The organism is Maribacter algarum (ex Zhang et al. 2020) (genome assembly GCF_005885635.1).
Classification (GTDB): domain Bacteria; phylum Bacteroidota; class Bacteroidia; order Flavobacteriales; family Flavobacteriaceae; genus Maribacter_C; species Maribacter_C algarum.
On record NZ_VATY01000002.1, the window covers coordinates 288,358 to 346,028 of the forward strand.

Sequence of the window (57,671 nt, forward strand, 5' to 3'; positions counted from 1 at the left end):
TCTACAATTTTAAAGGAAACCTTTTGTTTGGTGTTTCGGTCTGCCTAATTGTTGGATTACTTCAAGGTTGTATAGAAGTTCTTTGGTTAAGAAAACGATTTATACACCAACCTTTATGGGTAAAAGTGGTTTTGAAAACGATATTCTACCTTCTTTTTATTTCCTTTTTTCTGATATTGTTTTCTACCTTGAATAGTCTTATAAACTTTACAGAGGGCGATATAAATTTCGCTTTTGAAGAGCTAGAAAAGTTTGCGGGCAGCTTTGCTTTTTGGAGTATTGTGATTTACATAAGTGTAGCCATTGGAATGGCAATATTATTTTCAGAAATGAGTCAACATCTAGGCGATGGGGTATTGTACAATTTCTTATTTGGAAAATACCATCGCCCGATTCATGAGACCCGAATTTTCATGTTTTTGGATATGAAGGGCTCAACTTCCATAGCTGAAAATATAGGACATAAAAGATATTTTAACCTTTTAAAGGAATATTATGCAGATATGACCAATGCGATTTTAGAAACCTCAGGAGATATATACCAGTACGTAGGAGATGAAATCGTCGTCTCATGGACTAAAAGAGATGGACTCTACAAAAATAATTGTATTCGTTGTTTTGAAAAAATACATTATGCTATCCAACAAAAAAAAGAAATATACGGCAATCATTTTGGGACGGTGCCAGAATTCAAAGCGGGCTATCATATTGGAGAAGTAACCACAGGAGAAATCGGAATTATTAAGAAAGATATTATTTATACAGGAGATATTCTGAATACCGCAGCTCGTATTCAATCACAATGCAATAGCTATAATGCACAAGCTCTTATATCTGAGAATCTACTTGATGAATTGCAGAAAAAGGAACCCATAGATTGCAAGCAAATAGGCTCACTTACACTTCGTGGTAAAAAAGAATCCATTCAATTGTTTAGCGTAGTTTTCAAAAATTGATACTTACATAAGGTTTTTCCAAACCCGTTCTATTAGGTTTTTAGTGGCTTTAATACCTTGTGGTTCGCTCATGTTTTCTCCTTCAAATTCAATACCGATATGACCATCAAATTTAGATTCTTTAACTAATTTAAGGAGTTTTGGATATTCGATAACGGTTTCATTTCCGTTGGAATCGAACGCATATGATTTCGCGCTAACTCCCTTTGCGTAAGGTAAAAACTCCCTAAGACCCACATCTGACGGATAAATATTGGTGCAATTTTTTGCCGTTTCTGTACTTCCCCATTCCGCATTTAGACACCAGTTGCCAAAGTCTGGTAAAGTCCCTAAATAAGAATTGTCCACTGCTTTAATTATGCCTGTCATAAAGCTGGCATTTGAGGTATGTAGCCCATGATTTTCTATAATGACATTTATTTCTTCTTTTGCGGCATATTCTGTGAGCCTCCCTAATCCGTCTATCAATGAGGCTTCCAATTCATCAGGACTTCCCTCGCCAAATGCATTAACGCGAACAGAATGACATCCTAATATTTTGGCCGCATTCACCCATTTATAATGGTCTTCAACCGCTTTTTTTCGTTTGCCAGTATTTAAATCACCCAGTTTTTCTTCTTCATCAACCATCATGATTAAGCTTTGAACTCCGGCATCTGTGGCCCTTGTTGTCATTTCATTCCAAAATTTTTCATTTGTCGCATTATCAGCATAAAATTGATTTACGTATTCAACTGCCGATATGCCATAGTCGTTTTTGGCAAGATTAGCGAACTGTACAGGGTTTAGTTCTTTTGAGAAAAATGAACGATTTAAAGACCATTGGGCCAAAGATATTTTAGGCATGTTATATTCTGATTTAATTCCGCAGGCATACAAAGAGGGCATTGAAATAGCCGTAGCTGCAAGGGTGGTTTTCTTGATAAATGTTCGTCTACTTTTCATAAGAATAACGTTTAAAGTTTATCATTTGAACTTTTTCCAAACCACTTTGCTAGGATATTTTCCGCAGGCTTAAAACGTGGTGAGAAGTCAAGATCTGTTTGGGCACTTTCTTCCATAGTTCTGTTGTCCCACTGCCAAATGTAGACTCCTGCAAACCAGGGTTGATGCCAGGTTTTATTGAACAATGCTTCATAAGCCAATTGTTGTGTTTGGTCAGATTTCTTTTTTGTTATTTCACCAAAAAATTGATTCCATTCCCAAGGCTTGATCGTCGCATCTGCATCACTGCGATAACCTACCTCCGTAAACAGAATGGGTTTGTCATATTTTTTATGAAAGGATTCTAGAACGGTCAAATGTTTTTCCCAACCTTTTTCAATCGTTTTCAAATCAGGATTTTTCACTTTTGTAAGTGGAAAATACGCTTGTATTCCAATATAATCAAGATCCTTCCAAAATGAAATATGTTCATACTCATCATACCAATTGGCAGCATAGGTAAGTTCTCCAGAATATATTTGCCTGATTTCACCAATTAAGTTTTCCCATTTTTGAGGTTGCTTTTTAATGGATGTTTTTAATTCAGTACCTACACAAAATAACTCCGTATCTGTTACTTCCGCAATTCTCGCATAGCGCAATATATTGGTGCGATATGATTCGAACCAGGCTTCCCATTCCACTTCATTATCTAGTGTGATATTTGAACGCCAGCCATCGTTCATCCATAAATGTGGCTTTAATTGTACTCGAATTCCTTTTTTATGTAAATCTTGAATTGCCCGGATATGACTCGAATCTCTTCTGGTATATACTTCTGGATTCTCGGGAATATCGACTAATTTGGTTTTTTCATCCTTTTGATATAAAAATGGGATGACCGCAACCCATTCTACATTGGCATGAACAAGATTATCTATGGCTTCCTGATTATCTTCTGACCAGCCAAAAACACTCATGCCACGGTGTTTCTTATCTACGTCATATAGATTTTTGACATGACCGTTTTCATTCATAACGGTCGCATCCCAATCGAAGGTGTACCAATCATTGGTGTTGCTATATGCTAAGGTTTTGTATCCGGTAAAAACCAATAGGATCGGGAGAATAAATCGAAATGAAAGTTGCTTTAGGAATATTGTTTTTCCTTTGGTTAGGAATACTTTTCTGAAATATCGTGCACTTAAGAAAAGTGAATAACAAAGAAGAAAAACAATATGAAAAGCAATTAGAAACCTACGGCTAGAAGCAATTTCAAAAAAGAAAGCGCTACTATCTAAAAAACTCCGTTCCCCGCGGCTCAATAAAAAACTAATTACAACAAATGCTATTAGCCATAGAATGACATAGACCATTAAGAAATGTTTGATTCCGGACTTCATTTTAATCGGGCTTCTTTAGATTTTTCATTTCTCTGGCTATGGCATGTGATGCGACATCCCGTTCTTCAAGTTCACTAATAATTTTTAGATGGTCATGCTCTCGTCCTTGAGAGAGCTTATAGGTAGCCTGAATATTTTCTATTTTAATTTCAAAGCCTACGACCCCTTTAATTTGGCGCATGGTCTTTGGTGACATGTCTCTGGACGAAACAGGCTCCTTGGAGTCAGCTTCATATTTATCAACCAATTTATGCAACGAAGCCAGTAATGCTTCTTCATTTTGAAAATTTAAAGTGCCATAAACATGAACGGCAATATAGTTCCAAGTGGGCACTTCCTCTTCCTTGTACCATGAAGAAGAGACATAGCTATGTGGTCCATTGAAGATACATAAAACTTGAGTTTCTGGTTGAAAATACTTCCATTGTGGATTGGCTTTCGCAATGTGACCGACTAGAATATCCTTTCCATCTGAATCGAGATCTAGCTCTAGAGGAATATGGGTTGCCCAAGGTTTTCCATCGACCTGACTCACTAGAATACCGAAGCTGTTATTGATAATGAAATCTTTGATTTCTTCGAGGTCCTTGTTTTTGTATTGAGTTGGGGTGTACATGACTTATTTTTTAGATAAAGAAACCAAAACTGGTAAATGGTCGGATATATGTTTTCCACTAGCAAGCCGCTTATCGATATGAATATAACTATTGACCTTTAGGTTTTTTGTAAAGATATAGTCAATACGTCTTTCCATGGGATTGTTGATATCGAAATTATTGAAAGTACCTTTAGGGCTCTTATGAGTAGTCTTCGAAATATGCTGTGCATCATCCATTTTCTTTTGAAACAAACGAATTGGTTTCTCCTCAGGCATAAGATTGAAATCACCCATTAAAATTAACGGGAGTTTTTCAATATTGAGCTGTTTTATTTCTTTCAAAATAAGTTTTGCAGAATTCTTCCGGGCTTTTACTCCAATATGGTCAAAATGGGTATTAAAGACCCATACTTTTGCCTTTGATACTCTGTTCTCGAAAAGTCCGTAGGTACAAATACGCTCCATGGATGCATCCCAGCCAACCGATATTTTATTAGGGGTTTTTGAGAGCCAAAAAGTGTTTGAGTCCAACAGTCGAAACTTCTTTTCATCAAATAGAATAGGGGAGAACTCTCCTTTTTGTTTCCCATCGTCCCTGCCAACGCCTATATACCTGTGATTGATTAGGGAATTATCCAAGTACTCAAGTTGCCGGAACAGTACTTCCTGAAGCCCCAAGAATTCTGGATTATACCCTTTAATAAGATCGACCATTGCCGCCTTTCTATCGTTCCAGTTGTTGACCGTATCATTTACATTATCGTATTTGATGTTGTAGGTCATTGCCTTAAAATCTTGTGAAATACAGAGCAAGGGAACAATAAGAGCAGCTAAAAAAAGTATTTTCTTTATGTTCATTCTGAATAAGTCGATTTTTCAACGGAGGCCATATGGTCTTTAATTACAAACCATTTTCCTGTTGTTTTTTTAAGGACATAGCTAACGTGCATTCTATTAAAATATGGTTTTCCATCACGTTCAGGTTCTTTATATATTGATTCAACTACAACCGAAGCCATGATTTCACCCACATCAGAATTCAATATTTCCGATTTCAATGTCCAATTATTTGATTTGAACCACTCTCTATGATAATCCATGAAACCGCTTGTTTTTTCAATGATTTCTGTTCCCGGCAAGATGAGTTGCATATTTCCTTCAGGGGAAAGCGTGCTTTCCAGCGTTTCTAAATCACGTTTAGAAATCGCTTCCAAATGTTTTTGCATGACCTCCAAGACCAATTCTCTGTTTAGCGATTGGTTTTGAACTAGTGCAATAGGTTTTTTAGTTTCACTGTTGCAGGAGCTGAAGAGAACGGTAAATACGAAGAGGCTGGCCAAGAAAAGATGTGCTTTCATTCTTATCAAAATTAATTCAAGAACAAGTTAATTAGAATACTTTAAATTTAGGCATGGAAACAAAAGGATATCTGCACCAAATACACCCAGTATTGCCAGTAAAAGATGTGTTGGAAGCTTTGGATTTTTATGTCAACCGCTTAGGGTTTAAAATTGGTTTCGCCGATGATTCCAAAAAACCTACCTATGCCGGCGTTTTACGTGATGGAATTGAAATACATTTGCAATGGCATGATGCGGTGGAATGGGAGGTGGAAATAGATAGACCAATGCTTAGAATTGTGACTCAGAATATACAGGAGTTGTATGACGAATACGCCGAAAAGGATGTTTTTCATGCACATACCCTTTTGCGTGAAACAGCTTGGGGTACTAAAGAATTCGCTTTTTACGATCCTTTTAAGAACGGATTGACCTTCTATAGAGATCTGTGATTGTTGTTTCTAATAAAACTTCGCCAAAGTAATCACCAGAATACATAGAAAAAAGAAAGGGAAATAAGAAGCCTTGAAAATTTGATTTTCATTAAAATCAAAAATTGGGGCCTTGCTTTTGGCGTAGGTGATAAGATTCCATGTCGATAGAATAATCATGAGATAAGTCACAAAATAGAAGTATTCCATATAAATCAAATCCGCCGTGATGATTTCTTTTCTCAAATCGATATGCGAGAAAATTAAAACGAAGAAAAAGGCTGCCATTCCTTCAATTATTCCTTGCCTTTCTTCTGTTTTAGAACACGCGACTAATAGAATATACATCATTATCAATACTACAAAAATTGGAATTAAATAGGTCACGAATGTATTTAGGAGAATACGCCTGAGATCAATGTTGTAATGCAACACGGGCACTTCTTCAAAAAGGGTCTTCGAACCAAATCCAAAATCAGTATCGTATGATTCAACAGAGTAGTTAAAATAACTCTTCATAATATTATTGCCCGAAACCTTTACGTTTTGATTCAAACCTGGTTTCTTAGTGGGATTTGTGAATTCATAGCTTGCTAAATCAGGAGTAAAAATGAGATGATCTTCATTGCTGATAGGAACAATGTCCATACTGATATGCCGCTTGTCAAAAGGGAAATTTTCGTAATTCAGGTATTGTTGCAAGGTCACCCTAAAATCCCAACCAATCAGGAGGTAATCAGGACTGCCGGCAATGCCTTTTACTTTTTTACGGTAGATTTCTTCTACGAACGAAGCTTCTGCAAAAGGAGAGGTTTGAGGAAATAAGAATCCTTCTTCAACTTTTTCAATAAGGTCTATGGGGTATTTTTGCCAAACCGTTCCGCCAATATTCAAGTTGTAACTATTTTCAAAAGCCATACGCTGCACAAAAATCCCCGTTGGAATGGCTGTGCTTTTTGGAAGCTTTAATTCCTCTCTCCGCGTTTCTTGTTGATTTATAAAACTTCCCAAGCTTGATACATCAGCAATTGGAGGACTTTCTTCCGCATTTATTCTGCGGCTACCTGTATGCTCCAGATATCCTACCAAAAGAATATTAAAAATCAAAAGAAAGGTAGCTAAAGCACTCAATTGCCATATTTCTTGTCGGTCTAAATGGTCTTTATTGAAATGTATAAGTATAATCATTAAAAGAAAAGCCGAAAGCAACAAGGTCAACTTGATATACCGGTGATTCAGGGCCGCTTTACTGCCTAAGAGCTCGTTTTTAGAGAATGCCAATCCGATACCCCATCCGTTAGAAGGAATCTTATCATAAAAGAACAGTTCGGTATCATTACTGTCATCAGCAGTAAAAGCCACATTACCTGCTTCTCCCTTTAACAATCCTTCATAGGCTGATTTTAGAATGGTATTCTCTTCCGCATCACTTATGGTTTTGAGATTGGTAGTTCCGATATAGTCATTTACGGGATGCGATAAATACGTGCCCTCTTTGGAAGTAATAAGACCGTACCCCGTTTTTCCCAAACTCAATGAAAGAATCAGGCTCTTGAATCCACTTGTTACGAAACTCATGGTAATCGTTCCACGCACTTGTCCTTTTTTTGGTCCAGAAGTATAGTGGAAAGGAATGCCATAATCGATATACCAATCTTTCGCACCTTTGGCATAATAGGGTTCTACCCATTTTGCACCATTGTCACGTACACCAGTATACCAAGCGGTTCCATCAGCCTTTGCATCCGTATAGTCATAACTTTCGCCAACAAATAGGTAATCGCTGGTTCCTTTATTGTAATATGGACAATAGAGTCTGCGTTCTTCGGAAAATGCAAAAGGCTCATAACAAGCGGTAATGCCTTGTAAGGCAGGAATCTTTAAAGAAGACTCTTTAATTATGCGTTCTATTTCTTCTTGGGAATATTCATTTGCACCGAACTCATCCGCTAACCTTTCACCCTCGTTCACAATGCTTGAAAGAATAGCATCCACCTGCTCCTTCAGATTGTTCATTGTGGTCAAGCCTTTTTCCTGAACAATTCGATTTCGCTCTTGCGTAAAGGAATAGAGTTCGTAAGCATGATAGACCAAGGCCACGAATAGAATAACTGCAATCGCATATAGAATTTTCTTTACCATTTTAAAAGTACAAACCGAAATTAACATTCAATCGATGATGCCACTCACCAGTACCATCTCCCGTAGTTAAAGCATCCGTTGAATTTGGGGTCAACCAGGGTTGGTTTCTCCCGCTGGCATAATCCACATAAATATACAGTGGTTTTATGGATATTAAGGCACCTAGTATATTCATTTGAGTGTCTTCCCAGGTGGCAATTGATTTATCCATATAGGTGTAATCGTTGTATAATTGTATGGATTGAAATCTACCTCTGTTAACCGGAATAGTATAGGCCAAGCCTATAGAATACATACTTGCTTTTGCAGCGGTGTTATATGGGAAATTATAGGCAGCTTGTTCCAGGAATTCCCGACTTTCTCCCTCTGCATTTTTTGGTTTGTTATTGTATGTGATGAACTGGGTTTGCAGATTCCATCGTTTATAATCCAATTGATAATGGAGTCCTAATGCCGAATGATTTCCGACATCTTGGGTATCTATATTCCAAATACCGCCATATTGTAAGGAAGTGCCGAGTAGGTGTTTTGCCTTCTCACCCAATTTATAATTAAAACGGATGTTAAACTGGTTCACTTCTTTATTTCTTCCGGAGAAATCATAGGAATACCGATTTGGAGAAACGGGATTATTATCGCTTAAGGTTAGCGCCTCGGCATTTTTGTAAAAACCAATATCTAATTTGATTCTATCATCTTCATAGTCATAGCTGATACCCATATCATGGTCATCTTCAAAACCCAAATAAAAGGGAAGTTGAAAAAACCAACTGTGTGAATTGAATTGTTGCGGACCAAAATAGCCGGGAATCAGACCTAATTTTAAATGACTTTTTTTGTTGAGATTGTATTGTACCCAACCATATTTGAGGAAAGCTCCTCCAAAAGCCCCGGAGTAAAAACGTTGGTCGATGTGGATCTCCATAGGCCCATAAGCAGCATCAACATTAATGCGGAAAACTTCAAACCCGAAATCACCACCTCTTTTTTGTTGATTGGGTTTCCATGTAGAATTGTTATAGTTGTAGCGCAGGGCACCACCTAAGTCCACTTTTAATTTTGGTTTTGTGATGCTGTCATTTTGAGAATATGATAGAATTGAAAACCCAAAAACAAAAAAAAGTAGCAACACCCTTTTAAGAGAGATGCGTTCGCTATTTTTTCCGAAAAGGGAATAGTTCAATGAAAAACTGCATCGGTGGTAAGTCTTTTTCAAGAGGTAAATAGCACTAAAGGGTTGGTTTTCTATTTGTGAAGATACCAAAAATCTAAAATTGATAGTGTCATCCTCCTAAAATGGCCTTTTCCTTACTGTTAATCTGTTTGATTAGATCTGCTGCTAATATCACCGCTACCGCTGCCACTATTGCGGTTCCGATTTCGATTGCGATTGCGATTCCTATTTCGGTTCTTACTATGGTTAGAATCGCGGCTGTTTTTTCGGTTTCTAGATTGATTGTTGCGAGATTTTTGAGATGGTTTTCTGACTACAGTTTCTTGCTCTGAAGCATCATCCATATACGGATGTTCTCCTAAACGCGGGACTTGCTGCTTGATGAGTTTTTCAATGTCCTTTAGGTAGGGGCGCTCTTCTGCCATACAGAATGACATTGCGATTCCGCTAGCATTCGCCCTACCTGTTCTACCGATGCGGTGGACATAAGTTTCTGAAACATTGGGTAAGTCGTAATTGATAACTAAAGCCAAATCATCTACGTCAATTCCTCTTGCAGCAATATCTGTGGCTACTAATACTTTGAGTTTTCCTTCTTTGAATGCTCCAAGAGCCTTCTGACGTGCCGTTTGTGATTTATTACCATGAATTGCCGCAGACTTAATATCCGCTTGCCCCAGTTTTTTTACAATCTTGTTTGCTCCATGCTTAGTGCGTGAAAAGACCAATACAGAGTCATCAGGTCTTTGCTGAAGTAGATGTACCAATAGTTTTGGTTTGTTCGCTTTACTAACGAAATAGACCCCTTGTTCAACGCGTTCGGCAGTAGCCTGCTCGGGTTTTATGGTCACGCGTTCAAAATCCCCAAGCATTTTACGAGATAATTCCACAATGGTTTTCGGCATGGTCGCAGAGAAGAAAAGGGATTGTCTTTTTGGCGGGAGTTTCGCAATGATTTTTTTAATATCATGAATGAAACCCATATCCAACATCTGGTCGGCTTCATCAAGTACTACGAAGTCTAGGTCTCTGAACGATATAAAACCCTGGTTCATTAAATCAAGTAATCTTCCAGGAGTGGCAATTAAAATATCTACACCAGCTCTCAATGAATTTACTTGTTTCCCTTGTTTTACACCCCCAAAAATCACTGTATTTCGCAACCCTGTATGTTTTCCGTAGGCTGTGAAACTTTCTCCAATTTGAATAGCGAGTTCACGAGTTGGTGTAACTACAAGGGCTTTTACTTTTCTTTTATTGTCACGAAGACTGATTCCTTCATACAAATGATGTAAAATGGGAATACCGAAGGCAGCAGTTTTTCCTGTTCCTGTTTGGGCAACACCTAAAAGGTCTTTTCTTTTGAGAAGAATCGGAATTGCCTGTTCTTGTATGGGAGTTGGGTTGGTATAGCCTTCTTCTCGAAGCGCCTTGAGAATAGGCTCTGCAAGCCCGAGTTCTTTGAATGTCATATAAAATTATAAGTCGCGAAGTTACGTTTTAACGACGGATAAAATTCCGAACTGCGATTTTTTTGATTTTATAGCATTTTTGAAAAGTATTCTGCCACAGAATTTGGGCGTTTGATATCGTTTCTAAATAGATACACAACATATAAATGTACCAGAAGTCTTTAAAGCATAAATTGCTGTTATATCTTAATCAAATAAAGGTTTCCCGTTCCTAAAAACCCATGCGGAATTCACAAATACTAATTTGTACGATTTTGTTTTTCTTCCTCCATGCATTACATGGACAGGATACCTTTGCCGATGATTTTGATGTTCGGAGTTATGCTAACAACGATGGAACAAATCTTTTTTTAGGTAACTGGGTAGAAACTAATGAAACGACAAATCCTACTACTGGAAACATAGAAATTACATCAGGTGGGGATCTTGAGTTTGTAAACTTAGATAATAGATACATCACAAGGAATCTAGATTTATCTGCCTATGAAAATGTAACATTGACCTTAGATCATGACAGGACGAATGGTAATGAAACGATATCGGTTCAACTTTACGACGGAACTACTTTTAATTCTATCGCTACGTTAAATGGAGATGGAAGTTTAACCTACGAATTGGCAACGAATGAGATTAGCTCGGGTTCAGCTATCCGATTTATCACTGGCAGTGGCGATTGGGATGATTCCGAACGTGTTTTAATCGATAATTTATTGTTCACCGCAGAGGAACCTGACTTACCACCAATCGTTATTGGCTCTGGAGATGATCTTTATTGCCCTGGTGGTTCTATCCCGATTGCGGAAAGCATCACAATTACGGACCCAGATGATGTAGGAACTACCGCTGTTTTCATTCAGATTTCCGGTGGTTATGTCAATGGCGAAGATTTACTGACTTTGACCGGAAGCCATCCTAGCATTAGCACTTCTTGGGATCCTATTCAAGGAGAACTTACTTTACAAGGGCCAGCGACTTACACTGAGTTTGAAGCTGCCGTGTTAGCCACAGAGTTTTCTTCAAGCTCAGGAAACCCATCTGGTATAAGGCAATTTTCGATAACGGTTGGTGAAGCGAATTTCTTACCATCAACTAGTCATTACTATGAGTTCATTTCTGCTCCGGGTATAAATTGGACCGATGCAGAGATTGCGGCGGGCAATCGTACTTATTTCGGATTACAAGGCTATCTAGCTACGCTTACCTCACAAGCCGAGGCGGATTTTTCAGGTCAGCAGGCAAGCGGATTTGGATGGATAGGCGCAAATGATGTGAACGTTGAAGGAGAATGGCGCTGGGTTACTGGCCCCGAAGCAGGTACTCAATTCTGGAGTGGAGATGAATCTGGAACTGAGCTAACCTTTGCAAATTGGAATGGGGGAGAGCCTAACGACCATCCTAATGACAATGTACCGGCTCAAGAAAATTATGCCCATATTGCCGATGCCTCTGTGATAAGGGGAGGAGCACCCGTTGGAGCATGGAACGATTTACCAAATACAACGGGAACTGGCGGTCCATATGCTGCCCAAGGTTATGTAGTTGAGTATGGCGGTACGACAGGTGACCCTGTACTTAATATAACTGCAACTACGGCATTGAATATTAGCGATTGTCGTGTGATTACAAATCGCAGAATTACTTATCGAACGAATAAAAATTAGGGAAAGATTTTCATATTCCTTCAGTTGCCGCTTCTGCACAACGTTCCCCATCCATGGCAGCTGAAACGATACCACCGGCATAACCTCCACCTTCTCCACAAGGGAACAAACCTTTGATTTCAGGGTGTTCCAGTTGCTCATTTCTTGGGATGTTAACTGGGGATGAGGTTCGAGACTCGACACCAACTATATTTGCCTGCGAAGTATAATAACCCTTCATTTTCTTCCCAAATTCCGAAAACCCCGTACGTAGACGACTTCCGATTAATTTGGGAAGCAACGAATGTAGCGGTGCCGAATTCAATCCGGGTTGGTAGGAGGTAGGGTTGAGGTCTTTGGATAGTTTTCCTTCTACAAAATCTGTCAGGCGTTGTGCTGGTGCAGTTTGTGTTCTTCCTCCGGATGTAAAAGCCAAGCGCTCTAGGTTTTTTTGGTATTCCAATCCTCGCAGTTCCCCGAACTTTTCATATTTGTATAAATCTTCATCTACATTGATTTCGACTACTATTCCCGAATTGGCGTATAGATTATTTCTTTTGGAGGGAGACATACCATTGACCACAACCTCTCCCGGGGAGGTAGCCGCGGGAACGATAAATCCGCCGGGACACATACAAAAAGAGTAGACACCTCTACCTTTAGATTGATGCACCAAACTATAAGCTGCGGCAGGAAGTAATTCGTTTCGTTCTCCTTTGCAATGATATTGAATGGAATCGATAATTTGCTGCGGATGTTCTACCCGAACACCCATTGCAAATGACTTCGCTTTGAGTGCAATTTTCTTTTTATGTAAGAGATAAAAGATATCACGAGCGGAATGTCCTGTAGCGAGAATCACGCGTTTCACTTCTACTTTTTTTGAATCATTTAAAACAATGGATTTCAATTGATTAGAATCAATTATAAAATCTGTTACTTTAGTGTTGAAATGCACTACTCCGCCGAATTTTACAATCGTTTCGCGAATATTCTGTACGATTTTTGGCAGCTTGTTCGTGCCGATATGCGGATGTGCATCTACTAAGATTTCTTCGGTTGCACCATGATGCACTAAGCTCTCAAATACACGACGTACATCACCACGTTTTAAACTTCTAGTATAGAGTTTTCCATCGGAATAGGTGCCAGCTCCACCTTCACCAAAGCAGTAATTGGAGTCCTCATTTACGGTATGGTCTTGATTGATGGCCTTTAAATCACGCCGTCTTTCCTGGACGTTTTTTCCTCTTTCGAGAACGATGGGTTTGTAGCCCAATTCTAAACAGCGTAGTGCGGCCCACATTCCCGCAGGGCCAAAACCAATAATATGAATGGGTTTTGCCTTGGAAACATCATTATAGTCAAAGTTATAATCCTTCGTGGAAGCCATGGGTTCGTTGATGTAGACTTCCAATTTGTAGTTGAAGTAGATTCTAGGTTTACGAGCGTCAATGGACTTGCGTTGTATTTTAATTTCAATCTCTTCTTCTGAAACACCTAAATATGTAGCAGTTTTTGCTTTCAACCCTAATTGCCCCTCCTCCTTTATACTTAGTCGTAGTTGTATGTTTCGAACCATAAAACAAAACTAGGTGAAATTCTCCAATAGGATAAAATAGAATAAATACATAAATATTTCAGGGCATTTAATTCTAAATAAGGGATTACTTATTACACTTAATAATTTTAGTTATTTCGAAAAAAATATACGAATAAGCATTAAATTACCGTTGTATATTCTTACAATTTAATTCAACCACAATGGCTATTAACATTCACAGACTTCAAAATCATTTTCATCCTGACCCGAAAAGAGTTATTGTTCGCTTTTTTATGCCCGGTGGTGAGTCAAGAGCAAAAAAAATAATAAATAGGGTAATTGCAATGTCAGATGGGGATACCGCACAAGTCTTAAATCAGACCTTACGTGATTTTAGCAATCGTCATAGGAACATAACACGAATATTCTACCAACATTATGAAAGGGTTAATTTCTTATTCGATGAACTAGGTCATAATCCACTTCATATATCAGATGAGAGAAAGTTGTTAATAGGCGCATATTTTACGCATGAATATTCCATAGAATCTGCCGCCTTTTTCAATCCTTCTATTGTTGAGGATCCTGATCAATCGCATCTAAAACCAGGTCAAAAAAGAGTCATTGTAAGTTTTAGAGCAACGGGTGAAGGTCATGTATCTTCCATAGGTTTTAGAGGAGCCATTTTAGATGAAAACAACCATTTGGAATTTAATCCTGTCAGTAAATTGGTAGATGTGGCTGAAACCATACAGCTTCATGAGTATAAAAAAGAAGACTTCCTACATAAATTAAAGGATATGAAGTTTAAAGAAATAGCTGCCATGGAGGAAATTTTTGGCAGACTCAATGATACATTTCTTTTTAGGGAATTGCTACAAAGTATTAATCAATTCGAAAATGAAACCGCAATCACAATAGAAAATAATAAGGTTTTACACGCGATAAAGTTTATTGCTAATGCCCAATACGAAATTAAATTTTCTTTGGATACCGCTATTAGTGAACGTGTTATATTTCCGGTTACCGATGCCGAAAGTAATGGTATTGAAGACGCAAGGTTTGTGAAGTTTACTGAAGAAAATGGCGATGTAAAGTTCTACGCTACTTATACGGCTTATAACGGTTTTGTAATTATGCCCCAACTTATTGAAACTAATGATTTTTATTCATTTAAAGTTATGCCCATTTATGGTCAAAATGCTCAAAATAAAGGGATGGCGCTTTTTCCAAGAAAGGTTAATGGAAAATACGCCATGCTTTCGCGTCATGATGGCGAGAACAATTATATCATGTTTAGTGATCAAATAAATAATTGGGATGGCGAGGCAACCTTAATTCAAGAACCCGAATACCCATGGGAATTCGTTCAGTTAGGTAATTCGGGTTCACCAATCGAAACCAAAGGAGGTTGGTTGGTCATTACGCATGGAGTAGGTGCGGTTAGACGATATGTTTTAGGCGCCATTTTATTGGATTTAAATGACCCAACCAAAGTCTTGGCCACCTTAAAAAATCCATTGCTGGAAGCAAATGAAATGGAACGTGAAGGTTATGTACCTAATGTTGTTTATTCGTGTGGGTCAATTTTGCATAATGATAATATTATTATTCCATATGCCATGAGCGATACCAGTAGCGGTTTTGCCTATGTCTCGGTGCAAGAGGTACTGGGTAATTTAACATTCAAGGAAGGCCAGAAGGGGGCGTCCAGTATAAAAAGTAATAAAAAAATACTTATAGTAGAAGATGATGAAGTGAGCGCATCAATTTTAAACAAGATATTACTCGAAGAGGGGTATGATATATTACATGTAAAAGATGGTTTAAAGGCAATTCATGAGCTAAATAAGAATGAATACGATTTGATTTTATCCGATATTCGGATGCCGAATTTAGATGGATATCAATTATTAGAATTTATCAAAGAACAGTCTATAGAAATTCCGGTGGTCTTTATTAGCACGTTTAACAGTGTGGAAGATGAAATCAAAGGCCTCGAATTGGGCGCTGTAGAGTATATTCGTAAACCTGCAAAAAATGATGTTGTAAAACTTAGAATTAAAAATATCTTGCAACAAGCGAGTAAAGTTTAATGAGGATGCTTCAAAAATCCTAGTCTTTTTTTAATATAAAAAAGCCTAGCATTGCTAGGCTTTTTCAATTTTAGATTTCCGGCTTATTATATCGCTTTTAAGATACGTGTTTTGGTTGCCATGACTTTATTTGAATCAAAGAACCGATCAACAGAAGCCGATTCGATTTCAGTTTGCCAAACCGTTAGGTAAGAGAGTAAATATGAAATAGTACTTTCAGCCCCTTGATTGCGATTTACACTCGTCAGTTCAAGGCCATCACAGCAACCGTTGGATTCATCGTCGTACAGCGGTAGTAATAAATCATTGTTTCCTAAGAACCAGCTAAATGCAATATGCATTTTTGTATAATAGGTATTGTCTTTTAATATTTCATATGCTTTGCTATAGAGCATTACCATTGCCATAGTATCAATAGGTTGTTGTCCACCTTTTATTTGTTGAGGCTGATCTTTATAGTCCCACGAATTTCCTATTAAAGATAATTTATTGTTTATACAAGTTTTTTTATCCAGAAAGGTAGTACTGTCTATAGCAACTTGATAGAATTCTTTATCCTTTGTTAGTTCGTATGCATGCCAAATCGCAAGAGGCAACATAGCATTATCATAGCTTAATACTGGTTCAAACCATTTCCAATGCTCACTACTTTCATCATTATATTGCTTGATTAATTTAGAAGTGAGAGAGCGCATAGTATGTATCACACCCTCATTATCAGGATATCGTTTTAGAAAATGATAAAGGCCTATAATTGTGCTCGCAATTGCCCTAATTGATTTAATTTCTTCAAAGTTATGATAGGAGGTAAAAAAGACATCTTTTGCAAATTGAAAATGACTATCATTTGGCGCAAGTCTAATGAGATAACCCATCGCCCAAATAGTTCGACCAAAGGAATCTTCTGAACCGGTTTCATCTAAGAAGGTCTTACTGAAGGACATGTCATTGTGAAAATATCCATCTTCTTTTTGCATTAATTTGATATACCTAAGGTAGGTGTCCACCAGCCGATTCGCATTCGAATCAACCTCTAATTTGTTTGCTTGTAGTACAAGAATTAACGCGCGTACATTGTCATCAAGACAATACCCTTCTTTGTAATCAGGAATAGAGTAATTGGCGTGTTCTAAAATTCCAAAATCATCCGTTAGACGTTGAATATGGTTCATGCTAAATACTGGTAGAGCATTGATATTAGGTTGCTGCGGAGAAGACACCGATTCATGATTTTGAACTACGATTTTTAATGTATCGTTGTACAATGCTCCAATACTATTCCAATACAAGCCTTTTCCATAATTGAAGGCATTCGATTTAATCGTAGCAATTTCTGAAGGATTTTCTAATAGCTCACATAAAGTTTTTGCCAAAATCGGACTATCACCAAATGGAAAAGTTTTTCCCCTTCCGTTTGCAAGAAGTTCTTTGGCATGCCAAAAAGGTGTCGAAACAATACACGCTCCTGCACCTATGGCGTATGAAATTGTTCCACTTGTAATCTGAGCCTCGTTTAAATATGGGGTTATATAAAGGTCTAACTTGTTAAGAAAAATTTTGAGGTCTTCTTCCGTAAAAAAGCCATCCTCGAAAAGTAGGTTCTTAGCGACGCCATTGTTTTCGGCCAGTTTCTTAAGGTAGTCACGATATTCTTCTCCCGAGTCTTTTTTTACATTCGGATGTGTTTGCCCCATTACTACGTATATTACTTCTGGATGTTCTTTAACTACTTCTGGTAAGGCATTTATAACGGTCTCTATTCCTTTTGAGCGACCTAAGAAGCCAAAAGTGCCCAGTATCTTGTTGCTAGGGTAGTTAAATTTTTGATTGTCAGATTCTAGACTAGAGAAATCAGGAACACCATGTTCAATTACTTTAATTTTTTGTTTAGGAACCTGATAAATTGTTTGCAGAAAGTCAACAGCCATTTTGCTCATGACGATCATTTTTTGGGAAAGAAGCCCCATTTTCTTAATAATGTGACGTTCATGATAACTTGGAGTTTTTAGTACCGTATGTACTGTTGTTATGATAGGTATTTTGACCTGCTCCATGAAACTGAGAATGAACACACCACTCTCCCCTCCAAAAATTCCGAATTCATGCTGAATAATGCAAACATCGGCTTTACTGTCATTTATTGTCTTAGCTGCAGCAATATATTCTGACTGAACTTGTTGACTGATTGTTTGTTTAACTATTTCTGGATATTTATGCTTTTTAAACCCATTTTCCATGGCGATGACAAAGACATCTGTATCTTTTTTGTTAGAAGCAATAATTGATTCTGCTAGGTTAGAGGTAAATGTGGCAATGCCACAGCGTCGAGGTAGAAAGTTACCCAGGATAGCTATTTTCATTCTGTTGGTTAATTTTATATAGTAAGATAAAGCTTACTTATTATTTAGTATAATTCAACAACGATATTAGTTTTTATTTATTGTCATCGCAAAATAATGTAACTGATTAATCAACTTAGACCGTTCTATTTTATGTGAAAAATACATTGATGATAAAATTGAATATTGGAAATAAAATTTTAAATAGTTGCCTTATTTTCTTTTTTTAGCGGAAATTGATTTTGTTATAGTTCAAAGCCCAAACCTTGAAGAATACGTTCTTTCCAGAATACATTATTACTACTGAGTTGTGAACTATTAATCTGAAGGTCAATCTTATTACCAATAACCAAAAGAATAATTTCGCCACGGGTATTATATTTAAAGTATTCGCTTTAATTCCTAGTGATTCTTCCACCTTTATACAAACTTGCCAAATGGATGTTTTTGACGATGGACATGAAATTATGGCAATTTTGTTTATGTATACGAACCAACAAGTTTCTCCAATACCTATTTTGAGATTACTTTAACTTTTCTAACGAAATGATTTCGAATCGGCCTCGACTACTCTGTCATACCAATTAAATAGACAATAATGGAAAGCACTAAAGATATTATCATTTTTGACGGCGAATGTAACCTCTGCAATGGCGTAGTGGGGTGGTTGCTCAAGTTCGCTCCAGAAGAACTATTTAGTTTTGTTCCTTTTCAATCCCCTATCGGGCAAAAACTTCTTGAGAAAAATGGTTTTGATACCCATCAATTGGATACGGTGATACTCATTGATGCAGAAGGCGTGCATACACATTCCGATGGTTTTTTAAGAGTTGTCTCCAAAGTTCCAAAATGGAAAAGAGTAGCGGCTTTATTGGCTTTTATACCTAGATTAATTCGCGATTTTGTTTATAAAACGGCTTCTAAACATCGGGTGAAATGGTTTGGGACTTCAAGTAGTTGTGCAATTTCGTTGAAGTAGGGGTAGTGCTATTGAACACTAACTGAATTTATTTTTAGAGATTAGTTTTGTACCGATTTTTCAGAAGAACTTAATTATTGTTTGGTTCTAAGTCTTGTTTTATTAAATCTAAAATTTCAATTATTCGCTGACGCAAACTCACAGCTTGACTATTTGTGAGTTTTGCATAAGTAGCGCATTGTGCGATAGAACTCTCGAATAGAGGATCATCTAAAATAGCTGAGATAACATTTTCCTTTTTAGAATTTCCTAAATCAATTTCTGTTTTAGTGCCAACATCTAAATGAAAAGCTGAAAGAACATTATCTTTCCAATAGCGATTTAAAACATTTCTCATAAAGCCTTTTTGCGATAGCATCGGAAGATATTCATTCCCTCTAATGAATACCCAGGCTTGCTCTTCTTCGGTTACTTGAATAACTTCACTTGTCCATCTAGCCAATCGTTCTTTTAGATCTACGTTTTGTAATAGTTGTATTCTTCCAGAGCTATTAATATCGTTAATGATGGGGTCAAAAGTTGGATTTACAGCGGTAAGCCCTATGTTTTTTGTAATAGAGTCTGCATTTCGCGTTTCCGGATGGTCAATATTGTGAAGCAACTTTAATGCTGCAAAAGTCATCTGATTTCGCATATCAGTTTTTTGGTCAAGTTGCTCTAGATTACTTCGAAATTCTGACTGTAATTGTAGAAGCAATTCTTGTTCTTGTCCTCTTTCTTTTCGGTTTTCATTCCAATTGTTAATTGAAAGTGCGATGAGAATTCCAATGACCACAAGGATGATTTCGCCAATAGCATATTTGAAGTATTTGCCCATTTTGTTTTCTTGGATTAGTGAACGACGAATATGTCTGAAGAATTTAATCATAGTTTTGTGTTTTCCCTTCATGGGAGGGGCTAGGGGTGGGTTTTAACTACTTTACTTTTGCGCGCCAAACCTTTTGATAAGATGGTAACTAAACAATACGATTTCGGTATAATTGTCTTTGCTTATTTTTTCGTCAATACCGTGAAAACGTGTCATGCTTTCTGGGCCTAATCGTATAGGGTAGAATCGATATACATCATCAGAAACCTCATAAAAATACCGCGCATCCGTACCGCCACCAACTAGTCCAGGAATTACAACACTTGACGGAAATACATCACGAATGGTTTGTTGTAAAGTTTGGTAGCCTTCTGAATCTATACTCGAAACGGGTGAGGGGTTGGTCAAAAAGCCAACACGCTCAACTTTAATTTTATCTGAAATAGTATTTTTAATATGTTCTTCAACAATGTCAATGGTTTCACCGGGGAGTATTCTGAAATTTATGGTGGCTTCTGCTACCGTTGGTATGACATTGTTTTTAATGCCACCTCCAATAATGGTTGGCGCGGTCGTAGTATGCGCATTCAATTTTTCTAGAATAGGCTTTTTGAACAACCAAGGATTTGAGAGTGCCATTTTTTGCACAAAAGGTAATTCCGGAGCCATATATTCCAATTGATAGTCTATAGGATTCACCATTTTATAAGGTCTTTGGTTATTTTCGAGGTCCACAATGGCTTGCGCGAGCATTCCAATGGTATTTTCTTTTGGTGGAGCCGAACTATGCCCACCATTTGTTTCTACGATGAGTTTGAACGAGGCAAAACCTTTTTCGGCAAGGTTCACTACCGCTACATCATCTTCAACTCCCGGAACAAGACCGCTTGCTAAAAAGCCACCTTCGTCAAGGGTCATCAAAGCCTGTACGCCTTGTGCTTTTAAATGTTCGGCTATTTTTGCAGCACCATTTGCGCCCCCTATTTCCTCATCATGACCAAAAGCCAGATAAATGGTGCGCTCTGGTTGAAAAGATTCTTCAAGCAATTGTTCAACAGCTTCCAATAAACCTATCAGCGTGCCTTTATCGTCAAGGGTGCCGCGACCTACTATTTCTTTATCAGTTATTTTACCTTCAAAAGGTGCGGCTTCCCAATCGCCTAAGGTGGGTTCATCTACAGGAACAACATCCATATGAGACATTAAAATGATGGGTTTTTTTGAAGCATTTGTCCCTTTCCATGTATATAGTAAACTATAGGTGCTAATTTTTTCTAGGGCGAGATTTTCATGTGCCAAGGGGAAGGTCTCCTTTAGAAATCGATGAAACCCAAAAAATGCAGTCGAATCAGGAATGGCCTCTTCACTAAAAGAAATCGTTTTATGTTGAAGTCCTTTTGAAAGATTTTGGTAAATGTCACTTGCCAAAGTTACCTTTTCTGTAGGTTTTGAAGCTACTTGTTTAGAGTTAGTTCTTAAGGTATTAAAGAGTAATACCGCAATTAAAAATAAAATGAGAATACCGATTAGTTTGAGTATTTTTTTCATTGGTTTTGGTTGTTGGTTGTTGGTTGGTGAAAATTTAAAGGGAACACTATTGTATGTGCCAATAGTTAGTTTTTTTCATTTTGTAAAAGGAAGATAAGTTAATCATCATTAACGCGTTTCAAATTCAAATCTTGAAAATCAAAACTAAAATCGATGGCCGGCGATATTCCCTTCATTTTGATGGCTTGTCCTTTTCCTTCCTCATCTAAACCAAACATTGCGAAAGCATCAGCATCAACAAGGCCAGAATCAGGCCATTTGACGACAAAGGTATTCGCTTTGTAGAAGTGCATCGGACCTTTCAATTTGGGCGAGCGATGCGATTTGAACCATAGTTGATTCCCTTCCAAATATATTTCAACTTTACCAAACCAAACATCTTCATAGATGCCTATATAGTTCTTTAAATCAAGATTCTCTGAATTTGCAGATTCTACCGTCTCCCATACCTTTTTTACTACTTCTTCAGCTTCACCGCCCTTTTGTTGCATGCGTTCCGAATAAAACCTTACCCAATCAAAATCATCCAATTCCAAATAACGGTCTACTATGGTCTGGGATACCGCCGAGAAGACTCCTGCGCCATCCATCCAGGTATTGGTCAAAACGATAATTCCTAAATCTAAATCAGGAATCATTGTAGTTTTGGATAACATTCCGATTAAACCACCTGTATGAGAGACCGACATGTTTCCCTTAATATCAGTAAGTCTCCAACCTAAACCGTAACCGGCAAAATGAGAATTGTAACGAGGATTTCTATTCGGATTGAGCACGGTATGTATTTTCCACATCTCCTGTTGACTTTCTTCAGTAAAGAGTTGATGTTCAAGGTTTTTTCCATATTTCCCTCTATTTAGATGTACGAGCATCCAATTGGCGATATCGTTTACATTGGAGTATATACTGCCAGCAGCTCCATTTATTTTTTTTGGGTCCCATTGCTCAGGGTCTGTCAATGAAAGTTCTTTTCCTTCACTAATGTGTGGAGAGGCCACATTACTTTTATCATTAATATAAGTCAGTGAAGCATAGGAGTTGTCCATCCCTAGCGGTTTAAAAATGCGTTCTTTTATGAATTGCTCCCAAGGCATGCCGCTAACCCTTGCTATAACTTCCCCCGCAACTAAATAAAGCAGATTGTCGTAATCAAACTTTGTTCGAAACGCAGATTCAGGTTGAAAATGTTGAAAACTAGCGATGATATCATCAATGGTAAAATCAGCTCCATCAGGGAAAAACATCAAATCTCCGATGCCTAAACCAAGACCACTTCGATGTGTAAGTAGGTCTTGGATATTGAAATTCTGCTGCACATAATCATTGTACATGGTGAATTCAGGAATATGTTCTACAACTTTATCCTTCCAAGAAAGCTTTCCTTCTTCCACCAGTATGGCCAACGCCGTGGTGGTGAATGCTTTGGAGTTTGAAGCAATACCAAAATTGGTATGTTCGTTGACCTTTCCATTACTGTCCACTGATTTTAGACCATAGCCTTTTTGATGGATTATTTTTCCATCTTTAACTACAGCAACAGCTACTCCTGCAACTGTAAAATCTTCCATAGCCTTTTTTACAATTGCGTCTATTTGTTTTGAGCTTACTTGAGCATGGATTTTTGGGCTAGCGAAAAGGGTTATACAGGCGAAAAGGATAATAACAAATCTCTTCATGGTCTAATTTTTATGGACAGATTATAGGGGGAATAAAGTCTATTTATTTCGTATGATGAAAAGTACTGATAATTATTTTATTTCCTTCTTGAATGCATAGGAAAGAAGCGCTTGGATTTAATTCGCTAATTATTTTACAGTCCATCGCCAAAATTCTACAGTTCAGTCTTTCTTTTTTCATTTCAGGTGAAAATCTAATCAAATTTGCTACTTAATAAACCTGCCCGAATCCGGTTAGGGTTAAAAAAGAAAAATCATGATTCACTTAGTTCGTATTCTATTGCTTTTGTTGGCCACAACAGTTGTTCACGCCCAAGAAGAAACAACCACAATTGAAGTGGAAATTACACACATAGACAATGATGAAGGTCAAATGCTCATCGGATTATATGATTCAGAGAGCAATTGGCTTAAAAAATTATATAAAGGAACCTTTGGTGTTATTGAGTACGGTAGTAGTTCAGCGATTTTTAAGGATGTTCCAAGTGGCACATATGCTATATCTGTTTTTCATGATGAAAATAACGACGGAAAACTAGATACCAATTTTTTCGGAATTCCCTCTGAAGATACTGGGAGTTCAAATGATGCTCCGGCCATGTTTGGTCCTCCAAAATGGGAAGATGCAAAATTTGAGGTAAAGGGAAGAACAGTAAAACAAGTCATTCAATTATAAATTAACAGATTCCTGCCTTTACTGAAATGAATTCAGCACGGGCACCGGAATGAAAATAAAAAACCATTCGTCATGAAAAAAGTATTTACAACCGTATTGTTATTTGTAACAACAATCACTTTCGCCCAAGACCAATATACCAAAGGAATGCAAAAAGCATTTCAATTATGGGGTGAGGGAAAAGCAAGTGAAGCCTCGAATATGTTCGAGCGAATTTCGAATGCTGAAATGGACAATTGGCTGCCGTATTATTATGTCGCTCAGATAAACACCATTGCCTCTTTTGGAGAAAAAGACAAAGAAAAATTAACCCAGCAGTTGGAAAAAGCACAAGAGTTTATTGATTTGGCAAAAGCTATTTCTCCTGATAATCCAGAGATATTGGTTCAGCAAGCAATGACGCATACGGCATGGATTGCCTTTGATGGTGCTACATACGGCATGACCCTTTCTGGAAAAGTAGTAGCCTTATATGCCAAAGCAGAAACCTTAGCGCCAGATAACCCTAGAGTTGTATTTTCTCAAGCCGAATGGAATATGGGTTCGGCAAAATACTTCGGACAAGACACCGCACCTTATTGCAAAGATGTTGAGCGTTCACTCGAACTTTTTGCTAACTTTAAACCGGAGTCCGATTTTCACCCGAATTGGGGAAAAGACAGGGCAGAAATGGTAGCTGAAAACTGTAACAAATAATGACCACAAACTATTTTTTAAAAGAGCTGATTAGAGCGTTCCTCATAGGAACGCTAATCTTCTTGAGCTTTTTGTCGTATTACTACTTTGCCGATTATGTGAGATTTGAGAATATGTATGATGATTTCTGGAAAGAGTATTTCTCTAATCTAGTATTCTCGACGATACTATACATGGTCAATATGATTTGGTTTCGTTTTATTCTAAAAAAATGGGATGGATTTCTATACACTTTCCAGCGTATGTCGATTGCGCTTATTGGAAACGTAGTGATAACCTGTATCGGTATTTTTGTGGCTACATTTATTATTTTGATAGCTTTTCATGAGTATTCTTTTCAGCGAGCAATAGCATATCAATCACTAGAAAATTATCTTCAATCGGTAATCATCGCTATGGTTGTTGCTTGCATTTTCTACATTGTTTGGTATTATAAATACCGTCAAGAAAACAAGGTTAAAGAACAAAAAATAATTGCAGGTACGGCATCGGCGAAATTTGATGCGTTAAAGAATCAATTAGATCCTCATTTTCTTTTCAATAGTTTGAATGTATTGACAAGTTTGATTGAAGAAGACCCTTATCAGGCGCAAAAGTTCACTACTTCATTATCAAAGGTGTATCGTTATGTGCTTGAGCAAAAGAATAAAGATTTGATTTCAGTGGATGAGGAATTGAAATTTGCCAAAACTTATGTAAGGCTTTTGAAAATGCGATTTGAAGATAGCATTGTATTTGAGATTCCCGAGCAAAGTTCTAGTCCCGAAGCTAAGATTATTCCTTTGTCTCTTCAATTACTCCTTGAAAATGCTGTCAAGCATAATGTTGTTACTTCGGAGAAACCTCTACATATAAAAGTTTTAGAAAGGGACGGAATGTTAGAAGTTTCCAATAATCTACAGGAAAAACAGGTGGTGAAAAAGAGTAGCGGAGTAGGCCTAACCAATATTCAGCAACGTTATGCGATACTGACCGATAGAAGAGTACGCATTGAAAAAACAGCTTCAGATTTTAGTGTGCAACTACCCATGTTGACTAAGCAAGTTTCAAAAGTAGAAACCCAAGAAATCTATATAGAGGATAAAAGGTATGAGAAGGCCAAAGAGCAAGTAGAAAAAATAAAAGGGTTTTATGGCAATCTTACCTCTTATTTGATAGTTATTCCCATTTTAATTTTTATTAATTTTAGAACAACGAGCTTTCCTTGGGCGATATTTCCCGCCTTAGGGTGGGGCTTTGGCCTAACAGCTCATGGCCTGGAAGCTTTTGGGTATAACCCGCTGTATGGGAAAAAATGGGAGGAACGAAAGATGCGAGAGTTCATGGAGGATGAAAACTTCTGACCTTAGCTACGCTTAGTCGTTAACAAAGCAAAATTGTAAGCAAAAGGTAGCCGAAACTTCAATTCATCCCAAAGAAATTACAGTTCGGAAATTACTTATTTTAAAACCCCTAATTGTTTCTGAAATTTGATTCGAATTAATCCTGAAACCAGTTCGGGATAGAAAAACGAAAATCATGAACTATTTAGAAAACAATGAAATTAGGTACAGAAGAGCAAAAGAACGCATAGAAGCCATCAAGGGCTTTTATATGAATCTATTTGCGTATTGCATAGTAATACCCTTCCTCGCTTTTTTAAATTATAATACAACAACTTTTCCTTGGGTACTTTTTCCAATGTTAGGTTGGGGTATGGGACTTTTAGGGCAAGGATTATCGGCCTTTGGTTTTAATCCTTTATGGAATAAAAACTGGGAGGAACGAAAAATTCAAGAGCTGATGAATGACAACAATTTCTAATCACAATTCATCAGTAAAAAACAACAATTCAGAAAGTAACATTTAGTAAAACGAGTCTATTTATAGAAATTTGATACGAGCAATCATGACAAACCTTAAAAAGAAAGATCAGATGGAATATTTAGAGATAAAAGAATCAAGAAACATCAACGACGCAAAGTATCTAAGAGCTAAAGAGCGTATTGCAGAGATGAAGAAATTTTATAGCAGTCTACTGTCATATGCAGTACTTATAGCATTCCTAGCTGCTTTAAACTATTATACCAACGGATGGAATTACATGTGGTTCTTGTGGGTTGCATTTGGTTGGGGAATCGGATTGGCTTTTAAAGCTGTGAAAGTTTTTGGAATGAACCCCTTTTTCGGAAGAGGTTGGGAAGAGCGTAAGATTAAAGAATTTATGGAGGAAGATGAACAACAAAACAGATGGAACTAATGGACTATAACAATTTTGAAAAGAAGGAACGTGCTAAAAAGCGAGTGGAAGAATTGAAAGGCTTTTATATACACTTTATGGTATATGTTCTGGTAAACATAATGATTAGCACGGTTATCATCGTAAGTCATATGCACAATGGAGATAGCTTTCTAGAATCCATTTGGGATTTTGGAACCATATCAACCTGGATTTTCTGGGGAATAGGGATATTTTTTCATGGGATGAAAGTGTTTTCGTTTAATCCCTTTTTAGGAAGAGACTGGGAAGAACGACAGCTTAAGAAATATATGGAGGAAGATAAAAAGCAAGCAGAAAAGTATAAATAATCAATGCAAAACCATCATCATGGAATCAAAAAACACACCTCATGTATCATCATATGAGAGAGCTCAAAAGAAGGTTAAAGATATCAAAGGGTTTTACGGTCACCTCGCAGTATATGTTATCGTAATTCTGGTGGTACTATCAACAAGAGGTAGATTTATGTCGATACATAATACGATATTTCAAGATTCTGAGTATTTAAATTGGATTGATTGGAATGTTTTCGGAACTCCCATCATTTGGGGAATATTCCTCATCATGCACGGCATTCGAGTATTTGGAAAGAACCCTTTTCTGGGAAGAAAATGGGAAGACCGTCAGATTCAAAAATACATGGAGAAAAAAACTTGAGAATCAGAAAAATAGTAGTACTAAAATACCATCATCATGCCATCAAAAAACAAAAAACCATCAACATCATATGAAAGAGCTCGTAAAAGAGTAGATGACATCAAAGGCTTTTACGGGCACCTAACAGCGTATATCATTGTAAATGCGGTATTGTTATTAGCCCGTGGAAAATTTCACTTTATGCTTTTAAGTGAGGGAGCTTTAGGAGATCCCGAATTTCTAAATTGGATTGATTGGAATGTCTTTGGGACACCGATTGTATGGGGCATTGGCCTCGGTATTCACGCATTAAGTGTATTTGTTAGAAATCCGTTTTTAGGAAGGTCTTGGGAGGAGCGTCAGATAGAAAAGTATATGAAGAAAGGTGAAAAATAGGTCTAGAAGTACACAAAGCATAAATTATTGGTCATGGATACAAGAAAAATTGACAAAAGCGCTAAAGCCAAAAAGAAAGTTGAAGCCCTAAAGGGTTTCTACATACATCTTACGCTGTATTTCTTGATAAATACGATGCTCTTGGTGGTCAAAATAATTGGCACCCCTTATTATGGTGAAAATTTTATGGGACCAATATGGCACTTTAGTACCTTCGCTACATGGCTTATCTGGGGCTTAGGTTTGGCATTTCACGCCAGTAAAGTGTTTGGTTGGAATCCTTTTTTCAATAAAGAATGGGAGAAGCGTCAAATAAATAAGTACATGGAAAAAAACAAAAAAGAATCGGAAAAATACAAGTAAATAGAAAATATAGGGCATAAGGAACTGAAAAGGGTAAAGCAAAGAGTTGAACGCATCTCTATAATCATGTAGTTATATTTGTTCTTATCAGTGTCGCTTTATTGCTTTTGAAAGACGAAATAACAATCGCTATTTTTGGAGAAGAAAGATTAGCAATTCCTAAATTCACAAGTACCTGGAACACGACAAATCTGAAACCTATAATTAATAGTATCACCAAAAGAACCTATGAACGTAATTATAATAGAAGACGAAAAACCTGCAGCCAGAAGACTTTCAAGGCTTTTGGAAGAATTGGAAGTAAAAGTATCGGTAATGCTACATTCCGTTGAGGAAGCTATCAACTGGTTTCAAAATAATGAGCATCCTGATTTGATTTTCTTGGACATTCAGCTTTCCGACGGACTCTCATTCGAGATTTTTGAAACGATAGAAGTCCGAAGTGCGATTATATTTACGACAGCTTTCGATGAGTATGCATTACAAGCTTTTAAACTGAATAGTATCGATTATTTATTAAAACCGATTGACGATGAGGATCTAGAGGTGGCGGTAAAAAAATATAAGTCACTGAAACCTGAACCTCAAAAACTGGCATTGGATTTTGAGGATATAAAAAAGTTATTGGTGAATCCACTAGAGCGCGAATACAAAAAACGATTTACAGTCAAAGTAGGGCAACACCTAAAAATTATAAATGCGGATGAGGTAGAATGTTTTTACAGTGAAAATAAAGGAACCTATGCCGCAACTTCCGATGGGAGAAATTATTTATTAGATACCACTTTAGAAAATTTGGAAGGTGAGTTGGAGCCTAAAATTTTCTTTAGAGTCAGTCGTAAATTTTACGTTAACATCAATCATATAAAAGACATCATTTCGTATACGAATTCACGTCTTCAAATCAAAGTAAATCACTTTTCTGAGCAAGAAATCATAGTGAGTAGGGAAAGAGTACGAGATTTCAAGTTATGGTTAGAATAGATGAACTTAAATTTCTGATTGATAATATTTTAAGTTCAACTATAGATTTTTCTTATAATGGCTTTTAAGTAAGAAAATGTTGTGTTTTTTGGGGAATTGCACCTTAGTTATGAAGTTATTAAAAAGAATTTGGAATAGAAGTTTAAAGGGCTGTTATTTGAAATGATTTTAAGCTATTAATCTACCCTATTATCATCAAAAGAAGAAGGTAGTAATTTCGGAATTAGCTTGATGAAAATAGGTAGCAAAACTGCTCCACCTGGAAGCATAAAAATTGCCAATGAAGGAATGGTCTTAAAAATATCAATCAATTGATTCTGTACTTTCTTTTTCTCCTCAGTATTCAAATCTTGTAGGGTAGCTTTAGAGATAAGAGTTACCAATTCTTTACTTTCTAAAAGTTCTTTTTGTAAACGTTTGCTATTTCTGAGAATAAGTTTGTTTACGATTTTAGACATGCTGTCATAGAATTGTACGGCAAGGTTTTGATTCTTTAGAAATGGAACAATCTCTCCATTACGATCAAAAAAAGCGGTAATCTCTTCTAAAGCACGATTGATTTGCTTCTGTTCAAAGCCGAGGTCTTTGCCAATTCCGAAGATGAATTCCGATTCCTTGTATTCCAAGGATTTATCTTCCCAAACCGATAAACAGGCCATATCTAAGAAATACTGATTTTCCCAATGAGAAAAGCTGTCCAGTAGTTTTTCTCTATATGAACCATCGAAGCGCTCTTTTTCAGGGTCTATATAGGTCAGTGAAGCTTCAAATAGCTGTGCCAATCGTTTATCATTCTCGTTCTTCTCTTTTGAACTTAAAGCATGATAGGTTACGTTAATGGCTATATACTCTATGTTCTGAGCGTGCTTTTGAATACCCTCAGATTGTTGCAAATACCTTTTAAAGGTCAATACATCAATAAATAGTAACGAATTCGTTATAATGCTATTAAAGGTTTTGCTTATCAGATTATCCGCTAAATATACCCTTGAATCAATAAGCTTTTCAAGCTGAGCCGATGTTTTGCTACCTGTCAGAATTTTATTGAAAAAAGAAATCTCATCGAGTTCCAAATCTTTATAGAACTGAAAGATTTTATCTAAGAATGTTTTAAAACTTCCTTTCTTGTTATGTAGGGAGTAGGTTTTGTATAAAGCAGCAAGTAAATTGATTTTTGCTTTTTCGTCCTCCGAAAGCATATGTTCGGGGGATATGTATCTTGGAATTTTAATATTTACTCCATAGACGAAACCTATTTTTTTTAATTCCCCATAGATATCTTGAAAGCTTTCGTAGGTAGTGGTGTCACCACTTACTATCTCTCCAAATTTGTTAATCCAGCCTGATGCCGATGGGTTCATAGGTTAGTTCTTAAGAACCTCAAAAATAGCGTAAAATGCCTTGTTGAGACCTATATTCTTCAATTTTTGTAAGATAGTTTTTGTTGTGAAAATCCTGCAAAACAGGTAAAAACCTTTATTTTTTTGAGGTTGATATAGGCCTAAGGATGTAGTTCATCGGATATTTGCTGAGGTTTCCTATAAAAAAGCAATATATCCCATTTTTCTGTAGGAAATTCATAGTATGTTATGTATGTTTATAAGCTATTTTTAACATTCTGCAATGCCCCAAGTGTTACAGAGTACATATTTAGTTTAACCAAAATTGTCCCTAAAACCCCCGCGATTATGGAGTATTTTTTATTCTTCCTATGGATTTCAGTTATGCTATTTTTTTTCCTGAGAATTTTTATAGCAAAGAAAGAATTGCAAAGAAGTTTGAAATCTAAAAAATAGGATTTTAATTATTTGAGTTGGCTATTTAATTCGGAAACTGCCTTAAAGTAGTTTCCGAATTAATACCGGCAACAATAATAGGTCAAGAACTAAGGCCGCTAACAACGTAACACTTACCAATAGGCCGATAGTCATGCTTGGTGCATGAATAGAGAAGAGGAGCACCATAAAACCAAAAAACAAAGACAGAGTTGTAATCACTAGAGCTCTTCCGGTTTCTGAAAATGTTATTTCTAATGCTTTTTCCTGGTCGTGACCGTTGTCACGACTTACTTTATACCTTCCTAGGAAATGAATTGTGTCATCCACAGCAATTCCGAAGACTATAGCAAATACCACCGAAATGGTCGCTTCTAAAGGAATACCCAAGAAACCTAAAAGTCCGGCAGCAAAAAGTAGTGGTAATATGTTCGGCAAAAGGGAAATCAGTAAAAGCTTTAAATTTCGAAAAAGCAAAGCCATAATTAGTGCAACTAGTAAAGCACCCATTAATAAACCGTTTATCAAGCTTTCTCGCACATAAAACGAATTTTTATCTAATAGAATTCCTGTACCTGTTAATTTGAACCTTACTTTAGTGGAATCTGTTCGAGTGGTAAAAAAGCCGTTTAAATCAGTATATACCCTTGTGATACTGTCCAGGCCAACATCAAGTACTTTTGATGTAATACGTGATTTTGTCTCTTTAGCATTTACAAATTTTCCGAATTGTCTTCTGGCCAATTTCTTTACCTCTTTATTATATTTTTGAAATTCAGCTTCTGTTTCTGGAAGGACAAAATAAGCAGACTGGTTTAAATTATTGGCTTTGTGAAATCCTTTGTAAAAGGTATTGACAGACTGTACATTCCGTATTTCTGGAAATGACTTCATTTTTTGTACTACCTTTTCTATTTCTTGCGCAACATGAAAATCCGTTATTCTATGGGTGCCTTCAGTGATGACGGCAACTTCTAAAGGTCTGAAACCAGCATAATTCTGTTGGAAAAATTCAAAGTCATTGGCAATAGTACTATTGACGGGAAAGCTATTTTTAATCTGGTAATTCGTGTTTATTTTGTTCATTCCCAAAACGCAGAAAACCCCAAAAATCAAACTTCCAAGTAGAATTGGTCTGGGGAACTTTTTGGTAAACGAATTGATAGAAAGCAGTCTGCTAGTCCAACGGTTTGAATTCCTCTTTTTGGGAAGTAGGTACTTTTTATCAATTATCATAAGCAAAGCGCACGTAAAGAAAACTACGGTCACAAAAGCGGTCAGTACCCCTATTGCAGAATTTAGACCGAATCCGCTTACACTGGTCGACTTCGAAGTTAATAGCGAGGCGAAGCCAATGGCAGTGGTTACCGAAGTCAATAATGTAGATATTCCCACATGTTTCAAAGTCAGCTGCATGGCCTTTTCTTTTTCAATACCGTTTCCAATTTTCCCTAAGTAGTCATCCATAATGTGGATTACATCCGAGGTGCCCACAATAAGCAACAAAATAGGGTAGAAGGCGGCTAATACTGTAAGTTCAATTCCCAGTAGGGATAGAATACCCATGAAAATCAATAAGGCAAGAAAGATAGAGGCTAGCGATAATGCAATGATGACTATTCGGCGATACACCAAAAACAAAATGAGAAAAATCAGCAAAGACGAGGCAATGGTGGTAACGATAAGCTCGCGCTTTTGCATGTCTATTAATGCTTCGTAGAAGAATGCGCGACCAAGAAGGTGATACTTTTTGAATCCTGCCCTTTCTAGACGATTTCTAACAGCTGATAATAGTTCGGTGCTCTGTTTGTAATCGATACTATCTTCGGTCTGGAGTGCAAGGACTAATGAGGTCGCATTTTCATCAATAAGGGAGTTTATAAATAAATCATCTTCTTGTATTTTCTTCCAGTTCTTAGCAAATTTGGTGCTGTCTTTTCTATTAATAATAGGAATTCTTGTATAGCCAACTGCGGACTTTAATGGATAAAAAAGCGTGGTTATCGATTGATTTTCAGTCACATAAGGAAAGTCTTTAGAATCAATGGTGATTTGATGAAATTCGTTCAGAAAGTCTGTTTTAAAGACCGAACCCTCACGTTCAACGGCAACCAAAAGGAAGTTGTCATCAGTGCCAAAGTCCTTGATGAAGTCCTGATAAAATTCTAAATCTTCATCTCCCTCCGGAAAAAACTGGCTAAAGTCAAAAGAGAATTTTAGGTTGAATAAAAGAAAACCTGAAGCAATACCCAAAATGATAAAGAAACCGATTATGGTTTTCTTAAGGGCAAAGAGTTTTAGCATTTGATGGTGTTGGTGAGTGTATTGGTGTACAAATTTACCAATTGGGTCTGAGTTACGAATGGCTTAGGCCTTAAAACTTAAATTTCCACAATTCCATTTGGGCACTTAATCACGGCCTTAATCGCAATCTTTTTGGATGGCTTTATGTCAAATGTGAATCCTAGTGATTTAAAAACAGATATGAAAGTGTCGGGTTTTGGATGTGTGGCATATAGTTCTAACAACTCGCAATCCATATTTGGCATCAGTTCCGAAGGATGTTTTTCGGTTTTGCTCCAGTCTAACAAAAAAGGAACGACTTCCACTTCGGGTGACTTTAGGGGCATGCTTAATTCCCATTGCAACAAAGAGCCATCCGCGGAATTTCTTGAGCCATTTCTGATTTCCCCCATTTCTGGATTATACTTTTTTAAACTGGCGGCATCCGTTTCAAGAGAATCTGATTTGAGTGCCCAGCGAGTGATTTGGTTTTTAGTTAGGAAGTCGACTCCCATCCATCTAGGTGCTGTGATTTCCGGATTTGAATCATCAGTTGCTAATAATTCTAGATATATGTTATCGTTTAAATTGATGAGTGCGTTCTTTGTTCCGAATGTTTGGTGGTAACCGCCGAATATGGGTCGCACTCCGAATTTTTGTTCAAATTCGTTGATGGCTTGATTTAAGTCAGAAACGACATATACAATATGATCTATTTTCTTGTTAATAACTCTATTTTTTAGATTTATAAAGATATGGAATTCACTTTCTTTAGTAAATTTTACCAACATTCAGTACCTTGCCGACCGGATTTTAACTAAAAAGATGGCCCCAACCGTTTGGATAATAGACGACGACTTAGTGTCGCAATTTGCCACCGAATACTGTATTCGACAAGCAAATAGTTCGGCTATTGTCAAGAGTTTCGACAAAGCTCCGGAGAGCCTTCAAACTTTCCAGGAATGCATAAAACAAGGCAAAGGAATGCCACAGGTAATCTTGTTGGATTTGGTAATGCCCGAAATGGATGGCTGGGAATTTTTAGCTGAAATTGAAAAACTTGTAGGTTGGGAAGACAAAGTCAGCGTTTATATTATTTCAGCCTTTGCAAAAAGCAAAGACCGAGACCTTGCTAAAACGCATCCCCTTGTTCGCGGATATTTTGACAAACCCCTTTCTAAAGTCAGTGCAGATAAAATTTTCAGTTCTGTAAAGGTTTAAAGAGATTCGCTTTTTACTTCAGAGGAATACTTTTTGAGGTTATGTAATCCCCAAATCAAGAATAGGCCTTCCAGAAGCATACCGATTGTATATTGGAATGAAACACCGTCAATTATAGTACTCACAAGTCTTCCGAAAGCCAAACCTCCCATAAATAGAATGTTGGATATGGTAGCGCCTCGCCAATATTTACGATTTCGTATGGCGATAATCCAATATATTCCGAAGGCAATATAAAGGCCCATTATAGCTCGGAAGATGTTTTTTTAATTCTAAGGCTTCAACTTCAAACCCAAAGATGTATGGAAGGAATTTACTGGGGTTTCCCCCGTATACAAAACTTGCAATCAGAACTACTACAGCGGATATGCCGAGTTGAAGGTTTTTTAAAAGGTGGGTGTTTTTCATGTTCCACTAAAATACCTTTTTTACTAATAGTGGGCCATAGTACACTGAAATGCCTTTCCGAAAACTACCATTCATTTTCTATTTATGACTACAATAAGATGGATGCCTAGAAATACTTTTGTATTTCATATTAAAAAAATAGAATTATGAGTAAAAGAGCATTGATAATAGGTGGAAGCAGTGGTATAGGAAAGGCAACGGCAGAGAATCTATTGAACCAAGGAGTAGAGGTGCACGTTGTAGGTACTAACGATGCAAAACTTGTTGCATTTAAAAATTCAACCCCTGTAAACCTAAGTACACATAAGGTTGATATTACCAATAGCGATGAAATTCAGGCACTGAACAATATTATTAACGACTGGGATAATTTAGACTATTTGGTAAATGCATCTGGTATTTTTGGGCCGAAACCCTTTTTGGACCATAGTGTAGCAGATTATGATTCATATATGAACTTGAACAGAGGTTTCTTTTTTATTACACAAACTGCTGCAAAGAAAATGGCTTCTACGAAAGGTGGAGCGATTGTAAATGTGGGTTCAATGTGGGCAAAACAAGCAGTAAAAGCTACACCGTCATCAGCATATTCCATGCAGAAAGCAGGTTTGCATTCACTGACCCAACACCTCGCTATGGAATTAGCTGACTACAAAATTCGGGTAAATGCGGTTTCGCCTGCTGTAGTTGAAACTCCGGTTTATGATAGTGTTTTTGGTGGGAAAGAAGAAGCAAATAAAGCTTTGCAAGGTTTTCACGGATTTCATCCTATTGGTAGATATGGCAAACCTGAGGACGTTGCTAATACTATCGCCTTTCTACTTTCCGATGAGGCCTCATGGGTTACAGGAGCGATTTGGGATACCGATGGTGGTGTCATGGCGGGTAGAAACTAATTCCGAGTTAGAATCGGTATTTTTACAGCTGTGTAGATTATATGAGTGAAATTTCTTCAAAATATATCATCGTTGGAGCGGGTTTATCAGGACTCACAACAGCCTATCAATTGGAAAAGACAGGTGAGACTGATTTCATAATTCTTGAATCTCGAAATCGAATAGGGGGTAGAATACATACTTGTGATGGTATAGATTTGGGCGCTACTTGGTTTCAGCCACATCATCAAAATGTTTCGAATTTATTGGATGAATTAGAGCTGTCTAGATTTCATCAGTTCAGCAAGGGTAGGAGTGTCTTGGTGTACAGTACTATGGCTCCTGAACACTATTTTGAGAGTGATTCAAATACACCATCCGCTTTCCGTATAGCTGGAAGTTCTTCGAAGTTGATTCAGAAGTTGGCCGCCCCCTTTAGTAATAGGATTTATTTGGAAACGGCCGTTTCTGAGATTTCAGAAAGAGGAGATGCCTTATCATTACAAACAAACAAAGGAATCTTTATCGCTGAAAAAGTCATAGTGACGGTCCCACCTAAAATTGCAACGCGAATAACATTTACTCCGGAATTGTCTGAGGTCGTAATGCGAGCCATGGACGGCACTCATACTTGGATGAGCAATGCTATGAAAGTGGGCATGACTTTTAAACGCCCTTTTTGGCGTAATAAAAACCTATCAGGAACTGTAATTGGTCAAGTTGGAGCGGTTACCGAACTTTACGACCATAGTAATTTCGAAGACAATACCTTTGCTCTTATGGGCTTTGTAAATGAAGGACTCCGAGACTATTCTTCGGAAGAAAGAAAGGAACGTATTTTAGATTACTTGACAAAATATCTTGGTAAAGAAATCGGAGACTATTTAAGCTATGAAGAAAAAGACTGGTCACAAGATTGGAATACCTCTTGTGAAACCATAAAATCGGTATATATGAGTCCCGCATATGGGAACCCTATTTTTACAAAGGCTTACATGAAAGGTAGATTGTTGTTTTCAGGGGCGGAGACTTCCCCGTTGTATGGTGGTTATATGGATGGAGCAATTTATAGTGGAATTTTGGCAGCTCAGAAAGTTTGTGAGTAAGTCAAATAATTGCGACTAATCTTCCAGAATTTGTTATGAGACATTCGAAGGAAAACATGGAGCAATATCATTTACATAAAGCAAACCCTGAGAAGTTGCAGTTCGAGGTTTATGACTTGAATACCTATCGAAAAAGCAGTGGCGACAAAGCTTCTGTACCACACTCGCACAGCTACTATCAAATTATTTGGTTTTTTGAAGGAGCTGGTACTCATACGGTTGATTTTGAGCAATTCGAAATCAAAGAAAGAACGGTGTTATTTATCAATAAGGACCAAGTACATGCATTCGATGAAAATCTCGAAATCAACGGATTGCTAATACACTTTAACGAAGGTTTTTTCATGCATTCCGATATTGATATATTCTTGAAGTATAACTTATTTAATTCGTATAAAAGCCCTTGTTATTTTATAGATAAGAACATTTCAATACTAGGTTTTTCTTATGTAGATTTAATTCGGACCGAATTAGTAAAACGAGATCAATTTGGTACGGAGGATGTTATTCGATATTTGCTAAAGTCTTTCTTGATTAACCTAGAGCGTGTCAATAGAAAGGATACAGAAAAGAATATAGAATTTACGAGTCAATATGAGTTTCAATTCTACAAGTTCAAAGATTTATTGGAGGAAAATTATAGGAGAAATATATCCGTAAAAGGATTTGCAGACGCCTTAAATATATCTTCTAAAACTCTCTCAACTATTACAAAGAGATTTGTAAATAAATCACCGAAACAGCTAATTACGGAACGGATTGTTTTGGAAGCAAAACGGTTAATACGATATTCGAGCTTACAAATTAGTGAAATCGCTTTTCAATTAGGATTTGATGACGCTTCTTATTTTGTAAAATATTTCAGACGACAAGTAGGTATTTCTCCAACTGAGTACCGCGAAAAAGTCAAAATAAAAAAAGCCACTCATTGAGCGGCTTTTATTAATCAAAAATAATTTTCTTATTACTGAATAATCCCGGTACAACTAACTCGAGCGCCAGCGGCACCACTGGGTTGAGATGTGAAATCATCTACACCCTGATGAACAATAACTCCTTTGCCAAGAATATTTTTTGTTTCATCATCGCATCCGATGCACCATTCTTCGGTCGAGAATTCAACAGTAGCCAAGCCAGCTTCGTCTGCAGTAAAATTTCCAATGTCTCCTTTGTGATATCCTTCGGCAGCACCCCATTTTCCATGTGGAGTATTTGTTGGATTCCAGTGGCCTCCAGTGGACTTGCCGTCTGCAGAAGAACAATCTGCCTTATCATGAATGTGAATGGCATGCTCTCCAGCAGAAAGACCTGATAACATTGCTATCATGCTAACTTTTCCGTCTGCTTCAGTAAATGTTACCGTACCCTTTACATTGCTATCACTTTTAGGTTCCATCATAAACTTAACCGTGTTCACTTCTTCGGTAACCTCTTTAGCTGCTTCTTTCATTTCATCAGCTGCTTCCTCCATAGTGTCTGCGGCTTTGTCAGCTTCCTTTTTGACATCCTTACAGTTAAATGAAGTTATCATTAAAAACCCCATTACTGCTATTTTTATTTTTTTCATCTTTAATTTAAATTGGTTTCTTGCTAATTTACTGAATATATAATCTAGTGTCAAGATTTTATGTAAGTGTTGCTATTTTGTCTCTGGCATTAAAATACCTAAGAAATAGTTTTCATCTAAGTACTTTTTCGCGACCTCTTGAAGGTCATTCGAGTTTAAGGAATTCACTTTGTCTTCAAAGGACAGAATACTATTCGAGTCTCTTTCTTCTTGGTGATTTGCTAATAAATTACTAATCCAAAATTCATTGGTTTTCAGGTCTTCCTTTCGTTTTACGAGATAGGTTTCCTTAACCTTAGCTAAGTCTTCAGGTGTTACTCCCTCACTCTTAATCTTATTCACCTCTGCAAGCGCTGCATCGACTAATTTGTCCACATTTTCCGGACCACACGGGAAAGAGATGCTAAAAGTGATATTAGAAAAAGACATCTTACTTAAGCTGCCGCGAGCACCCACACCATAAACCCCACCTTCTTGTTCACGTAGACGTTCGACTAGTTTAATGGTCAAAACTTCGCCTAAGGCGGCAATATTCAGGGCAATTTTACTGTCGTAAGGAATTTCTTCTTCCCAAGTTATGGAAACATTACTTTTGGGGTCTGTACCCCTGTTCACAATATGTTTCTGGAATTTGTCTTTTCTCCTAAATTTTGTTGGAACATATTTTTCGTTGCTGTTTTTACCAGGAAGCGAAGCCAAATAGGTTTTTGCCAACTCCCCAATTTTTTCTTCATCAATATTACCAACTAAAAAATAATGGAAGTCACCAGCATCGGCAAAACGCTCTTGATATTTTTGATAAGCCAAATTATAGTCTGAAGCGTCTAACTTTTCAGTTGTTGGAAAGCCCGTATATCTTGGATTTCCTTCATTTTTGATTTTCCCAATTTGGTCTTGAAAGTAGAATTGCGGATTCGCCATCAGATTGCCCAAGAAGCTTTTTTGCTTTGTAATAAAGGAGCTGTAAGCTTCATCATCTTTATTTAAAGAAGTAAAATATAGATGTACCATTTGAAAAAGGGTTTCCAAATCCTTTGGAGCCGCGGAACCTCTAAAATTTTCACTGAACCCTCTTATTGACGGAGAAACATTCGCGATTTTGCCGCTCATGAATTTGTTTAAGTCCGTAAGTGATAAGCCTCCAATTCCGGCTTCCGTCAAACCTTGGTTTGCAAATGTAGTAGCAAGATAATCAGCATCTGAGTATAAACTAGTTCCCCCATGGCTATAAGCTCTAAACAAGACTTCATCATTTTTAAAATCTGTTTTCTTATAGGTGAGTGTGGCACCATTACCAAGAGTTAAGGTCGTAGTACCCAATTTTGAGTTTGAACTTGTATTGCTTATTTCTCCAGCAACCGGCATTGTTTCAATTAGATTGCTACGCACCGCTTCATCTTCATATGCTTTGAGGTCTGCTGTTTGTACTTCTTTCAACAATGCCTTGACTTCATCTTCAGTTGCTTGTGTCAACCCCTCTTTTTCGGGGCCAGTGAACACGATTACACGATTGTCATCGTGCAGGAAGTTCTTAATCAAAGCGCCAATTTCCTCCAATTTGACGGTTGGCAGGAATTTCTTGGTCATATCAAAGCTCCATTCTATACTCGGAATAGGACTATCTTCTAAATAATTTTGAATATATGCGTCAACGATTTGACCACTTTCCCGTTTATCACGATCGTTATATCTTTTTTCAAGTCCTGCCATGATGCTCTTCTTGGCACGATCAAACTCAGCCTCCTTAAAACCAAAACGTTTTACACGTTCATTTTCTTCAAGGATTGCTTTGAGTCCCGCAAGTTGCCCCTCAGGACTAGTTACAGCAAAGGATTGGTAAGCATTTTTGGTGCGTGCATAAGTTCCCCCATAGTACGAAAACCCATACACGAATGGTGGTTCCGCACTATTTCTTAATTCATCTAGCCTATTGTTTATCAAGGTAGAAAATAAGTTTCTGACTATTGATTCGCGAAAATCAGCAACGGTTTTAACCTTCGGAGCAAGGTGGCTATCCTTATACATCACCTGCACCTGGGTAAATGCAGCTTCTTTATCTGAAGCTATGGCAACAAGAGTTTCCTCATGGTTGGGTAGCTCATAGGCTTCTCTACCTGAAGGTTCTTTTGGTTTTTCTATACCTGAAAAGTGACTTTTTATTTTTTCCTCCATGACAGCAACATCCAAGTCCCCAACTGCAATAACGGCCATCAAATCAGGACGATACCATTTTTTATAATAGTCTCGAACATCATCATACGTAAAGTTTTCAAGATTTTCTTTGGTTCCAATAGGTAAACGCTCGGCGTATTTTGAGCCGTACATTATTTTCGGAAGCGTTACGCGCTGCATACGTTCATTAGCTCCTAAACGCAAGCGTAGCTCTTCTAAAACGACCCCTCTTTCATCATCAATGGCCTGTTCAGATAGTGTTGTGTTATGGGCCCAATCTTCTATAATCTGAAAACCTTTTTCTAATTTTTCTGGGTCATCACTTGGGATAGGAAGAATATATACGGTTTCATCAAAACTAGTGTAGGCATTTAAATCAGCACCAAATTTCACACCAATACTTTGGAGATAATCTACAAGGTCATTTTTTTCAAAATTCTTAGTGCCATTGAAATTCATATGCTCCATAAAATGGGCTAATCCCAATTGGCGATCCGTCTCCATTATAGAACCTGCATTTACGGCTAATCGCAATTCCACCTTATCCTCAGGTTTTCCGTTATTTCGAATGTAGTAGGTCAACCCGTTTTCAAGTTTGCCAATCTTCACATTAGGGTCAACGGGGATATCACCTTCTGGAATGGTAATCGAATTGGACATATCGGAGTCTGTTTGCGCTGCGGTACTTGAGATAATCAGCAATCCGATAGCGAAAGCTACAATTCTTTTTTTCATGTTTTAGTGTTTTGGTTTAATTCCTAAATATAGCGTAAAGTTTGCTATACCTAAGGGTTGGAATATTTGAGTTCAGATTTTTTTAAGCAAGTCTGGACTATGACGAACGCCCCTTTTCAAATTTTCACACATCAAAATGGACTTGTCAATGCGTGTTTGAGAGTTTTTGTAGCGAGAGATCATATAAATGATACCACGTTTTTTTCCCGCAGTAAAGGATTCAAAAATTTGAAATGCTTCATAGTCACTTAGTAAAACAGCATCAAGCTCTTCGGGCATTTCAACGCCATATTTGGAATCGTCCTCAAAGAATTGAAGTTGAAAATAATCGTTGGGAAAAACACCCAATTCCCTTTGATACCGCTTGCCAAACATCATATAATGAAGTCCTTTTCTCTTTTGAATAGCTCCGTGAAAGTCCAACGTTTTTCCGTCGAAACTTGCTTTTACTTTTACGCGTTTCAATTTTTTTTCCAGAAAAGGTTGAATAATATCTTCAGGAAGTAATAGAGAATAAAAACTCCCGGTAACTGAAATTTCAAAAGGTTTGCTTTTTAGTTTTGGCAATGGTTTTAGTATTTAATTTCCGTCTTCCGTCTTCAATCAATCAACTCCGTAATCACCTGCGTCTCGCTGTGCAAGGTTTTATGAACCGGACATTTATCCGCAATCTGTAAAATACGAGCGATTTGTTTTTCTTCCAAATTTCCAGTTAGTTTAATCTCTCGATGAAAAGTGTCAATTTTGGCTGTATCGTCCTCACAATTTTCACAATCCACAGCATGTGATTTTCCATAGGAGGTATGTACTTCAATATTTTCTAAAGGCCATCCTTTCCTACGTACATACATTTGAACCGTCATCGCCGTACAAGCGGATAAACCCGCGGAAACAAATTCATAGGGTGATGGACCAAAATCATTACCGCCAAAAGAAATAGGTTCATCGGCATTCATGTAATGATTACCTACTTTCATAGCGGTAGTAAATCCGTCTTCGGCATCAAGACTGGCAACTACCTGATGTTTTGTTTTTAAATTGGACTCATCAGGAATCTCAACATAGCGTTGCGCCCAACCGGCAATAACCTCTCCGGCATATATCGAATCTTTTTTATTCATTAGCAGATGGTCTGCTCCATCCAAGGATACAAAACTTTTTGGATGCCGCGCAGCAATATAGATTTCCTCAGCATTTTTGATACCAACGGTACTGTCTTGAGGCGAATGCATTACCAATAAAGCTTTTCTAAGATTTTGTGCAGTTTCCGGAAGTGATTTAGATTCCAAATCATCTAAAAACTGTTTCTTGATGGTAAAATCGCGTCCACTTAAATTCACAACTGCTTTTCCGGATGTCTTGATTTCTTCTATTCCACTTTTTAACAAATGTTGCACATGGCTTGGGTTTGATGGTGCCCCAATTGTTGCAACTGCTTTTACTGATTCAATTTCAGAGGCCGCAAAAATTACTGCTGCACCTCCTAAAGAATGACCAACTAAGAGGGTAGGGGCTTGGTAATCTTTTTTGAGATATTCGGCTGCGGCAACTAGATCTTCTACATTTCCTGAAAAGTTAGTGTCTTCAAAGTCGCCTTCGCTTTCTCCAAGTCCTGTAAAATCAAAGCGTAGGACTCCAAAACCCTTTGAAGTCAAAGCTTTTCCAATATTTTTTACAGCAGATAAATTCTTATTGCAGGTAAAGCAATGCGCGAAAATTGCATAGTTATGAGGATGTTGATTTACTGGAAGCTCCAATCTTCCTACTAAATTTTGCCCTTCTTTATTCTGGAATGTTACTTTTTGCAAGTTCATATTGTGTTGTATTTTTTGTAGAAACTTCTATTGGCACCACGGCAAACTGCAACTGCCTTCTGAATTACTCCTTAACCTTTTTTCGTAAGTCGGGATTATAGAAGACTCCTATCTGCAATCGGTCAAAATTTGCGCTGGGGAAGTGATTCTTCAAATACCCAATTTGAACACTTGTATTCTTAAAAACATTCGCGCCTATTGCTCCATACAATCGATTTTGACCATAAACAGCATCCTGTAAATTCAAAAAAATTTCGTCATAGAAATTCAAAAAGAATACTTTACTTAAAGGATAAGTTACTTGAAGACGATAACGTGCGCGATGCTGGGTATCTTTTCCACTGAAATCTTTATCATTTATGAAACGTTGTTCTAAACGATAACGATGTTCAAATTTGAACTGACCTACTGTATTTTTTAATATAAATTGTTCAAATATTCGATGTTCGATGATGTTGCTGTCAGCTACTTCGGCATCGATTCCTAATATTCTGAAATCCTCAAAAGTCGGGTCAGTTGCGATATAGCCGTATCCAAAGGTGGCTATGGCATTTTCATTTATGTGGTAGTTCAGTCCAGTTCGCAACAGCAGCTGATTGAAATTTTTGCCATTTTCATAATATCGTAATTGCGCCTCTGTATGAATGCTTAGTTTCTCAGACACTTTGTTTGTGCCAAAATACATATGCCATGAGCCGAGTGTATCATCTCCAATTTGTTGGGCTAAGGTTGAAATTGTAAAAAATAGGGCAAGTAGTAATACTGTTTTTTTCATAAATAATTAATAAGTCTTTATTCTGTGAGGTCGGACGGAGTCGCAACCGGTGTCCTAGGTTCTCGACTCCGCTCGAAGTGACAGATTTGTTTAAATGTCTGTTTCTTTTGTCATGGACTCTCCATCTTCAATAGGAACTCCTTTATCACCCTTAAGATGAACATCTAAAAACTTCAAGGCTTCACTATAGGCCTTGATTTGATTTTCCTTTTTAACGAACCCATGGCCTTCGTCTTCGAACAATACATATTCAACTGGAACGCCATTTTTACGAACGCCAGCAACAATTTCGTCAGACTCTACTTGAAGGACTCTAGGGTCCTTTGCACCTTGTAGTACGATTAAAGGTTTAGTGACTTTATCCGTGTGGAATAAAGGAGAGATTTCACGCAATCTAACGGAATCGGCGCTATTAGGGTCGCCTAATTCTAAGTACAAAGCTTCTTTTTGTGCTTCCCACCATGGCGGTATGCTACGTAGGGTACGAATCCAGTTGGTTACGCCAAACAAGTTCACTCCAACATCGAATTCTTCGGGAGTAAAAGTCAAGGCGGCCATGGTCATATAACCCCCATAAGAACCGCCAACGATTCCTATTTTTTCACCATCGATTTCAGGTTGCTGGGCCAGCCAATCTTTGCCAGCAATACAGTCTTTTAAATCTTTGTCTCCGTGGTTGAGGTCATCCATTTTATAGAAAGTTTTTCCATAGCCGCTGCTTCCTCTATTATTAACGGCCAACACCGCATAACCGTGATTAACCATGTATTGTAAAAATGAATTAAATCCTTGACGCGATTGCCCTCCTGGACCACCATGCACCCAAACCATTGCGGGCACTTTGGTTTCTGCTGATGCTTGATGTGGTAGGTAATAGATAGCAGGTATCTCTAAACCATCAAAAGACTTGTAACGTACTACTTCTGCACGTACCATATCTTGACCCTGAATTTCATCATTTAAAACGTCAGTTAATTTGATTTGCTCTTTAGATTCCAAGTTATATACGTATAGGTTGGAAGGGGTATGAGAGCCTCCAGCATAGAATCGCATCCATTTTCATCATCTGAAAAACCAACGTTGGTAATTGCCATACCATCAAAAGAAGGCAAGTCTATATTTTCACCGGAAGCGACATCCATAACCTCAATGGTATTTTTGGCATCTTCGTTAATATAGGTGACTTGATACGTTCCATTTTCAGTGAAATAAGACCCCATGATATCCCAACTTTTCGTCATGACCTTTTCGCTAGTTTTATTAGTAATATCGTATTTCATCAGCTGCGAAAATTCATTGCCGTCATCAGAAGTGTAATACAATGATTTTCCGTCAGGAGAAAAATCTTCGGGACTATTACCACTCTGATTTGTATTGATTTTGGTAAATGATTTGTCTTCCATACCATAAAGGAACAAATCTGCATCGTTAGTGTTTATAGGCTTTATGAGCGGAAGATACTTTTTGTCATCCGACAATCCGCCTAAAAAATAGCCATCATTGTTTTGATATAGCATTTTCGGAGTGAATGTTTCCAAATCCATTTCATAGAGGTCAGTGAAACGTTCATCTCTTTTGTTGGATGTATAATAGAATCCCTTCTTATCATCAGTCCATCCATAAAAACTGGCTCGTTTTCCTTCATCGGGAGTCAAATCTTTATGAGTCCCATCAACATCTCTTAGATAAATGTGATAGATTTCATCGCCATTACCATCCATACGGAAAAGCATACGCTCATCTTTTGGAAAATAGGATATACCAAAAACTGACGCACTATCGGATTGGGTGACAGGCATCATTTCTCCTCCAGAAGTGGGCACGGTGTACATATTGTAAATTCCAGAGCGATTGCTAGAAATCAACATTTTTGATTTATCAGGTGAAAAACTACCGCCACCGATAGCTTCGTTATCCATCATCTGTTCGATGGTGTAGGTTTTCATCGTTTCCGCTATGCTCGGCTCGACGGGCTTTTCTTCTTTACAACCCCAAATTAGGACGATTGCACATAATACTACTAGTTGTTTCATGATGTTTGTTTTTTGTTAATGATTGTTATTAAAAGGGTGTCAGATGCTCGATGCACGATGAAAGATAACATCGGGCTTCGTGCATCCAACATCCAAACTTTTCTAATTCATACTAAAACTCTTAGTTTCTTTAAAGGGAGAAACTTCCAATGCTTCAATTGATTCCCGATAACCTTTCCAGCGGTCTGAGAAGAAGCTATTGGTTTTGTTCAAGGCATCTTTCAAATCATCCTCGGCGTATTTTATTAAGTTCTTTTCGGTTTCGGTCAAGCCTGTTTTTCTAGTTTCCGTGTAATAACCAGCATTTCCGATACGTTGCATAACGTTGATTTCCGGGTTCCTGGTAATCCCCTGGCGTTTGTCTTCTTTTCCAATATACAATGCTACAACTGAGTCAATCGCTTTTACGATATCCGTAGAAGCTTTTATTTGGTCTTTGTACTTCTTCTTATCCATTTCCTTCAACTCTTTCGCGTACTTGTTAGCAACACTTTTGCTCTCGTTCAACTGTTTAACGGCATCTGAAGCGGTTTGTGTCATAGCCATGATTTTGTTTGAGGCCTCATATATCTCATTTACGGAATTCATATCAACATTTAATCGTGGGTCTGTTTTGATCGTTATCATAGTTTCATCCGTTACATCTCCGTAACTCATTCTGACCTTATAGATTCCTGGTTTGACGCTTCTTCCACCGCGCTCGTTCTTACGTTTGCTTATTTTTCGAGAAGGTCTGTCCGGTCCTTTCTCATCCATACCCCAGTAAATCCTATGGAAACCTGCTTTTTCCGGAGTTTTGAATTTTAGTGTTCGGATAACTTTATCACCACTTAGTAATTCGAATTGAACGGAATCTTTTTTCTGTACTCCTGTTAACTCTTCTTTTTCAGAACTTGACGGTGCTGAACTCGTTTCAGCATCTTTTTCATCTTTATCAGAATCCTTCTCCGGTTTGTCTGCTTTCTTCTTTCCTTCTTTGAGATAATAGGTAATCATCGCACCTAATTTACGGTTCTCCGCATTGTATAAAGCATCACCTCCAAAACGACTTCCGGTGGGTTGTTGAATGGCAGCCTGATAAGCTGTTGGAGGAGTAAACAATTTGGCATCGGCATTCAAAATGGCCTTGTTCGAAGCAATTTCACGAAGAGGGCGAATATCATCAAGCACCCAAGCGGCACGTCCGAAAGTACCGATTACCAAATCATGTTCTCTAGGATGGATAACCATATCCTTTGTAGAAACTGTTGGGAAACCTTCGGTCCATTTTTGCCAGTTTGCTCCGGCATTGAAGGAAATATATAATCCGTCATCCGTTCCTAAGAACAATAGGTTTGCATTTTCAGGGTCTTCAACGATTGACAAAGTGTAACTCTGAACGTCATTTACGTCTACGATTCGCTCCCACGTTTTTCCGTAGTTTCTAGTGCGATAAGCGTAGGGGGTATAGTTGAATCTTCTGTAATCATTCGCAATTAATAGCGCTTCCCCTTTGTTTTTATTGGAAGCCTTGATTTGAGGAATCCAACTTCCTGCGGGTAAACCTTTAATGTTTTGAGTAACATCAGTCCATGTTTCTCCACCATTTTGGGTATAATGAACACGTCCGTCATCTGAACCTGTCCAGAGCATATCTTTTTCCAAAGGAGAAGGCTCAATCACTAAAATCGTCGTGTGATTTTCTGCTCCAGTAGCATCCATACTTAAACCACCGCTTTCACTTTGCTTTTGTTTTTCAGGGTCGTTGGTAGTCAAATCTGGAGAAATGACTTCCCAAGTCAGTCCTTTGTTTGTGCTCTTATGTACAAACTGACTTCCGAAGTATACAGTACTTATATCGAAAGGGTCTTGGCCGATGGCTGCATTCCAGTTAAAACGAAGTTTGGTTTTCGCATCTGGTGGAGTAGGGCGGACGATATAGTTGTTCCCCGTAATATGGTCATAACGCTGCACAAAACCTTGCTGGCTCATGGTATACCCATACTGGGAATTCTCTAAATCAGGAACGACATCAAAACCATCACCGAAACTAATTTCTTGCCAGTAGCTGTTACGAATACCTTGTCGTTTCCAAACGTAGGCAGGGCCCCGCCAAGAACCGTTGTCTTGCATACCTCCATAAACATTGTATGGAAATTCATTATCCGTGGCAATATGATAGAACTGCGCTACAGGAATGTTTCCAATAAAACGCCATGACTTACCACCGTCTTTTGAAATGTTGAATCCACCGTCATTACCGTTTAAAATGAATTGTCCATTGTCCGGGTGTATCCAAAAAGCATGGTGGTCAGGGTGTACGCCGTTGGTGACATCATTACCATAGGCATTCATGAGCTGCTTAAAGTTTTTACCGCCATCTTCGGAAACATTGATAAAGGTAAATACCGAATAGACCCGATTTTCATTCTGAGGATCTACATAAATCTCAGAATAATAAAAGGGACGATTACCGATATCGGACTTGTCATTTATCTTTTTCCATTTAAAACCACCATCTTCTGATTTGTAAAGCGCATTCTTTTTGGCCTCAATTAAAGCATAAACAATATTGGGTTTTCCAGGAGCAATCGCGATTCCAATTCTTCCCAAATCTCCTTTAGGGAGTCCGTCTTCTTCGGTTAATTTCTTCCAATTTTTTCCACCATCATGAGTCATATAAAGTCCGCTACCTTTTCCTCCAGATTTAAAAAACCATGGGTCACGTTTGTGCTCCCACATAGCGGCTATCAGTTTATTCGGATTCGTTGGATCCATCACTAAATCAGCTACGCCTGTTTTATTATTCACAAACAAGACCTTCTCCCAGGTCTCACCGCCGTCAGTGGTTTTATAAACGCCACGCTCAGGATGTTCACCCCATGGTGAACCAATAGCACCAACGTAAACCGTATTCGGGTCTGAAGGGTCGATTTTTATTCTATGGATGTGCCTTGTTTTTGTGAGTCCCATCGCCTTCCAACTTTTACCACCGTCTAAAGACTTATAGACACCAAAACCACCATTTAAACTATTACGAGGATTTCCTTCTCCTGTTCCAACCCAAATCACGGAGGGGTTCGATTGCTGAATGGCTAGCGCACCAACAGAAGCGGTTAACTCTTCATCGAAAATGGGTTCCCATTTGATACCGCCTGAGGTAGATTTCCAAATACCACCAGAGGCAGTACCGACATACATAATATCAGGATTGGAATGTACAGCATCAATGGCTGTAACACGTCCGCTCATACCCCCAGGACCAATGTTTCTTGGTTTGAGGTCTTGGACGAGTTCCATGTCAAAATCTTGTGCAAAAGCAGCTGTTGCGACAAAAAAGAATACTATTGATTTAAGTAAATACTTCATTTTTAATTTTTGAATTAGTTGGTTATAATTTTATTGATGACCTAAATGGCAGCCGCATCCGGGTCTTGTGAAACTTTGTGCTTCTTCATGCCAAGGAAAGGCTTCGCTGTATTTGTTATTCTCCCACCAGAAATTACTTCGACTTGTATCCATATTGCCAATTTCATTCATGGTTGCTGTATCATATAATCTGCCATTCACCATAGTATAGGTAACCGTTTCGGTGTTTCTGATATCTTCCAAAGGGTTCTTCTCTAAGACGATTAAATCCGCTAATTTTCCTTCTTTCAAAGATCCGATTTCATTCCCAGCACCGATATAATTGGCACCGTTAATAGTGGCCGCTTGTAATGCTTCCATATTGGTCATACCTCCTTGGTGTAGCATCCAAAGTTCCCAATGGGCACCTAAACCTTGTAATTGTCCATGTGCACCCAAATTAACTTTAACACCTTGGTCTGTTAGCGCTTTTGCGGTTTTGGACACTAAAATATGTCCGTTTTCATACTCTTCATCAGGAATCATAGTCCGGTAACGCGAACGTGCATCTACCAAGGCTCTAGGCGTATATTTCAATAGTTTTTCATTTTCCCAAACCTTATCTTTTTGGTAAAAATAGTATTCCCCATTCATACCTCCGTAATTTACAATTAGCGTAGGGGTATAGCCCGATTCACTGGTTTTCCAAAGTTCTAGAACATCTTTATAAACAGGGGCTACGGGTATATTATGTTCAATACCCGTATGGCCATCCATTAGCATGGTCATATTGGTATAAAATGTAGAACCTCCTTCAGGAACGACATTGATTCCCAATTCCCTAGCAGCCTGCATTACTTGCTGTCTTTGTTCGCGACGTGGTTGATTGTAGCTTTTAACGGATTGCGCACCATAGGCTTTTGTTCTTCGAATTGATGAACGTGCATCTTCCAAACTATTAATAGGAGCTTTGAAATCCCCATCAGCCCCGTACAGAATGATTCCTGTGGAATAAATTCGAGGGCCCACCATCTCGCCACTTTTAATGAGTTCAGCCATGGCAAAAATGGATTCTGAATTTGCGGATGGGTCATGCGCCGTGGTTACCCCGAAAGCCAAATTCGCATAGAGTTGCCAATGTTTTTGCGTGGTTAGTCCATAACGGAAGCCACCTATATGGGCATGTGCATCAACAATTCCTGGCATAATAGTCTTACCGGCAACATCGAATATTTTCGAATTGGCGGGAATAGAAACTTCAGCGCTACTTCCAATAGCTTCTATAACATTTTGGTTGACAATAATAGTCCCATTTTCTATTACCTCACCTTCCTCCATAGTAATGATTCGCGCATTTACAAAAGCCACCCTTCCTTTTGGTCTGTACATTTTTGCTAATAAACCTATCGGACTTCCCACAGAATCCATTTTGGCAACTTTTTCAGGAGAACCGGGTAGAAAAGTATACCGGTTTTTGATGTCGTTTGAAAAATAAGCATCTCCTAAGGTCCAATGAATCGTTTTGCTATCCGCCGACCAATGCAAATTGATACCCGCATCTTTTGCGATTTGAGATACGGGAACTACCGTCGATTTATTGTCTAAATCAACTTCTTTTCCGTTCAACAACAAAGGTGCTATGTAGGCTTTATGCAAGTTGGTAAAAGCAATCCATTTGTTATCGGGACTCGGCACTAATCGATTCGCATACTTCGATTTGATATGCGTCTTTTCATCATCTCCATTAAGGTTAACGGACTTCAACTTTTTGGTAAGCTCGCCAAAGTAAGTACCACCCGTTTGGTAAAAAACACGATTTCCATCAGTGGAATACTGTGGATATTCTCCCTCTTTGGTCAAACGTTTTAAGTTGTCTCCAGTTCTGGAGATGGTATATATACCTGCATTTTTGCCAAAAGCCAATCCCTGGTCCCCATTTCCGGATTCCTTGTGGAATACAATTGATTGTCCTGAAGGGCTAAAAGCAGGATTCCTAAAAATTCCATTTTTCTTGGTCAGTTTTGTTGCCGTACCACCTTGAACTGAAATTCTATGTACCGCACCTAAATTGGTATCGTTCCAAGTTACATAAACCAATTCTTTTCCATCAGGGGAGAAGGAAGGCTCAGCCTCGAAGTCCGTTGCCTTAGTCAACCGCTTCGGTTTTCCGTTGGGCAGTTTTTTTGTCCATAGATGTCCTAAGGCATTAAAAGCCATTGTTTTTCCATCGGGAGAAGTAACGGCATGCCGAATCACCTTTGCATCAAATTCATCGGTATCAACAGGATTGTTGAAGTGCACTCTTTCTGCAATCTTAATGTCTGCATCAACACTAAAAGGAATGTTTGTCACTGTAAGTGTGCTCACATTTATTTTGTGCAACTGCCCTTTATTCCAAAAAACAATTTCTTTGTCATCGGGAGTCCAGCTGTAGTTCGGGTAAATTCCAAAAATTGCCCAAGCCTCTTGCTGGTCTTTGTTTAAATCATCGAACAGCGGCCATTCTTCGCCTGTTTCCAAATCGTGTAAGTACAATACGGTTTTGGTGCGGACACGTTTTACAAAAGCCATTTTCTTCCCATCTCTTGAGAGCTGTGGGCGCGCAGCTCCACCAGGTCCTCGGGTTACGGTAGCGGTTTCACCAGTTTCAAATTCGTAACGTTTTATGGTATAAATCTGTTTGTTCGGGTCTTTGTTGTATTGGAAAAACCCGCCCGGATAGACATCTTCACTATAATACAAATATTTTCCGTCAGGAGAGATACAGGGTTCATTGACGTCTTGTTGGTCATTTTTTCGTTTGGTCAATTGAATTCCCGAACCTCCTGAATGATGGTATTGCCAAATTTCCCCTGCCCCTAATGAACGCTGGGAAGTGAAATGCTTTCGCGCCACAATATAGTTGCCGTCAGGAGTCCAATAGGGATTGTTCAACAGGCGAAATTTTTCTTTGGTAACTGCTTTGGCGTTAGAACCATCAGCGTTCATGACCCAAATATTATCCCCGCCACCAGCATCACTAGTAAAAGCGATTCTTTTGCCATCGGGACTAAAACGAGGTTGTACTTCAAAAGGAATTCCGCTGCGCAATACTTTGGCTTTTCCGCCTGTAATGGGCATCGAATAAATATCACCTAGCAAATCAAAAACTAGTGTTTTCCCATCAGGACTCACATCAAGGTTCATCCAAGTACCTTCATCAGTAGAAAATTGATGGTTTTTGTAGTTGAAGTCTTTTCCCGGGTTGGTAACATCCCATTTGTTTTTATCCTCTTTTTTCTCTTGTGCAGTAAGAAAAATAGTAGCACTAAGCAGTGCTAAGAGCAAAAGCCTTTTGGTCATTTTAGATTGAATTAATTAGTCGGATTAAATATAGGGAAAAGATTCAGGGGATTTCTTAATGCGGTGTTAAGAACCTGATGGTATTTATCTTGCTAAGAAATAGCATAAATGTATTGTTATCTCCCAATTTGGTTGTACAACACTTATATTTATGATGTTATAAACGAGTTAGGTGTTTATTGAAGACATGCTATAGACTAAATTGAAAATAGATAATTAAAATGCTAAATAAGTTTGGATTATCACGACATATTCCTGAGGCAATCAAAAGAGAAGTTAGACAGTCATGTGGTTATGGATGTGTTATATGTGGTAATGCTATTTACGAATATGAACATATTGACCCTGAGTTTCATAAAGCTAAAACACATAGTCCAGATAAAATCGCTCTACTTTGTCCTACCTGTCACTCATATATTACAAGAAAAATATGGTCGAAAGACAAAATTTTGAGTGCAAGAATTAATCCCATTTGCAACACCTCAGGTTTTTCAAAATTTGAAATTGATATTGACCCAAATAAAGAATTTGTTGTAACCGTTTGTGGAAATACGTTTATTCAAACATCAAATATTATAGAAATAGATGATAAAACTATTTTGTCAATACTACCTTCTGAAGATATTCACAACTCAACACCAAGAATTTCAGCGTCCTTTTTTGATTCAAACAATAACGAATTAGCTTGGATTTCAGATAATGAATGGTTCGGTTCTGCAAATGCATTTGACATTCAGACTATTGGAAATAAAATATCTATACGCGAGAAACTTGGAAAGTTAAGTCTAGAGATAAAATTTTTACCACCAAATAATATTGTTATCTCTAAAATCAATTTAACGTATAACGGAATTAGTTTAGTAGGTAATAATGAAAAATCTTTTAGAATAATAACATCCAATTCAGAACTTGAGGTTCCAAAAGGCGAACCCACCCCAAAAAAGGTTCCGTTTTGGGTCTCTGTTAAGGGAGTCAAAATATTTATTGGTGCCACGAATGTAATTAAATATGAAAACTTAAAAGGACAAAAATTTAGCTTACCTGGCTATTATGAGATTACTGAATCAAAATTAGAAATTAAAAAGAAAATAGGGCAAGTACAACCGACTCTAACAAATACTGGAAGTAAAGAAGGTAGTGGAATAGGTATTCATTATGACCTTCCAGATAATGAAAAAATAATTAAACCTATCAGTCTTACTAAAAGGCAAAATGATAATGAATCCTGCCTATGTGCCAGTAATAAATTATTTAAAAATTGTTGTAAACAGTATCATGTTAAGCTAGAACAAATTTTGAATTCGTCTTATGAATTACAACAGTACAATTTTGAGATTCAAAAGCTCTACAAAAAACAAATTAGGTATACGTTTGACGAAAATTTACAAGGTCACATTTCATTTGGACTAAGTAAAGAAGCTATAGAAATTAAGTTAAGACGTGAAACAGGCTTAAACCTATCACAATTGGCTTTTGCATTCATTGGAGCTAAATACTATCATCTTGGATACTTTTCTGCTCCAACTATTTACAATGATATAAGACAAAAGGTAATTAGTGAATTAAGCCATAATTTATTTCACATACCAATTGTTGCAGAAATGTCAAGAAAAGGCTTTTCAAGCCAAGATTTTTTATCACCATTTTTGTCAAAACTAAAGGAAGTATTAGCACAAAGAAGCGAAAAACATATAGAAGAATTGCAATTAACAAGAATACATTATGAGGCAATTACTTTATTAAGAATCAATTACGAAGGGTTTCATCTTTCTAGAACCCGGAAACACCAAATAGAAGAACTGTTTCAGTTGAAATCTCCAATTTCATTAAAATTAAGTAAAGAGCTAATTAATATTATCAATAAACTCAATCCATATGAAAAAGAAGGTAATTACATAGCTAATCTTGAATGTATTTCTTACCTCAATGAGAACGAAGAAAACAAAAAAGCACATGATTACACACCAAATATTTATGATTCCTATATTGAAAAGTTAAAAAACACACCTAACAAAACTTCCCATGAAGAACCCTAGTCCAGTTCTCTAAATAAAAAACAACCATGCACACCATCCTTGGCGCAAACGGCATCATTGGTGAAGAACTCGCCAAAGAGCTAAGAGCCAATTACACCGACGAAATCAAATTAGTAGGGCGTAACCCGAAAAAGGTACACCCAGATGATGTTTTATGCAAAGCTGATTTATTCAATATCGAAGATGTCCATAAGGCTTTAGAAAATACGGAGATTGCTTATATGACGGTTGGTTTGCCTTATACCTCCGAAGTTTGGCTTCGTGATTGGGTCCGTATTATGGAGAATGTCATTGAGGGCTGTAAAAAGCAAAATTGCAAGCTGGTCTATTTTGATAATACCTATATGTATCCTCAAGATGCGGCTGTTCAGACAGAAGATACTCCGATGAGTTCTTCAGTTAAAAAGGGTATGGGCAAGAAATTAGCGGCTGAAATGCTCTTAAAAGCAATGGCAAACAAGGAGATAGAAGCGCTCATTTGCCGAGCACCCGAATTCTATGGTCCCGGGAAAACAAAAGGTTTTACCAATGCCCTGGTTTTTGGAGCTTTACTAGAGGGCAAAAAACCAAAGGTGTTTCTTAATGATAAAGTACTTCGAACTTTGATATACACTCCAGATGCGAGTAGGGGAATGGCATTACTGGCGAATACTCCAGATACCTACGGGCAAACTTGGCATTTACCCTGTGATGATAATCGATTGACGTATAAACAGTTTATGGCTGAGATTTCTCGTCAGTTAGGAAGGGAAATAAAGTATACGGTATTGCATTCTTTTGTGCTTAAAATTATGTCCTTTTTCCACCCGATGATAAAAGAGATAAAAGAATTATTCCCTAGATATCAAATCGATAATATTTTTGATTCTTCAAAGTTTAAGGCACGATTTCCTGATTTTGAGGTTACTAGCTACACAGAAGGAATTCGAAGTATTCTTCAGGATTATAAGATAAAATAGTGCTTTACCTGTTCCTTCCCCAGAAAGGGGAAGGTGGCTTGCAGTGCGGCGAGCAAGACGGAAGGGGTTAAACTCGTGAGGTTTTGGGATTTGGTGTATTTTAAATTTGGTTGAAGACTTAGTAGGGGTCTTTTACTTAAGGTCTATGATATGTTTAAAGGCTTGGTCTCAACCCCTTCCGAGCTTTGCCTTCGGCTCGCCCACCTTCCCCTGCTAGGGGAAGGAACTTTTGACGAGTAATTGTAACAAATTACAACTCCTTACGTCTCACTAATATTCCCTAAAAAAGGGAATAGCATTTTTCCGTAGGCAACTATGAAGGAAATTCTTGCGTCTTATAATCATCAATCAAAAATTAATCATCATGAAACTACGACTTAGTCTACGTGTCGGCATTACCGCTGTTGTCACTCTTTTAATTTGGGGCCATATTACATGGGACCTTTTTCACGGCGGAATTCCCACACACTATCTCTTGCATGACAATAATTTACCGGGGATCCCCAATTGGTTGGGCGGTTTGGTCCTTCCTTTTTTTACTTGGTTTTTGCTTTATCGTATACATAAGCGTATAGATGGCCCAGCAATACCGGTGGCATCGGAGAGTTTGAGAAGGGTAATTATGAGATTCTTATTAGCCATGGCAATAGCCATAACTATTTCTTTTTTCTTCACTTTTGAAATTGATGTGATAGAGTACATTATGCTAGGCATATTCCTCCTTGCCTTTATATTCCCGCTATACAAATCAGAATATCTTTTGGGTTGGGTGATAGGTTCTGCCTTTACTTTTGGGGCAATCATCCCAATAGGCTTTGGAAGTATTATTGCTTTGATGTGTTTTGTTTTCTATAAAATATCAAGAGCTGTTTTAGGTTTGTTTCGCTCAAAAATCAAGTAGAACTTCAGGGCCTTTTGAACAGAAATACGGAACCACCCATTTCTTGTACTCCGATTAATTCAGCTATGGTGTCTTTTTAAACTTATAAATTAGGTTTGGTATTTAAAAAAAACCTCCTTACTACTGTATTTTATTAGACATGCTCTTTATCGAAAGGTGGTATTATCCTACAATAAAATCAGAATTAAACAGTTTTCTATGCAGCCAAATTCGATTTTTAAACCTATTCCCCCATGAAAAAAATATACCTAATAATTCTTTCTGCACTGGTCTTTGTTGCCAGCTGTACAGATGAAACAACCTATATTGACCAACAAAGTCTAGGTAGAGAACTGGTATTGGAAGAAAGCAATACTGTGCTCTCAAACGGAATTGGCAACAGCAGTAACGGTATTTTAGATATTTATTTTGAACATGAAATATCTAGTAAAAATGGAGGTATGTCGTTAAGTACCACGAGTGATTTCCATCTTAATTTGGTAGGTCAAGTGTCAAGTCCCGCTTTTGAAGGAAGTTCAAATCTTGCCGCTACCCATGTAGATTACCAAGATGAATATGCCTATGTTTCCTATAATACTATCGGTGAGACTTTTGCAGGTGCGGTTGATGTTATTGATTTAACCGATCCGTTGTCACCAGTTTTAGTTTCAAGAATGTACATGTTTAATAGAGATGCCAACGTTATTTTATATGACAATGGGTATGTATATGTGTTAGGAAGTGTAGATACTGAAAAAGTTTTGGAGGCTACGGGTGAATCTTTTATAGCAAAAATTGCTGTTCAGAATGGTAGTATCGATTTAAATAGTGTGGAATATTTCTACCAACAAGGTAATACGGCAACTGGTATTACTAAAATACAAAACTCCTATTATGTAACTAGTGGGGTAGCAGGGTCTATCGCTAAATATGATGGCAATGCATTCTTAAAGTCTAGTGAAGTCACTTTTGATGACTTGCGGTCGGTAACTTCCGCAAACGGAAAATTAGCTGTATTGGATGGTAGTACAGGAGTTACAATAATGGATGGTGAATTAAATGTCCTTTCACAAATAAACATGAGTTCTAGTTTTGTTGAAGACGCAAAGCGAACTATATCTATGACAGCTGATCAAGTCATTGTGGCAGAAGGTGCCCAAGGAGCTGGAGTATATAATCTTACTACCGGTGCACTTGAAGAGCGTTTACCAATTCTTTTAGACCCTGAAAATATTATTCCTTCAGATAAGGTTACAAATGCGGTATCAGTCAATGGCAATGCT

General features: G+C 37.7%; 49 protein-coding genes (2 of these 49 only partly in view). 23 read left to right on the top strand and 26 right to left on the bottom strand.

Features of this window, described 5'->3' with window-relative positions; genetic code table 11:
- A protein-coding gene (locus tag FEE95_RS10120) for an adenylate/guanylate cyclase domain-containing protein (protein WP_138657829.1) crosses the window boundary here: on the top strand, window positions 1–956 show its 3' portion. The gene continues 163 nt to the left of window position 1, outside the view; only the last 956 of its 1,119 coding nucleotides appear in the window; its start codon lies off the left edge, out of view; it ends in the stop codon at window positions 954–956.
- A 3-nt stretch (window positions 957–959) separates the two neighbouring features.
- Here FEE95_RS10120 and FEE95_RS10125 read toward each other — a convergent pair whose 3' ends face one another.
- The 5 genes from FEE95_RS10125 to FEE95_RS10145 are packed head-to-tail and all read right to left on the bottom strand — an operon-like array spanning window position 960 to window position 5,239.
- Window positions 960–1,901 (bottom strand): sugar phosphate isomerase/epimerase family protein, encoded by a 942-nt coding sequence (locus FEE95_RS10125; RefSeq protein WP_138657830.1) that lies wholly within the window; start codon window positions 1,899–1,901, stop codon window positions 960–962.
- Between the two features lie 11 nt (window positions 1,902–1,912).
- Window positions 1,913–3,283, bottom strand: a complete 1,371-nt coding sequence (locus tag FEE95_RS10130) for a glycoside hydrolase family 113 (protein WP_138657831.1) — start codon at window positions 3,281–3,283, stop codon at window positions 1,913–1,915.
- Window position 3,284: 1 nt separating this feature from the next.
- Entirely contained in the window at window positions 3,285–3,899 is a 615-nt protein-coding gene (locus FEE95_RS10135; RefSeq protein WP_138657832.1) for an FMN-binding negative transcriptional regulator, read from the bottom strand.
- Between the two features lie 3 nt (window positions 3,900–3,902).
- Window positions 3,903–4,739 carry an endonuclease/exonuclease/phosphatase family protein gene (locus tag FEE95_RS10140; protein WP_238474550.1) on the bottom strand — a complete coding sequence of 279 codons (837 nt, stop codon included), beginning with the start codon at window positions 4,737–4,739 and terminating at the stop codon, window positions 3,903–3,905.
- A complete protein-coding gene (locus FEE95_RS10145; RefSeq protein ID WP_138657833.1) occupies window positions 4,736–5,239 on the bottom strand; it encodes a YybH family protein in 504 nt (167 codons plus the stop codon). The genes FEE95_RS10140 and FEE95_RS10145 overlap by 4 nt, the downstream gene beginning before the upstream one ends.
- Before the next feature lie 53 nt (window positions 5,240–5,292).
- Here FEE95_RS10145 and FEE95_RS10150 point away from each other — a divergent pair, with 53 nt between their 5' ends.
- Window positions 5,293–5,673: a glyoxalase superfamily protein gene (locus FEE95_RS10150; RefSeq protein WP_138657834.1), complete on the top strand. Its 381-nt coding sequence runs from the start codon at window positions 5,293–5,295 to the stop codon at window positions 5,671–5,673.
- A gap of 9 nt (window positions 5,674–5,682) precedes the next feature.
- Here the strand turns inward: FEE95_RS10150 and FEE95_RS10155 are convergent, their stop codons facing one another.
- From FEE95_RS10155 to FEE95_RS10165, 3 genes are read right to left on the bottom strand one after another with little or no spacing between them, the layout of a single operon-like run.
- Window positions 5,683–7,794, bottom strand: coding sequence for a PDC sensor domain-containing protein (locus FEE95_RS10155; protein WP_171037024.1), 2,112 nt, complete (start codon window positions 7,792–7,794; stop codon window positions 5,683–5,685).
- Between the two features lies 1 nt (window position 7,795).
- Entirely contained in the window at window positions 7,796–9,058 is a 1,263-nt protein-coding gene (locus FEE95_RS10160; protein ID WP_171037025.1) for a hypothetical protein, read from the bottom strand.
- A gap of 50 nt (window positions 9,059–9,108) precedes the next feature.
- Window positions 9,109–10,440 (bottom strand): DEAD/DEAH box helicase, encoded by a 1,332-nt coding sequence (locus FEE95_RS10165; protein WP_138657837.1) that lies wholly within the window; start codon window positions 10,438–10,440, stop codon window positions 9,109–9,111.
- Window positions 10,441–10,694: 254 nt separating this feature from the next.
- Here FEE95_RS10165 and FEE95_RS10170 point away from each other — a divergent pair, with 254 nt between their 5' ends.
- Window positions 10,695–12,101 (top strand): C-type lectin domain-containing protein, encoded by a 1,407-nt coding sequence (locus FEE95_RS10170; protein WP_171037026.1) that lies wholly within the window; start codon window positions 10,695–10,697, stop codon window positions 12,099–12,101.
- A 10-nt stretch (window positions 12,102–12,111) separates the two neighbouring features.
- Here FEE95_RS10170 and FEE95_RS10175 read toward each other — a convergent pair whose 3' ends face one another.
- Complete coding sequence (locus tag FEE95_RS10175) at window positions 12,112–13,662, bottom strand: NAD(P)/FAD-dependent oxidoreductase (protein ID WP_138657839.1); 1,551 nt, start codon at window positions 13,660–13,662, stop codon at window positions 12,112–12,114.
- A gap of 182 nt (window positions 13,663–13,844) precedes the next feature.
- On the opposite strand from FEE95_RS10175, the gene FEE95_RS10180 reads away from it, so the two are divergent.
- Window positions 13,845–15,719, top strand: a complete 1,875-nt coding sequence (locus FEE95_RS10180) for a glycoside hydrolase family 130 protein (protein WP_138657840.1) — start codon at window positions 13,845–13,847, stop codon at window positions 15,717–15,719.
- 86 nt (window positions 15,720–15,805) lie between these two features.
- Here FEE95_RS10180 and FEE95_RS10185 read toward each other — a convergent pair whose 3' ends face one another.
- Window positions 15,806–18,079 carry a glycosyltransferase family 4 protein gene (locus tag FEE95_RS10185; protein WP_138657841.1) on the bottom strand — a complete coding sequence of 758 codons (2,274 nt, stop codon included), beginning with the start codon at window positions 18,077–18,079 and terminating at the stop codon, window positions 15,806–15,808.
- A 577-nt stretch (window positions 18,080–18,656) separates the two neighbouring features.
- Here FEE95_RS10185 and FEE95_RS10190 point away from each other — a divergent pair.
- The gene (locus tag FEE95_RS10190; protein WP_138657842.1) at window positions 18,657–19,037 is read left to right on the top strand and encodes a thiol-disulfide oxidoreductase DCC family protein; all 381 of its coding nucleotides are present in this window, start codon (window positions 18,657–18,659) and stop codon (window positions 19,035–19,037) included.
- Between the two features lie 70 nt (window positions 19,038–19,107).
- On the opposite strand, the gene FEE95_RS10195 is transcribed toward FEE95_RS10190, so the two are convergent.
- From FEE95_RS10195 to FEE95_RS10205, 3 genes are all read right to left on the bottom strand, one after another.
- A complete protein-coding gene (locus FEE95_RS10195) occupies window positions 19,108–19,905 on the bottom strand; it encodes a DUF6090 family protein (protein ID WP_138657843.1) in 798 nt (265 codons plus the stop codon).
- A 51-nt stretch (window positions 19,906–19,956) separates the two neighbouring features.
- Window positions 19,957–21,393, bottom strand: a complete 1,437-nt coding sequence (locus FEE95_RS10200) for a M20 family peptidase (protein ID WP_138657844.1) — start codon at window positions 21,391–21,393, stop codon at window positions 19,957–19,959.
- 98 nt (window positions 21,394–21,491) lie between these two features.
- Complete coding sequence (locus FEE95_RS10205) at window positions 21,492–23,069, bottom strand: serine hydrolase (RefSeq protein ID WP_138657845.1); 1,578 nt, start codon at window positions 23,067–23,069, stop codon at window positions 21,492–21,494.
- Window positions 23,070–23,325: 256 nt separating this feature from the next.
- Between FEE95_RS10205 and FEE95_RS10210 the strand changes: the two genes are divergently transcribed.
- From FEE95_RS10210 to FEE95_RS10255, 10 genes are all read left to right on the top strand, one after another.
- The gene (locus tag FEE95_RS10210; protein ID WP_138657846.1) at window positions 23,326–23,745 is read left to right on the top strand and encodes a DUF2141 domain-containing protein; all 420 of its coding nucleotides are present in this window, start codon (window positions 23,326–23,328) and stop codon (window positions 23,743–23,745) included.
- 72 nt (window positions 23,746–23,817) lie between these two features.
- Window positions 23,818–24,441 (top strand): tetratricopeptide repeat protein, encoded by a 624-nt coding sequence (locus FEE95_RS10215; protein WP_138657847.1) that lies wholly within the window; start codon window positions 23,818–23,820, stop codon window positions 24,439–24,441.
- Window positions 24,441–25,784 (top strand): 2TM domain-containing protein, encoded by a 1,344-nt coding sequence (locus tag FEE95_RS10220; RefSeq protein ID WP_138657848.1) that lies wholly within the window; start codon window positions 24,441–24,443, stop codon window positions 25,782–25,784. Before FEE95_RS10215 ends, FEE95_RS10220 begins: the two co-directional genes overlap by 1 nt.
- Before the next feature lie 175 nt (window positions 25,785–25,959).
- Window positions 25,960–26,244: a 2TM domain-containing protein gene (locus FEE95_RS10225; RefSeq protein WP_138657849.1), complete on the top strand. Its 285-nt coding sequence runs from the start codon at window positions 25,960–25,962 to the stop codon at window positions 26,242–26,244.
- An 85-nt stretch (window positions 26,245–26,329) separates the two neighbouring features.
- Window positions 26,330–26,680, top strand: a complete 351-nt coding sequence (locus tag FEE95_RS10230) for a 2TM domain-containing protein (protein ID WP_238474551.1) — start codon at window positions 26,330–26,332, stop codon at window positions 26,678–26,680.
- Window positions 26,680–27,009, top strand: coding sequence for a 2TM domain-containing protein (locus tag FEE95_RS10235; RefSeq protein WP_317129245.1), 330 nt, complete (start codon window positions 26,680–26,682; stop codon window positions 27,007–27,009). The genes FEE95_RS10230 and FEE95_RS10235 overlap by 1 nt, the downstream gene beginning before the upstream one ends.
- Before the next feature lie 19 nt (window positions 27,010–27,028).
- Window positions 27,029–27,358, top strand: a complete 330-nt coding sequence (locus FEE95_RS10240; RefSeq protein WP_138657851.1) for a 2TM domain-containing protein — start codon at window positions 27,029–27,031, stop codon at window positions 27,356–27,358.
- Between the two features lie 36 nt (window positions 27,359–27,394).
- Window positions 27,395–27,733: a 2TM domain-containing protein gene (locus FEE95_RS10245; protein ID WP_138657852.1), complete on the top strand. Its 339-nt coding sequence runs from the start codon at window positions 27,395–27,397 to the stop codon at window positions 27,731–27,733.
- Between the two features lie 33 nt (window positions 27,734–27,766).
- Complete coding sequence (locus FEE95_RS10250; RefSeq protein ID WP_138657853.1) at window positions 27,767–28,096, top strand: 2TM domain-containing protein; 330 nt, start codon at window positions 27,767–27,769, stop codon at window positions 28,094–28,096.
- A gap of 228 nt (window positions 28,097–28,324) precedes the next feature.
- Window positions 28,325–29,080 carry a LytR/AlgR family response regulator transcription factor gene (locus tag FEE95_RS10255; RefSeq protein WP_138657854.1) on the top strand — a complete coding sequence of 252 codons (756 nt, stop codon included), beginning with the start codon at window positions 28,325–28,327 and terminating at the stop codon, window positions 29,078–29,080.
- Between the two features lie 176 nt (window positions 29,081–29,256).
- Here the strand turns inward: FEE95_RS10255 and FEE95_RS10260 are convergent, their stop codons facing one another.
- From FEE95_RS10260 to FEE95_RS10270, 3 genes are all read right to left on the bottom strand, one after another.
- Window positions 29,257–30,441: an LETM1-related biofilm-associated protein gene (locus FEE95_RS10260; RefSeq protein ID WP_138657855.1), complete on the bottom strand. Its 1,185-nt coding sequence runs from the start codon at window positions 30,439–30,441 to the stop codon at window positions 29,257–29,259.
- 477 nt (window positions 30,442–30,918) lie between these two features.
- Window positions 30,919–33,159 carry an efflux RND transporter permease subunit gene (locus FEE95_RS10265; RefSeq protein ID WP_138657856.1) on the bottom strand — a complete coding sequence of 747 codons (2,241 nt, stop codon included), beginning with the start codon at window positions 33,157–33,159 and terminating at the stop codon, window positions 30,919–30,921.
- Window positions 33,160–33,236: 77 nt separating this feature from the next.
- Window positions 33,237–33,929 carry a VOC family protein gene (locus FEE95_RS10270; RefSeq protein WP_138657857.1) on the bottom strand — a complete coding sequence of 231 codons (693 nt, stop codon included), beginning with the start codon at window positions 33,927–33,929 and terminating at the stop codon, window positions 33,237–33,239.
- 34 nt (window positions 33,930–33,963) lie between these two features.
- On the opposite strand from FEE95_RS10270, the gene FEE95_RS10275 reads away from it, so the two are divergent.
- Window positions 33,964–34,359, top strand: a complete 396-nt coding sequence (locus tag FEE95_RS10275; RefSeq protein ID WP_138657858.1) for a response regulator — start codon at window positions 33,964–33,966, stop codon at window positions 34,357–34,359.
- On the opposite strand, the gene FEE95_RS22320 is transcribed toward FEE95_RS10275, so the two are convergent.
- The gene (locus FEE95_RS22320) at window positions 34,356–34,604 is read right to left on the bottom strand and encodes a DUF4345 domain-containing protein (RefSeq protein WP_238474552.1); all 249 of its coding nucleotides are present in this window, start codon (window positions 34,602–34,604) and stop codon (window positions 34,356–34,358) included. The genes FEE95_RS10275 and FEE95_RS22320 overlap by 4 nt on opposite strands.
- 309 nt (window positions 34,605–34,913) lie before the next feature.
- Between FEE95_RS22320 and FEE95_RS10285 the strand changes: the two genes are divergently transcribed.
- Genes FEE95_RS10285 through FEE95_RS10295 form a run of 3 tightly spaced genes read left to right on the top strand, consistent with a single transcriptional unit; the run spans window position 34,914 to window position 37,680 of the window.
- The gene (locus FEE95_RS10285; RefSeq protein WP_138657859.1) at window positions 34,914–35,663 is read left to right on the top strand and encodes an SDR family NAD(P)-dependent oxidoreductase; all 750 of its coding nucleotides are present in this window, start codon (window positions 34,914–34,916) and stop codon (window positions 35,661–35,663) included.
- A gap of 41 nt (window positions 35,664–35,704) precedes the next feature.
- A complete protein-coding gene (locus FEE95_RS10290) occupies window positions 35,705–36,748 on the top strand; it encodes a flavin monoamine oxidase family protein (RefSeq protein WP_138657860.1) in 1,044 nt (347 codons plus the stop codon).
- A 35-nt stretch (window positions 36,749–36,783) separates the two neighbouring features.
- Window positions 36,784–37,680 (top strand): helix-turn-helix domain-containing protein, encoded by an 897-nt coding sequence (locus FEE95_RS10295; RefSeq protein ID WP_138657861.1) that lies wholly within the window; start codon window positions 36,784–36,786, stop codon window positions 37,678–37,680.
- Window positions 37,681–37,712: 32 nt separating this feature from the next.
- Here the strand turns inward: FEE95_RS10295 and FEE95_RS10300 are convergent, their stop codons facing one another.
- From FEE95_RS10300 to FEE95_RS10335, 9 genes are all read right to left on the bottom strand, one after another.
- On the bottom strand, window positions 37,713–38,315 hold the full coding sequence (locus tag FEE95_RS10300; protein ID WP_138657862.1) for a superoxide dismutase family protein: 603 nt from the start codon (window positions 38,313–38,315) through the stop codon (window positions 37,713–37,715).
- A 72-nt stretch (window positions 38,316–38,387) separates the two neighbouring features.
- Complete coding sequence (locus FEE95_RS10305) at window positions 38,388–41,222, bottom strand: M16 family metallopeptidase (protein WP_138657863.1); 2,835 nt, start codon at window positions 41,220–41,222, stop codon at window positions 38,388–38,390.
- 72 nt (window positions 41,223–41,294) lie between these two features.
- Entirely contained in the window at window positions 41,295–41,789 is a 495-nt protein-coding gene (locus FEE95_RS10310; protein ID WP_138657864.1) for a YdeI/OmpD-associated family protein, read from the bottom strand.
- 32 nt (window positions 41,790–41,821) lie between these two features.
- Complete coding sequence (locus FEE95_RS10315) at window positions 41,822–43,036, bottom strand: bifunctional alpha/beta hydrolase/OsmC family protein (RefSeq protein ID WP_138657865.1); 1,215 nt, start codon at window positions 43,034–43,036, stop codon at window positions 41,822–41,824.
- 64 nt (window positions 43,037–43,100) lie between these two features.
- Window positions 43,101–43,811 carry a DUF2490 domain-containing protein gene (locus FEE95_RS10320; protein WP_138657866.1) on the bottom strand — a complete coding sequence of 237 codons (711 nt, stop codon included), beginning with the start codon at window positions 43,809–43,811 and terminating at the stop codon, window positions 43,101–43,103.
- 90 nt (window positions 43,812–43,901) lie between these two features.
- On the bottom strand, window positions 43,902–44,810 hold the full coding sequence (locus tag FEE95_RS22325) for an alpha/beta hydrolase family protein (protein ID WP_238474553.1): 909 nt from the start codon (window positions 44,808–44,810) through the stop codon (window positions 43,902–43,904).
- Complete coding sequence (locus FEE95_RS22330) at window positions 44,783–45,844, bottom strand: TolB family protein (RefSeq protein WP_238474554.1); 1,062 nt, start codon at window positions 45,842–45,844, stop codon at window positions 44,783–44,785. The genes FEE95_RS22325 and FEE95_RS22330 overlap by 28 nt, the downstream gene beginning before the upstream one ends.
- Window positions 45,845–45,946: 102 nt before the next feature.
- Window positions 45,947–49,192, bottom strand: a complete 3,246-nt coding sequence (locus FEE95_RS10330; RefSeq protein ID WP_138657867.1) for a VPS10 domain-containing protein — start codon at window positions 49,190–49,192, stop codon at window positions 45,947–45,949.
- 30 nt (window positions 49,193–49,222) lie between these two features.
- A complete protein-coding gene (locus FEE95_RS10335) occupies window positions 49,223–52,513 on the bottom strand; it encodes an amidohydrolase family protein (protein ID WP_138657868.1) in 3,291 nt (1,096 codons plus the stop codon).
- Window positions 52,514–52,734: 221 nt separating this feature from the next.
- On the opposite strand from FEE95_RS10335, the gene FEE95_RS10340 reads away from it, so the two are divergent.
- The 4 genes from FEE95_RS10340 to FEE95_RS10355 all read left to right on the top strand — a co-directional run.
- Window positions 52,735–54,549 carry an HNH endonuclease gene (locus FEE95_RS10340; protein ID WP_138657869.1) on the top strand — a complete coding sequence of 605 codons (1,815 nt, stop codon included), beginning with the start codon at window positions 52,735–52,737 and terminating at the stop codon, window positions 54,547–54,549.
- Between the two features lie 26 nt (window positions 54,550–54,575).
- Complete coding sequence (locus tag FEE95_RS10345; RefSeq protein WP_138657870.1) at window positions 54,576–55,508, top strand: NAD-dependent epimerase/dehydratase family protein; 933 nt, start codon at window positions 54,576–54,578, stop codon at window positions 55,506–55,508.
- A gap of 364 nt (window positions 55,509–55,872) precedes the next feature.
- On the top strand, window positions 55,873–56,409 hold the full coding sequence (locus FEE95_RS10350; RefSeq protein ID WP_138657871.1) for a hypothetical protein: 537 nt from the start codon (window positions 55,873–55,875) through the stop codon (window positions 56,407–56,409).
- Between the two features lie 233 nt (window positions 56,410–56,642).
- Window positions 56,643–57,671: the 5' portion of an RICIN domain-containing protein gene (locus FEE95_RS10355; protein ID WP_138657872.1), read on the top strand. It continues 630 nt past the right edge of the window; the window shows 1,029 of its 1,659 coding nt (coding positions 1–1,029); it begins with the start codon at window positions 56,643–56,645; the stop codon falls past the right edge of the window.

What these genes read in the sequence shown, in the direction of transcription:
- FEE95_RS10125 (WP_138657830.1), bottom strand. Translation starts at nt 1,901, where the DNA reads ATGAAAAGTAGACGAACATTTATCAAGAAAACCACCCTTGCAGCTACG.
- FEE95_RS10130 (WP_138657831.1), bottom strand. Translation starts at nt 3,283, where the DNA reads ATGAAGTCCGGAATCAAACATTTCTTAATGGTCTATGTCATTCTATGG.
- FEE95_RS10135 (WP_138657832.1), bottom strand. Translation starts at nt 3,899, where the DNA reads ATGTACACCCCAACTCAATACAAAAACAAGGACCTCGAAGAAATCAAA.
- FEE95_RS10140 (WP_238474550.1), bottom strand. Translation starts at nt 4,739, where the DNA reads ATGAACATAAAGAAAATACTTTTTTTAGCTGCTCTTATTGTTCCCTTG.
- FEE95_RS10145 (WP_138657833.1), bottom strand. Translation starts at nt 5,239, where the DNA reads ATGAAAGCACATCTTTTCTTGGCCAGCCTCTTCGTATTTACCGTTCTC.
- FEE95_RS10150 (WP_138657834.1), top strand. Translation starts at nt 5,293, where the DNA reads ATGGAAACAAAAGGATATCTGCACCAAATACACCCAGTATTGCCAGTA.
- FEE95_RS10155 (WP_171037024.1), bottom strand. Translation starts at nt 7,794, where the DNA reads ATGGTAAAGAAAATTCTATATGCGATTGCAGTTATTCTATTCGTGGCC.
- FEE95_RS10165 (WP_138657837.1), bottom strand. Translation starts at nt 10,440, where the DNA reads ATGACATTCAAAGAACTCGGGCTTGCAGAGCCTATTCTCAAGGCGCTT.
- FEE95_RS10175 (WP_138657839.1), bottom strand. Translation starts at nt 13,662, where the DNA reads ATGGTTCGAAACATACAACTACGACTAAGTATAAAGGAGGAGGGGCAA.
- FEE95_RS10180 (WP_138657840.1), top strand. Translation starts at nt 13,845, where the DNA reads ATGGCTATTAACATTCACAGACTTCAAAATCATTTTCATCCTGACCCG.
- FEE95_RS10185 (WP_138657841.1), bottom strand. Translation starts at nt 18,079, where the DNA reads ATGAAAATAGCTATCCTGGGTAACTTTCTACCTCGACGCTGTGGCATT.
- FEE95_RS10190 (WP_138657842.1), top strand. Translation starts at nt 18,657, where the DNA reads ATGGAAAGCACTAAAGATATTATCATTTTTGACGGCGAATGTAACCTC.
- FEE95_RS10195 (WP_138657843.1), bottom strand. Translation starts at nt 19,905, where the DNA reads ATGATTAAATTCTTCAGACATATTCGTCGTTCACTAATCCAAGAAAAC.
- FEE95_RS10200 (WP_138657844.1), bottom strand. Translation starts at nt 21,393, where the DNA reads ATGAAAAAAATACTCAAACTAATCGGTATTCTCATTTTATTTTTAATT.
- FEE95_RS10205 (WP_138657845.1), bottom strand. Translation starts at nt 23,069, where the DNA reads ATGAAGAGATTTGTTATTATCCTTTTCGCCTGTATAACCCTTTTCGCT.
- FEE95_RS10210 (WP_138657846.1), top strand. Translation starts at nt 23,326, where the DNA reads ATGATTCACTTAGTTCGTATTCTATTGCTTTTGTTGGCCACAACAGTT.
- FEE95_RS10215 (WP_138657847.1), top strand. Translation starts at nt 23,818, where the DNA reads ATGAAAAAAGTATTTACAACCGTATTGTTATTTGTAACAACAATCACT.
- FEE95_RS10220 (WP_138657848.1), top strand. Translation starts at nt 24,441, where the DNA reads ATGACCACAAACTATTTTTTAAAAGAGCTGATTAGAGCGTTCCTCATA.
- FEE95_RS10225 (WP_138657849.1), top strand. Translation starts at nt 25,960, where the DNA reads ATGAACTATTTAGAAAACAATGAAATTAGGTACAGAAGAGCAAAAGAA.
- FEE95_RS10230 (WP_238474551.1), top strand. Translation starts at nt 26,330, where the DNA reads ATGACAAACCTTAAAAAGAAAGATCAGATGGAATATTTAGAGATAAAA.
- FEE95_RS10235 (WP_317129245.1), top strand. Translation starts at nt 26,680, where the DNA reads ATGGACTATAACAATTTTGAAAAGAAGGAACGTGCTAAAAAGCGAGTG.
- FEE95_RS10240 (WP_138657851.1), top strand. Translation starts at nt 27,029, where the DNA reads ATGGAATCAAAAAACACACCTCATGTATCATCATATGAGAGAGCTCAA.
- FEE95_RS10245 (WP_138657852.1), top strand. Translation starts at nt 27,395, where the DNA reads ATGCCATCAAAAAACAAAAAACCATCAACATCATATGAAAGAGCTCGT.
- FEE95_RS10250 (WP_138657853.1), top strand. Translation starts at nt 27,767, where the DNA reads ATGGATACAAGAAAAATTGACAAAAGCGCTAAAGCCAAAAAGAAAGTT.
- FEE95_RS10255 (WP_138657854.1), top strand. Translation starts at nt 28,325, where the DNA reads ATGAACGTAATTATAATAGAAGACGAAAAACCTGCAGCCAGAAGACTT.
- FEE95_RS10260 (WP_138657855.1), bottom strand. Translation starts at nt 30,441, where the DNA reads ATGAACCCATCGGCATCAGGCTGGATTAACAAATTTGGAGAGATAGTA.
- FEE95_RS10265 (WP_138657856.1), bottom strand. Translation starts at nt 33,159, where the DNA reads ATGCTAAAACTCTTTGCCCTTAAGAAAACCATAATCGGTTTCTTTATC.
- FEE95_RS10270 (WP_138657857.1), bottom strand. Translation starts at nt 33,929, where the DNA reads ATGTTGGTAAAATTTACTAAAGAAAGTGAATTCCATATCTTTATAAAT.
- FEE95_RS10275 (WP_138657858.1), top strand. Translation starts at nt 33,964, where the DNA reads ATGGCCCCAACCGTTTGGATAATAGACGACGACTTAGTGTCGCAATTT.
- FEE95_RS22320 (WP_238474552.1), bottom strand. Translation starts at nt 34,604, where the DNA reads ATGGGCCTTTATATTGCCTTCGGAATATATTGGATTATCGCCATACGA.
- FEE95_RS10285 (WP_138657859.1), top strand. Translation starts at nt 34,914, where the DNA reads ATGAGTAAAAGAGCATTGATAATAGGTGGAAGCAGTGGTATAGGAAAG.
- FEE95_RS10290 (WP_138657860.1), top strand. Translation starts at nt 35,705, where the DNA reads ATGAGTGAAATTTCTTCAAAATATATCATCGTTGGAGCGGGTTTATCA.
- FEE95_RS10295 (WP_138657861.1), top strand. Translation starts at nt 36,784, where the DNA reads ATGAGACATTCGAAGGAAAACATGGAGCAATATCATTTACATAAAGCA.
- FEE95_RS10300 (WP_138657862.1), bottom strand. Translation starts at nt 38,315, where the DNA reads ATGAAAAAAATAAAAATAGCAGTAATGGGGTTTTTAATGATAACTTCA.
- FEE95_RS10305 (WP_138657863.1), bottom strand. Translation starts at nt 41,222, where the DNA reads ATGAAAAAAAGAATTGTAGCTTTCGCTATCGGATTGCTGATTATCTCA.
- FEE95_RS10315 (WP_138657865.1), bottom strand. Translation starts at nt 43,036, where the DNA reads ATGAACTTGCAAAAAGTAACATTCCAGAATAAAGAAGGGCAAAATTTA.
- FEE95_RS10320 (WP_138657866.1), bottom strand. Translation starts at nt 43,811, where the DNA reads ATGAAAAAAACAGTATTACTACTTGCCCTATTTTTTACAATTTCAACC.
- FEE95_RS22330 (WP_238474554.1), bottom strand. Translation starts at nt 45,844, where the DNA reads ATGAAACAACTAGTAGTATTATGTGCAATCGTCCTAATTTGGGGTTGT.
- FEE95_RS10330 (WP_138657867.1), bottom strand. Translation starts at nt 49,192, where the DNA reads ATGAAGTATTTACTTAAATCAATAGTATTCTTTTTTGTCGCAACAGCT.
- FEE95_RS10335 (WP_138657868.1), bottom strand. Translation starts at nt 52,513, where the DNA reads ATGACCAAAAGGCTTTTGCTCTTAGCACTGCTTAGTGCTACTATTTTT.
- FEE95_RS10340 (WP_138657869.1), top strand. Translation starts at nt 52,735, where the DNA reads ATGCTAAATAAGTTTGGATTATCACGACATATTCCTGAGGCAATCAAA.
- FEE95_RS10345 (WP_138657870.1), top strand. Translation starts at nt 54,576, where the DNA reads ATGCACACCATCCTTGGCGCAAACGGCATCATTGGTGAAGAACTCGCC.
- FEE95_RS10350 (WP_138657871.1), top strand. Translation starts at nt 55,873, where the DNA reads ATGAAACTACGACTTAGTCTACGTGTCGGCATTACCGCTGTTGTCACT.